General features: G+C 42.2%; 48 protein-coding genes (2 of these 48 cut by a window edge). 25 read left to right on the forward strand and 23 right to left on the reverse strand.

The annotated features are described in order from the left end of the window. Positions 1-46 carry the final stretch of a TIGR02647 family protein gene (locus MHN32_RS05175; protein WP_010373121.1) on the forward strand. 185 nt of this gene lie to the left of the window's left edge, so only the last 46 of its 231 coding nucleotides appear in the window; its start codon lies off the left edge, out of view; the stop codon is at positions 44-46. 74 nt (positions 47-120) lie between these two features. Here MHN32_RS05175 and maiA read toward each other — a convergent pair whose 3' ends face one another. After that, the gene (gene maiA, locus MHN32_RS05180) at positions 121-747 is read right to left on the reverse strand and encodes a maleylacetoacetate isomerase (RefSeq protein WP_239421133.1); all 627 of its coding nucleotides are present in this window, start codon (positions 745-747) and stop codon (positions 121-123) included. A gap of 8 nt (positions 748-755) precedes the next feature. After that, positions 756-2,051 carry a homogentisate 1,2-dioxygenase gene (gene hmgA / locus MHN32_RS05185; protein WP_235367379.1) on the reverse strand — a complete coding sequence of 432 codons (1,296 nt, stop codon included), beginning with the start codon at positions 2,049-2,051 and terminating at the stop codon, positions 756-758. Positions 2,052-2,163: 112 nt separating this feature from the next. Between hmgA and MHN32_RS05190 the strand changes: the two genes are divergently transcribed. Next, positions 2,164-2,634 (forward strand): MarR family transcriptional regulator, encoded by a 471-nt coding sequence (locus MHN32_RS05190; RefSeq protein ID WP_239421116.1) that lies wholly within the window; start codon positions 2,164-2,166, stop codon positions 2,632-2,634. A gap of 57 nt (positions 2,635-2,691) precedes the next feature. Here the strand turns inward: MHN32_RS05190 and MHN32_RS05195 are convergent, their stop codons facing one another. From MHN32_RS05195 to MHN32_RS05205, 3 genes are all read right to left on the reverse strand, one after another. Continuing rightward, positions 2,692-5,970, reverse strand: coding sequence for a TonB-dependent receptor (locus tag MHN32_RS05195; protein WP_239421117.1), 3,279 nt, complete (start codon positions 5,968-5,970; stop codon positions 2,692-2,694). A 197-nt stretch (positions 5,971-6,167) separates the two neighbouring features. After that, on the reverse strand, positions 6,168-9,260 hold the full coding sequence (locus MHN32_RS05200; protein WP_239421118.1) for a TonB-dependent receptor: 3,093 nt from the start codon (positions 9,258-9,260) through the stop codon (positions 6,168-6,170). A gap of 36 nt (positions 9,261-9,296) precedes the next feature. After that, positions 9,297-10,157, reverse strand: coding sequence for a S1/P1 nuclease (locus MHN32_RS05205; protein ID WP_010605341.1), 861 nt, complete (start codon positions 10,155-10,157; stop codon positions 9,297-9,299). A 378-nt stretch (positions 10,158-10,535) separates the two neighbouring features. Between MHN32_RS05205 and MHN32_RS05210 the strand changes: the two genes are divergently transcribed. Together MHN32_RS05210 and MHN32_RS05215 are read left to right on the forward strand one after the other, a co-directional pair. After that, positions 10,536-11,273: a PhnD/SsuA/transferrin family substrate-binding protein gene (locus MHN32_RS05210; RefSeq protein WP_239421119.1), complete on the forward strand. Its 738-nt coding sequence runs from the start codon at positions 10,536-10,538 to the stop codon at positions 11,271-11,273. Beyond that, complete coding sequence (locus tag MHN32_RS05215; RefSeq protein ID WP_102058000.1) at positions 11,263-12,189, forward strand: hypothetical protein; 927 nt, start codon at positions 11,263-11,265, stop codon at positions 12,187-12,189. The genes MHN32_RS05210 and MHN32_RS05215 overlap by 11 nt, the downstream gene beginning before the upstream one ends. Before the next feature lie 50 nt (positions 12,190-12,239). Here MHN32_RS05215 and ushA read toward each other — a convergent pair whose 3' ends face one another. The 3 genes from ushA to MHN32_RS05230 all read right to left on the reverse strand — a co-directional run bounded on the left by ushA (position 12,240) and on the right by MHN32_RS05230 (position 14,609). Continuing rightward, entirely contained in the window at positions 12,240-13,829 is a 1,590-nt protein-coding gene (gene ushA, locus MHN32_RS05220; RefSeq protein ID WP_211865681.1) for a bifunctional UDP-sugar hydrolase/5'-nucleotidase UshA, read from the reverse strand. A gap of 63 nt (positions 13,830-13,892) precedes the next feature. After that, positions 13,893-14,084, reverse strand: coding sequence for a hypothetical protein (locus MHN32_RS05225; RefSeq protein WP_010605345.1), 192 nt, complete (start codon positions 14,082-14,084; stop codon positions 13,893-13,895). 102 nt (positions 14,085-14,186) lie between these two features. Beyond that, the gene (locus tag MHN32_RS05230) at positions 14,187-14,609 is read right to left on the reverse strand and encodes an MAPEG family protein (RefSeq protein WP_211865679.1); all 423 of its coding nucleotides are present in this window, start codon (positions 14,607-14,609) and stop codon (positions 14,187-14,189) included. A gap of 117 nt (positions 14,610-14,726) precedes the next feature. Between MHN32_RS05230 and MHN32_RS05235 the strand changes: the two genes are divergently transcribed. Then, complete coding sequence (locus tag MHN32_RS05235) at positions 14,727-17,612, forward strand: insulinase family protein (protein ID WP_174169268.1); 2,886 nt, start codon at positions 14,727-14,729, stop codon at positions 17,610-17,612. A gap of 118 nt (positions 17,613-17,730) precedes the next feature. Next, entirely contained in the window at positions 17,731-18,240 is a 510-nt protein-coding gene (locus MHN32_RS05240) for a GNAT family N-acetyltransferase (protein WP_010605348.1), read from the forward strand. Here MHN32_RS05240 and MHN32_RS05245 read toward each other — a convergent pair. Genes MHN32_RS05245 through MHN32_RS05260 form a run of 4 tightly spaced genes read right to left on the reverse strand, consistent with a single transcriptional unit; the run spans position 18,235 to position 22,514 of the window. After that, positions 18,235-18,813, reverse strand: coding sequence for an ABC-type transport auxiliary lipoprotein family protein (locus MHN32_RS05245; RefSeq protein WP_174169266.1), 579 nt, complete (start codon positions 18,811-18,813; stop codon positions 18,235-18,237). The genes MHN32_RS05240 and MHN32_RS05245 overlap by 6 nt on opposite strands. Then, entirely contained in the window at positions 18,814-20,469 is a 1,656-nt protein-coding gene (pqiB, locus tag MHN32_RS05250; protein WP_239421120.1) for an intermembrane transport protein PqiB, read from the reverse strand. Beyond that, the gene (locus tag MHN32_RS05255; protein WP_206471946.1) at positions 20,466-21,659 is read right to left on the reverse strand and encodes a PqiA/YebS family transporter subunit; all 1,194 of its coding nucleotides are present in this window, start codon (positions 21,657-21,659) and stop codon (positions 20,466-20,468) included. Before MHN32_RS05255 ends, pqiB begins: the two co-directional genes overlap by 4 nt. 60 nt (positions 21,660-21,719) lie before the next feature. Beyond that, a complete protein-coding gene (locus MHN32_RS05260; protein WP_206471947.1) occupies positions 21,720-22,514 on the reverse strand; it encodes a thioesterase family protein in 795 nt (264 codons plus the stop codon). Positions 22,515-22,776: 262 nt separating this feature from the next. On the opposite strand from MHN32_RS05260, the gene dnaK reads away from it, so the two are divergent. The 6 genes from dnaK to MHN32_RS05290 all read left to right on the forward strand — a co-directional run bounded on the left by dnaK (position 22,777) and on the right by MHN32_RS05290 (position 31,340). Continuing rightward, positions 22,777-24,699 carry a molecular chaperone DnaK gene (gene dnaK, locus MHN32_RS05265; RefSeq protein ID WP_102058005.1) on the forward strand — a complete coding sequence of 641 codons (1,923 nt, stop codon included), beginning with the start codon at positions 22,777-22,779 and terminating at the stop codon, positions 24,697-24,699. Between the two features lie 153 nt (positions 24,700-24,852). Beyond that, positions 24,853-25,989 carry a molecular chaperone DnaJ gene (gene dnaJ / locus MHN32_RS05270; protein WP_102058006.1) on the forward strand — a complete coding sequence of 379 codons (1,137 nt, stop codon included), beginning with the start codon at positions 24,853-24,855 and terminating at the stop codon, positions 25,987-25,989. A gap of 138 nt (positions 25,990-26,127) precedes the next feature. Beyond that, positions 26,128-26,586: a Cys-tRNA(Pro) deacylase gene (gene ybaK, locus MHN32_RS05275; protein WP_239421121.1), complete on the forward strand. Its 459-nt coding sequence runs from the start codon at positions 26,128-26,130 to the stop codon at positions 26,584-26,586. A 277-nt stretch (positions 26,587-26,863) separates the two neighbouring features. Further along, on the forward strand, positions 26,864-29,119 hold the full coding sequence (locus MHN32_RS05280; protein WP_239421122.1) for an acyl-CoA dehydrogenase: 2,256 nt from the start codon (positions 26,864-26,866) through the stop codon (positions 29,117-29,119). A gap of 448 nt (positions 29,120-29,567) precedes the next feature. Continuing rightward, positions 29,568-30,506 carry a phosphotransferase gene (locus MHN32_RS05285; protein ID WP_174169263.1) on the forward strand — a complete coding sequence of 313 codons (939 nt, stop codon included), beginning with the start codon at positions 29,568-29,570 and terminating at the stop codon, positions 30,504-30,506. Between the two features lie 3 nt (positions 30,507-30,509). Further along, a complete protein-coding gene (locus tag MHN32_RS05290; protein WP_239421123.1) occupies positions 30,510-31,340 on the forward strand; it encodes an EamA family transporter in 831 nt (276 codons plus the stop codon). A gap of 26 nt (positions 31,341-31,366) precedes the next feature. Here MHN32_RS05290 and MHN32_RS05295 read toward each other — a convergent pair whose 3' ends face one another. Together MHN32_RS05295 and MHN32_RS05300 are read right to left on the reverse strand one after the other, a co-directional pair. Further along, a complete protein-coding gene (locus MHN32_RS05295) occupies positions 31,367-33,010 on the reverse strand; it encodes a S8 family serine peptidase (RefSeq protein WP_235367373.1) in 1,644 nt (547 codons plus the stop codon). Between the two features lie 142 nt (positions 33,011-33,152). Next, on the reverse strand, positions 33,153-34,214 hold the full coding sequence (locus MHN32_RS05300; protein WP_239421124.1) for an ABC transporter substrate-binding protein: 1,062 nt from the start codon (positions 34,212-34,214) through the stop codon (positions 33,153-33,155). Between the two features lie 201 nt (positions 34,215-34,415). Between MHN32_RS05300 and MHN32_RS05305 the strand changes: the two genes are divergently transcribed. From MHN32_RS05305 to MHN32_RS05320, 4 genes are all read left to right on the forward strand, one after another. Next, positions 34,416-34,808: a cytochrome b562 gene (locus MHN32_RS05305; protein ID WP_239421125.1), complete on the forward strand. Its 393-nt coding sequence runs from the start codon at positions 34,416-34,418 to the stop codon at positions 34,806-34,808. A gap of 285 nt (positions 34,809-35,093) precedes the next feature. Further along, positions 35,094-36,542: a basic secretory protein-like protein gene (locus MHN32_RS05310; protein WP_239421126.1), complete on the forward strand. Its 1,449-nt coding sequence runs from the start codon at positions 35,094-35,096 to the stop codon at positions 36,540-36,542. A gap of 194 nt (positions 36,543-36,736) precedes the next feature. Further along, positions 36,737-39,565, forward strand: a complete 2,829-nt coding sequence (locus MHN32_RS05315; protein ID WP_227387897.1) for a TonB-dependent receptor — start codon at positions 36,737-36,739, stop codon at positions 39,563-39,565. A gap of 17 nt (positions 39,566-39,582) precedes the next feature. Continuing rightward, positions 39,583-41,658: a basic secretory protein-like protein gene (locus MHN32_RS05320; RefSeq protein ID WP_239421127.1), complete on the forward strand. Its 2,076-nt coding sequence runs from the start codon at positions 39,583-39,585 to the stop codon at positions 41,656-41,658. 341 nt (positions 41,659-41,999) lie between these two features. Here MHN32_RS05320 and ykgO read toward each other — a convergent pair whose 3' ends face one another. Then, positions 42,000-42,140, reverse strand: a complete 141-nt coding sequence (gene ykgO, locus MHN32_RS05325; protein ID WP_010373066.1) for a type B 50S ribosomal protein L36 — start codon at positions 42,138-42,140, stop codon at positions 42,000-42,002. Positions 42,141-42,145: 5 nt separating this feature from the next. Beyond that, positions 42,146-42,403, reverse strand: coding sequence for a type B 50S ribosomal protein L31 (locus MHN32_RS05330; protein WP_010373063.1), 258 nt, complete (start codon positions 42,401-42,403; stop codon positions 42,146-42,148). A 457-nt stretch (positions 42,404-42,860) separates the two neighbouring features. On the opposite strand from MHN32_RS05330, the gene MHN32_RS05335 reads away from it, so the two are divergent. After that, positions 42,861-43,115: a hypothetical protein gene (locus tag MHN32_RS05335; protein ID WP_010373062.1), complete on the forward strand. Its 255-nt coding sequence runs from the start codon at positions 42,861-42,863 to the stop codon at positions 43,113-43,115. A 46-nt stretch (positions 43,116-43,161) separates the two neighbouring features. Here the strand turns inward: MHN32_RS05335 and MHN32_RS05340 are convergent, their stop codons facing one another. After that, entirely contained in the window at positions 43,162-43,815 is a 654-nt protein-coding gene (locus MHN32_RS05340) for a DUF6058 family natural product biosynthesis protein (protein WP_029215798.1), read from the reverse strand. 174 nt (positions 43,816-43,989) lie between these two features. Between MHN32_RS05340 and MHN32_RS05345 the strand changes: the two genes are divergently transcribed. The 5 genes from MHN32_RS05345 (at position 43,990) to MHN32_RS05365 (ending at position 50,739) form a co-directional block, all read left to right on the forward strand. Further along, entirely contained in the window at positions 43,990-44,904 is a 915-nt protein-coding gene (locus MHN32_RS05345) for a dihydrodipicolinate synthase family protein (protein ID WP_239421128.1), read from the forward strand. 55 nt (positions 44,905-44,959) lie between these two features. Continuing rightward, positions 44,960-46,243 carry a DEAD/DEAH box helicase gene (locus MHN32_RS05350; RefSeq protein ID WP_010605367.1) on the forward strand — a complete coding sequence of 428 codons (1,284 nt, stop codon included), beginning with the start codon at positions 44,960-44,962 and terminating at the stop codon, positions 46,241-46,243. Between the two features lie 245 nt (positions 46,244-46,488). After that, positions 46,489-47,385 carry a helix-turn-helix domain-containing protein gene (locus MHN32_RS05355; RefSeq protein ID WP_206471952.1) on the forward strand — a complete coding sequence of 299 codons (897 nt, stop codon included), beginning with the start codon at positions 46,489-46,491 and terminating at the stop codon, positions 47,383-47,385. 131 nt (positions 47,386-47,516) lie between these two features. Beyond that, entirely contained in the window at positions 47,517-49,304 is a 1,788-nt protein-coding gene (locus MHN32_RS05360; RefSeq protein WP_227387899.1) for a CDC27 family protein, read from the forward strand. 238 nt (positions 49,305-49,542) lie between these two features. Beyond that, the gene (locus MHN32_RS05365; protein ID WP_206471953.1) at positions 49,543-50,739 is read left to right on the forward strand and encodes an alpha/beta hydrolase-fold protein; all 1,197 of its coding nucleotides are present in this window, start codon (positions 49,543-49,545) and stop codon (positions 50,737-50,739) included. A 68-nt stretch (positions 50,740-50,807) separates the two neighbouring features. Here the strand turns inward: MHN32_RS05365 and MHN32_RS05370 are convergent, their stop codons facing one another. The 3 genes from MHN32_RS05370 to zapE form a co-directional block, all read right to left on the reverse strand. After that, on the reverse strand, positions 50,808-51,239 hold the full coding sequence (locus MHN32_RS05370; RefSeq protein WP_206471954.1) for a nuclear transport factor 2 family protein: 432 nt from the start codon (positions 51,237-51,239) through the stop codon (positions 50,808-50,810). A gap of 26 nt (positions 51,240-51,265) precedes the next feature. Next, positions 51,266-51,754 (reverse strand): hypothetical protein, encoded by a 489-nt coding sequence (locus MHN32_RS05375; RefSeq protein WP_174169251.1) that lies wholly within the window; start codon positions 51,752-51,754, stop codon positions 51,266-51,268. A 113-nt stretch (positions 51,755-51,867) separates the two neighbouring features. After that, on the reverse strand, positions 51,868-52,950 hold the full coding sequence (zapE, locus tag MHN32_RS05380; protein ID WP_239421129.1) for a cell division protein ZapE: 1,083 nt from the start codon (positions 52,948-52,950) through the stop codon (positions 51,868-51,870). Positions 52,951-53,003: 53 nt separating this feature from the next. Between zapE and MHN32_RS05385 the strand changes: the two genes are divergently transcribed. The 3 genes from MHN32_RS05385 to MHN32_RS05395 are packed head-to-tail and all read left to right on the forward strand — an operon-like array spanning position 53,004 to position 54,751. Then, positions 53,004-53,603, forward strand: coding sequence for a Crp/Fnr family transcriptional regulator (locus MHN32_RS05385; RefSeq protein WP_211865651.1), 600 nt, complete (start codon positions 53,004-53,006; stop codon positions 53,601-53,603). Positions 53,604-53,663: 60 nt separating this feature from the next. Continuing rightward, positions 53,664-54,299 (forward strand): nitroreductase family protein, encoded by a 636-nt coding sequence (locus MHN32_RS05390; RefSeq protein ID WP_211865649.1) that lies wholly within the window; start codon positions 53,664-53,666, stop codon positions 54,297-54,299. Between the two features lie 2 nt (positions 54,300-54,301). Continuing rightward, on the forward strand, positions 54,302-54,751 hold the full coding sequence (locus MHN32_RS05395; RefSeq protein ID WP_239421130.1) for a DMT family transporter: 450 nt from the start codon (positions 54,302-54,304) through the stop codon (positions 54,749-54,751). Here the strand turns inward: MHN32_RS05395 and MHN32_RS05400 are convergent. The 3 genes from MHN32_RS05400 to MHN32_RS05410 all read right to left on the reverse strand — a co-directional run. Next, positions 54,748-55,365 carry a glutathione S-transferase family protein gene (locus tag MHN32_RS05400; RefSeq protein ID WP_211865647.1) on the reverse strand — a complete coding sequence of 206 codons (618 nt, stop codon included), beginning with the start codon at positions 55,363-55,365 and terminating at the stop codon, positions 54,748-54,750. The two genes, MHN32_RS05395 and MHN32_RS05400, sit on opposite strands and share 4 nt — an antisense overlap. 222 nt (positions 55,366-55,587) lie before the next feature. Further along, complete coding sequence (locus MHN32_RS05405) at positions 55,588-57,192, reverse strand: AbgT family transporter (RefSeq protein ID WP_029215800.1); 1,605 nt, start codon at positions 57,190-57,192, stop codon at positions 55,588-55,590. Positions 57,193-57,316: 124 nt separating this feature from the next. Further along, positions 57,317-57,671, reverse strand: the 3' end of a protein-coding gene (locus tag MHN32_RS05410) for a deoxyribodipyrimidine photo-lyase (RefSeq protein WP_206471959.1). The gene runs 1,124 nt beyond the window's last position; only the last 355 of its 1,479 coding nucleotides appear in the window; the start codon falls outside the window, past its right edge — the gene reads right to left on this strand; its stop codon occupies positions 57,317-57,319.

Here is a 57,671-nt window from a genome sequence, read left to right on the forward strand (position 1 = left end):
CGACCTTATTGGCCATTTTGATCATGTCTATAGCGCGTTGAAATAACAAACGTTCATTTGATTGAAAGAGTGATATGCTTAGCATGTCACTCTTTTTAGTTGGCTTATCGTTTACTAGCCTTATTGTGCGTCTAATTGATTTTCAGGCGCTGCATCAGAAAACGCATCAAGCGTATTACAATATTCGTACACTCGACTGATCTTAGGAAATGCAGTCATATCTACTTTAAAGCGCAGGGCATTAAACACTTGTGGTACTAAACAAACATCCGCAAGTGTGGGCTCCGTGCCAAAGCAAAATTGACCGTCGCCTATCATAGGTTCTAGCTTTTTAAAGCCTTCGATAACCCAGTGGCGATACCACTCATTTTTTTGCTCATCAGATGCGCCCAGCTCACTTGAGAGATATTTAAGTACACGCAAGTTATCAATAGGGTGGATATCACAGGCGATGGCGTAGCAAAAGTTTCTTACCTGCGCTTTTTGCCAAGGATCTTGTGGTAGCAATGCTTGGCCTGTTTGGGTTTCTTCTAGCCACTCTAATATCGCTAAAGATTGTGCAAGAACGCCATGCTCAGTTTCGAGAGCCGGTAGCAATCCTTGACCATTTTTACTTAAATATGCCTCGCTGCTTTGCTCCGATTTAAGCAAGTTTACAGGGACTAATTCATGCTCTAACCCTTTAAGATTCAAAGCAATACGCACACGGTAGGCTGCAGATGAGCGAAAATAAGTATAGAGTTTCAACATAATCTTTATGCTCCTTTAAAGTACTTTTTAATGCCTTTCCAGCAATCAGCATAGTTAGGCTGACGTGCTTTGCCTTCTAAAGCATACTTAGTTGGAGAGATAATGTAACGTGACTCAAACATAAACGCGAGTGTGTTTTCATAGCGCTGTGGTGCAAGCTCTGCGTTGCTCGCCTTTTCAAATACATCAGCTTCTGGCCCATGAGGAGACATACAGTTGTGTAGGCTCATGCCACCTGGCACAAAACCATGTTCTTTGGCGTCGTATACCCCTTCAATTAAGCCCATAAACTCACTCATGATATTACGGTGATAATAAGGCGGACGGAATGTATTTTCTGCCACCATCCAGCGCGGTGGGAAGATCACAAAGTCAACGTTTGCAACACCTGGCGTGCCTGATGGAGAAGTCAGTACAGTAAAGATTGACGGATCTGGGTGATCAAAGCTTACGGTGTTCATTACGTTAAATCGTGCTAAATCATATTTGTATGGGGCGCTATTACCTGTCCATGCAACCACATCAAGTGGTGAGTGGCCAATCTCACAGCGGAACAAATTACCATTAAACTTTGCAACGAGTTCAAAATCACCTTCTTTGTCCTCAAAGGCGGCAACCGGGTATTGAAAGTCACGTTCGTTGGTATAGCCATTTGCACCAACAGGGCCTCGCTCTGGCAATATATAAGGGTGTCCGTAGTTTTCACAAATATAACCACGCACCGTATCGCTTAAAAGCTCTACACTGAATTTGATACCTCGAGGGATAACGGCAATCTCACCTGGTTTAATTGCGAGTTTTCCGCACTCTGTGTGTAAAATGAGTTCGCCTTGCTGTGGGACGAATAACAGCTCGCCATCCGCATTATAGAAGTAACGACCTTCCATTGATGCGTTAGCAACATATACATGAATACCAATCCCGCTTTGGCCATTGGCACTGCCGTTAGCAGCCATCGTTACTAAGCCATCGATAAAATCTGTTTTTTCGTGTGGTATATCGATAGGGTTCCAGCGCAACATGGAAGGGGGGGTAACGGCTTCAGTTATTGGTGCCGTGCGTAATAGGCCATTATCCATCGCTTCATATTCACCTTGTAAAACAGAAGGGCGAATACGGTAGAACCAATTTCTACGATTATCAGCACGAGGCGCTGTAAAAGCGGTGGTGTTATATTGCTCTGCATAAAGGTCGTATTTTACTTTTTGCGGTGAAAACTGACCAATAGGCAAAGCGCCCGGCAGTGCTTCACTTTCAAATTGATTACCAAATCCAGTTAAATATTGAAGTTCTTGGCTCATGTGTCTCGACTCCTTTGTGTTTTATAGTAAGATACTCTCATGTGAGAGTATTTTCAATGTTTGTCATCTAGTCGCTCTGTAAAGTAATAGTGACAGTTGGGAGTGTGAAATAATGTCTAAAACTGATAAAAAACTGCTGAATATAAACGATTTTTTGCCGTATCAGCTCGTTTCACTGTCAACAAAAGTGAGCAATGACTTTGCGCACGTCTACGAACAAAAGGGAGAATTAACGCAGCCACAATGGCGAGTATTATCTCACGCAATACAGACGGAGGGGCTTACTGCAAAGCACATATGTGAATTGGCAAGCATGGATAAATCAACCGTTTCAAGAGCAATTAAGCAGTTACAAGACAGAGAGTTGATCGAGATGTTAGTGAGTCCAAGTGATAAACGTGCAAAAACTATTGCGGTGACAGAGCAAGGAAGAGTGCTTTATCAAGCATTAACGCCGCTTGCATTGGCATGGGAAGCTGAGTTACTTAGTTGTTTTAGCGATGAGCAGAAAGAAAATTTTATTGGGCTGCTAATGACGCTTCAGAATAGACTAGCAAACGGTGATACCAGCAATGCTGATTAATGAAAAAAGGCCAACGGTCGTTGGCCTTTGGGAGATTATCTAATTACGTGTTAGATATTAGAATGTGTAACGAATACCAATTTTAGCTTGCCATGCTGACGCGCCTTTATCGATAGTCGAGTAATTGCGAACATCAGCACCGTTGTAGCGTGGCTCGATGATTAGCTTGCCATCGTCATCTAAACCGCCGAAGTCATAAACGGCTTGGTCAGAGTAACTTAGCTTCTTCTCTACACCCCAGTCACTATTAAGTAGGTTAGCGAAGTTTTCGATCATAAAGTAAAGTTCGCCTTTATGCTCTTTATAGAAACCTGGGATTTCTTGTTTAAAGCTAACATCCATAGTGGTAACCCAAGGCTGAGTTCCCGTATTGCGGTCTAATAGTTGTCCACGCTCAGTTATGCCTGCACGGTTAAGTAAGGCTTCTAGCTGATTCCAAGATAAATCTGACTGTTCCCAGTTTACATTCGCATCATTAGGACCAGATGGGATGTACGCTAGGTATGCAGATGTACCTGCAAAGTCACGGGTATCTCCCAAGTCATAATCATTGTATGAACCCATTGTGTAGCTAAACGGACGGCCAGATCGACGTTCAAAGAACACGTTAAACTTCGACGCATAACCGTCAAAGAATTCAGTGGTGTAGCGCAAGTTAATCTTGAAGCTATGTTCTACTTCGTAGTGACCACGACCTACTAGGTCAACATTACGGCTGTGCGTAGTTGCGTGTTTGTAGTTACCATCTGCTTGAGAAGCACTACCAGGTGATACATCTTCAACATCTTGATTCGTGTAACTTGCAGAAACGTAAAGACCGTTATCCCACTCTTTAGCAATTGCGGTGCTTAAAATAATAGAACGTGCGTCTTCATCAGCATTGGTCATCATGATGTCATAGTTATCTCTAAGCTCACCAGAGTACTTGTTATCATAGATGATTCGACCAGTTGCAGAGCGCACGATGTTACCGTTTTCATCAAGCTTTGGCGTAATAGAAGTGTTATGCCATACCGCTTCGTCTTGCTTGTTGTGGTAAGCAAGTTCAGCTGTCCACTTGAAGCCGTCACCTAGCAGTTCAGAATCAAATTCGTATTCAAACCCAACCTGTGCACGAATGCTTGATGGTAGCTTGAAGTTAGGATCCGTATAAGCTGTGCTGCCAGCACCTTGCTGTAAAGAATCTTGAATTTGCTGAGGCACGCGAGTGAAATCAACTTGATCTACGCCTGCAAAGTAATTATTGATAGCGTCTTGTGTCGCATCAACTTGCGTTAAGCCGTCTTTTTGGAATGGGTTGTTAAACCAAACATTTGGAATACCGCCGTGGAAGCGACCAACACCACCATTAATTGTTAATGACTCAGTAGCATAGTATTTAAAGCCAATACGAGGTAGAACGATATCAGCACCATCCAAGTTTTCCTGGTTCGTATAACCATAAGTTTCTTGGAAAGCAGTATTTAATGTAGGCTTGTCACTTGAAGATAAACGCTCATAACGAAGGCCCGCCGTCACTTCAAGGTCATCTGTTAGATAAAACTTATCTTCAACGTAAAGCGCAAGTTGCTCACGCGTTGCATCATAAGCTAAGTCATTGACATCATTAGTATAAGCATTGGCGTAAGAAAATTGGTAGTCATCGTATCTATTTAAAAATAATTTCTTATTTTCAAAGTCTTCAATGCTACCAAACGTCCAACTACCCATCGAACCTTCGCCAAATAGGTTGTAAAGACGTTTGCTCTCATATTGACCACCAAAGTTAATCTCATGGTCGCCCATTAGATAAGTTGCATCAAGTGTAAACGCAAATGTTTCGGTTTCTGATTCATTGGCATGACGATAGATGTTACGGCCAAATTGGAAACCAGCACCACGACCATCGTTTAAGTAAACTTCAATAGTACCTAAATCTGAGTTGGTTACACTGTCATTGGTTACATTTTTATACGCAAGGCCTATCTCTGTAGAGAATTCATCTGACCAGTCTGAGTATAACTTGGCGGCAAAGTTATCGAACTTAGTCGTATAAGTATAACGACTTGAAGCCATAGATATAGTTTCACCACCTGTAGCGAATTCTTTCTCATCCTCTTCATCCTGCCATTGGTAAGTAAAGTCAGCACGATGTAGATCGGAAATGTTCCAGCTAAGCTTAATTAGGACACTATCACTAGTATCTTCAGGGTCACCACCGAATTCATCTTCGATACCATATACATTATTTAGTACAGAAATAAAGCGGTTATAGTCAGATTCACTAACGTCAAACTCATTTGCGGTGCCAGAACCATCAAAACCGTAGTCCAAGTCCATCTCTTGTTTCCAAGAGTTATAGTTAACAAAGTAGAATAACTTGTCTTTGATAATCGCGCCACCGGTACTAAAGCCTAAACGCTTTTCGGTAATGATAGGATCTGTGCTTGCCACTTCGAAAGTCTTGTGACCATCTTCATCAAGAATATTTGAGCCAGCACGGTGGATTACATTACCATCAGCGTCTTTAACATCTTCTTTATATTTGGCGTCGGAAATATTATCTAACTTACCTGCAAGGCTTGGTGTACTTGTCTCATAGAAGCCTGTGAAAGTATATTCATTAGAGCCGGACTTAGTAACCGCATTGATTGTACCACCACCAAAGTTACCTTTTTTAGCAGAAAAAGGTGATGTATCAACTGAGATCTGCTCAATTGCATCAAGTGCCACAGGTGGTTGTGCTGTTGGGTAACCGCCAAAGTTGAGGCCAAAGTCATCATTTTGGCCGATACCGTCAACGGTTAAGCCATTCGTTCTCGGGTTATTACCCGCAATCGTGAGTTCACCATTTCCATTGATGCTGGCAAGCGGATTTAAGCGCGCAATGTCTTTGATGTCATTATTGAAACTAGGTGCATTTTCAATGGTATCAGCACCAAATACGCTGCTTGAACCACCAGCTTGTTGTACCAGCTTATAGCCCGTAACTTCAATTTTTTCGATTTGCTGTAATGGTTGAAGTTGATTATTGATACGGTGAGTGTCGCCTAACTCAAGATAGATATTGTCAAGTTGGGCATCTGAATATTTGTCAGAGTCAAGTACTACTCTGTAAGGTCCGCCAACGCGAAGACCTTTTGCGATAAAAGCACCAGATTCATTAGTAGTGAATGTGCTTATAGTACCAGTTGGTTCGTGAATAACTGTAACTTTAACATTTGCAGCTGCTTCACCGGTTGGGGTGGTGATCTTACCGCGCATTGCAGACGATGTATCTGCAGCGTATGCGCTGACTGATACCCCAAGAGCTAATGCAAGTGCGCCGGCCACTCTAGTTAAGCGAACGTTTTTCATTGTTTCATTTCCCGTGTAAGTAGATTATGAGAGTCAGATTTTTAGATGTGTTTAAACAGCATCTAGTACTCCTGTTCTCTAACTATGTTGATTAATTTATAAAGCACAATCACCTGCTGGTTTACGACGTAGCACGGCTAGCTTCTATAGAAGGTAGCCGTGTCGTAAAAGTGATAAATTCAACCAAGACTTATCATCTAGAAGTTATATTTAACGCCAAAACGGATTTCATATAACGATGGTTTAATTTCAAAGTCAGTGCCTGAAGGGTTGTTGAACTTCTCAAACACATATTGACCGTTGTCATTGATAGATGCTGTCACTGCGTTTTGCATTGAGGTACCACGCTCTAAAGTGCCCCAGTCATCGTTAAGTAGATTGCCAACATTCTTTATTACGAAGAATGCAGAACCTTTATGTCCATCAGCAAAACCGCCAAACTCTTGTTCAACTTTTAAATCGAAAGTAACAAACCACTCGCCGTCTTGCGAGTTACGGTCTTGAATTTGACCGCGTGAAAGGCCCTCACGATTAACCCAAGAGTCAAACGCAGATTTATCGAAATCTTCACCGAAGACCACTCGTTGATCACCTTCACTTGGGACGTACAACAAGTCGCGTTTTTCGTCAGCGTAACCAAACATACCCGTGTTATCAAACGTGTATGAATAAGGGTTTGTCATACTTGCCTGTCCGAATAGGCTAAAGCGAGTTTCTAAGCCATCAAATAGTTCAGTTTTATACGATAGAGACATTGTTGCGCGATGTGGTACTTCGTAATCTGAAGTCGCGACTTCTGGGTTTTGCGGATCCGCAGTTGCTATTCTGTGATAGTTCGAAAACGCGACAGAGCTACCCATTGGATGCACATCTTTTGCAACGGTGTATGCATAAGAAAGTGCTAAATCTATACCATTATCAAATGACTTGTTCATGCCAAAAGATAGAACATGGCTATAACCATCATCACCGGACACATTGGTTAGCATTAAGTCTGATTCGCGAGAATGAAGATTATCGTTGTAAATTGGACGGCCATCGGGTGCAGTTTCATCAGATGCCAATGTGATATTCTTGATAACTGCTGAATCTTGTTTATCTGTATATAAGTAGTCAACACTGAATACATAATCAGATTCAGTAACATAAGTTGCACCTAGTGAAAGCTTCCACTCTGAAGGAATTTCAAAATCAGGGTCAGTTACGTTAGTACTATCATCAGCTCCACCCGCAGAGATAGTATCGTATAATTCTTTAGGAATATCGAAACCAGCTTTACCGTCGCCAACAAACGCAATTGCATTTGGGCCTAGCAACTGAAGGTTTTTCTTGTCTGTTTGGATGTTACGAATACCATCGTTTGAATAGCTGTTTGAGATCCATACATTTGGGTTACCACCAGAGTAAAGGCCTATACCACCACGCAATTCTAGCTGGTCATTGTAAGTCCAGTTAACACCTAAACGCGGTTGTAATAGGTCAACGCCATCCAGATTTTGTTGGTTTGAAAAGCCAAAGCGCTGTTCAAAGTTTGGATTATATGCTGGTACGTCATCACTGGTATACCAGTCATAACGAACGCCTGCCGTGATGGTCATATCGTAATCGATAAAGTCGAACTTATCTTGGAAGTACAACGTATTTAGTGCGTACTTAAATTCACCAGCTGCATCTTCAGGGTTATGTGATGAAGCATTGCCATAGTAAACGCGCGCAATGCCATTACTGAGATCTTCAATACTGCTAAAGCGATATTCACCTTCGTTGTGTTGCACGAACATATTGAATACGTCGAGTTCTTCACGTTCATATCCAAAATATAGCTCATGCTCATCAAGGTAATAGGTACCTGCAAGTTTCAGAGAAAGGTTATCGTACTTTAATTTGTTTGCTTGACGAGAGTCGTCCGGACCTAAGTAAACAGTGACATCATCAACATTTACTTGAAACTCGCCAAAACCAGATGCTTGATCTAGTGATAATTGACTGTTATCAAGCTCTGAATAACCAATACGGACTTCAGTCGAAAACACATCGCTCCAATCCGAATAGATTGAAGTAACAAAAGAGTTGAGCTCTGCGCCACGTTCATAGAAGTGGTTCGATAAAGATAGCCTGTCAGAACCAGAATCAGATTGAGACAAAGAAAAGCCATCGTTATAGTTATATACGAAGCTTGCACGATGATCGTCGTTGATGTTCCAGTCTAGTTTTACTAATAGTTTTTCATCTTCTACAGGCATACTTGGGATCATACCGCCTGCATCATAACCATATTTTTCTTGCGTTATTGCAGTAATACGGTCAATGCTCGCCTGACTGATTTTTCCATTTGCAAATGGTGTGTATTCGAAGATCTCTGATCCTTCCAACTTTTCATAGCTGGTAAATAGGAACAGAGAGTCTTTAATCAGCGGTAGGCCAGCGTTAAAACCGTAGCGTTTCTCGTCATAATCGCCGATATTTTGCTTTTGACCATCAATTTTATCACCAGATAGCGAATCACTGGTATAGTCAAAAAATAGACCGCCCGTTAATGTGTTTGTACCTGATTTTGTTACGGCATTGATGTTACACGAAGTAAAGCCACCGTATTGAACATCGAATGGGGCAAGTTCTACAGCAACTTGATCAATAGAATCAAAAGAAAAAGGCATCCGCTCAGTTGGGTAACCATTGCTATTTAAGCCAAAGTTATCGTTCATTCGCATACCATCAACAGTTAAGCTGTTGAACCGAGGGTTACCTCCCGCACATAAAATAGCGCCTGAACTGCTTTCGTCTACGTAGATTCGAGGGTCAGTACGTACAATATCTTTCAAATCGCGGTTAATTGCAGGCTTATTTTGTAATTCAGCCAGAGAAAAGTGAGATGCGGGGCCTGTTCCACCAGACTGTGCAGTTAAAGGACGGCCAGTTACCACTATTTGCTCAATGTCTTGTAGTGATTGCAGTTGAACTGAAACTGGGTATGTTTTACCTAAAGATAAATAAACATCATCAACTCTAGTATCTTCAAATTTATCAGAGTCAATTATAATTTGGTATGGGCCACCAACGCGAAGGCCTTTTGCAGAGAATACACCGCTTTCATTCACTGTGGCTGTTTTTACGGAGCCTGAAGGGGTATGAATAATTGTTATTTTTGTACCAGCAGCAGGATTACCCATAGGACCTACTACTTGACCTTTTAAGCTAGAAGCTGTGTCGTTTGCGTGTGCAAAGCCGCTTGCAGCTAAACTTGCTGCAATAGCAAGAGACAGCGAAGTTTTGCGTAAAAGAGTATTCATTTTGTTGTTTCCCGTATATTTCAGAACTTACTAAAGTTATTTTATATTCGCAGTATTAGAAGTCTTTTTTAATGCTTCTTTTAATGGCTGCGAGTCCTTATCGAAAATTTGGTTTAATAGGCCGGCTAATCTAATGCCACCTTGTTGCAGCCTAAATTTAACTGTTGGCATATATTTATAAATGTAACCGTAACTTATTTCAGTTTCATTGCTGTTATAAACTTTTTCAGCAATATTATTTGACTCAAGTAACCAATCTGCTGGCGAGCTATCTAAGTATTCAGCAATTATTTCATTATTTGTGGTTTGAATAAAACGTGTGAATTCTGTAAATGAAAGATTTTCATTTTCGATTAATTTGGTGTCCCAAGTGCTGTGTAAGTTTGAATCACTGCCAAAAAACTTTACTTTAATCATGTTACCACCACGGTCTTTACCGCGACCTGCGTGAAATGGTTGGTGGCTGTCACCTACAAGGTGAACTAGGAAACGAAATGCAAAACGCTTTTCATCGATTGACTTAGATTCTGACTTCAGTGTATTGATGGAGTAGTAGATACCGTCTAGGATGTGTTTTACTTTTTCTTTGTCATTCAAATCGGCATGAACATGCTCGTGCATTGCCTTTGGGTTGTCGATATTGATGTAATGCCACTTTGAAGATTGTTTACGCCAAAATGTGCTTGGATCCGAACGCATCTCATCTGCCCAAGTTGAAATCTCAGCCAGAGAATCACCTTCTAATAACGGTTGAATCGCAACGCGAGTCTGATCAGTTAAATGCGCCTCCGCCAATTCGCCAATGATCCTATGACCATTTTGACCCCAGGCATGTGCACTTGACGTCGTTATAGTCATCCCTACAGCGAAAAGTAATGACAAGCTTTTACGTAACATTTGTATCTCTTGTAGAAAAGGGAACAATCTTCCCAACCGAAAAGTGAGGCCAATTGTCCGTATTTTTCAACAAAATAAAAGGACTCAATAAGATTCATAATTTCCTGTCAATAAAGTAATAAATTCATGGTGTTATGATTTATTAGTAAAATTACCTATTGCAATGAGTAAAGAAAATTGATCTAATAGCGGTCAAGAAAGGATAGGTTATTTCAATTAGTGATACATAGTAACATTTTGACTAGTAAATCAACAATTGTATCTTTGTTGTTTATAAGCGCATTATTGTGCTGGATTTTAGGGGCTCGGTTAATATCGGCAAAGCCTCTTATTCTTGATCCCGTTGTCCAGTACTCAAATACTTGCAAAACGCGTTCAGTGTCCAATATCAACACTTTAAAAATACATGTTCCGATTAAAAGTCTCGCGTTAGACGTTTTAGTTAGAGCGTGTGAAGATGAAGTGGTCACTAGACAATATGGTCAGGTGAAAGTGTATTGGGGAGGAAGCCTCGCTGAGCAAATAGAGTTTTTAGCTAAGGGAATTGCCGATCTTATTTTAACAAAAGACAATATCATGTCGGCTTTGATGGCTGAATCAACGCATAGTTATAAGCCTGTTATAGGGTACCCGGCTTATTCCGCCTTTTTTATCTCAAACACAGAAAAACCCAAATTATCTAAATCTTATTTCTTAGATAAAAAAATAGGCTTACTAGACTATCCAACAAGTCGCTCTGGTCACATATTACCAAAAAGTGCGTTTAAAGAGTTAGATATCGATATTAATGCGCTCGATATTACCTATTTAAGCTCGCATCAAGCGCTCCGCGATCGTCTAGCTGCTGGTGAAGTTGATATTATTGCCTCCTATTGGTCCGAAGAAGACGAGTTGCGGTTTTCGAAGAATTACATTACGCCAATTGCAAATAATGTTAGCGGCAGTAAATGGTATTTAAAGATGAACAACAATAACACTGATCTAGCTTGTGCAATGCAGGGAATTATTAACCAAGTCGCTCAATTAAGAACATCGAGTTACTTTGATAAGGTAGATCGATACTGGCAATGTGAAGCCTCACCTTATGGCTTTATCGGAGAAGCATATGGACGTTAGCCAGCGCAATATATCCGTTTTTATTGCTTTGGCGTTATTGTTTAGCGGCATTTTCTACATTTCTCAAAGTATTGAAACTAAGCGGGTTTTGAAGCAACAAAAAGAAGCGGTTGCGCTTCGCGTTGCTATTGATATGAATCGTTTACCTGTCGCAGATCCTTTTCTACATTATGCAGGTAATGAAACTGAGTTAAGAGAATATATAAACTCACTCAATGCTGCGTTAGGCGCTCAAGGTGCCCGTTTAACTGTTCTTGACATTAATACGTCTGGGGCAGGTGAAGGTGAAAAAAGTGAAGTGCTAACATTGTCTGCGCCACACAGAAATTTCTATGTAGCGGTGTCATTAGACGACTCCAAACCGAAATTTACCTATATTTTCCCTCTGATTATGGCGCTTATCGGCGTTGCGGTGTTCAACTGGGTGAGAAGAAAAGGTATTGATGCAAAAGTAAGTTCAAATCAAACACTAGAGAAGTTGCCGGAATTTAAGCTTGTTATTGATTTGTACTCAAAAACAGTAACAACGAATAGAAACAAATTAGTCAGTGTTCAATTAGCCAATAAACCATTATGCTTTTATTTGGCACTTGTTGAGTTTTGCGAGGTAAACCCTGACACTATTCTCAACCAAAACAAAGAGATGCCAAAAGAGTTATTGGATCTCGCGGATAAATACTTTTATCGTTTAGTTGAGCTTGGTCATACTATAAGAAAACGGCCAAACTTCACCAATAGTTTAGAAAAAACACTAAGTGAAATTAGAGCTGCACTAGACGAAGTATTAGACGCATTCCCAGAAAAAAAGGTGTTGTTTTATCCGCCAAAAGCACACGGAGAAGGGTCTCGTTCCAAATTACATAGTTATGGACTGAGCGGAGTGAAAAAGTCTGATGTTGATATTATTGGTAAATAGAGCAGGTGTCAGTAAAGCGGTGAGTCACACCGCTTTACTGGATTGTCTTTCTATAAATCGATAGCTTTTATTGGACTATTCTTTTGGAAGTAATCTTTTAGAACCTGTGCATCAGTTAGATCTGTAGCAGTATATTCAGGAAGATGATTAATCTTTGGATAGCCATCACCACCAGATGCATTATAGCTATTCACACTCATACGATAGGTCTTATCGTTGGTTAATGGCTCGCCCGCAATGCTAATATTGGTTACCTTATCATTCTTGATATCAAACTTAATATGGTGGAACTGTAAGTAAGCACCAGAGTCAGGCGGGAATTTAGCAACAATGTTTAAGTAATTAATAAGATCTCTGGCCTTCCAGTCTATGTAAGTAATACGATTTTTAAAAGGGTGAACTTTCAGTACATCTTTGTAGCTGACATCACCTTGTTCTATGCTATCTCGGATCCCGCCGCCGCTGATAATGCCAAAGTCAGCTTCGACAGCTGCCATTTGCGCATTAATGATAAGATCTGCGAGGTTGCTTTGCTTAAATCTCACTGTACTGCGACGACCATCTAAAAAACTATCAACGTATCCTACTGCACCAGCAATTTGAGCTTGTCCTTTTTCTTGAAAAGGCTTCAAAAAAGCAAGCATTTGCGGATCTTCTTGAATCGTTTCACCAATCACAGAGCCAGCTTTATCTTTTAAGTTTACAGGGATTAAGTTATAGCTAATCAAGGTTTTTGTATCACCATCAATTCTAAATACGGCTTTACCCACATACTTACCCCACTCATGTGCTTGCATAATCCAAACACCATTTTGATTATCTGGTTTACATGTTTTGCCAGGAGCGAATGACGTATCCTCGTTACCATTGTCGTCGACACAGACAGGTTCTTGAGAATGTCCACCGACTATCAAATCAAGCATACCTTTAGGAAGTCGGCGCGCAAGTGTTACATCACCGGGCGCATTGATACCATGATTAGCACCGTGATAGTGGCCCATATGTGTGACAGCAATCATCACATCTGGGTGATATTTGGCTTTGATCTTAGGAACCCAGTTTTCTGTGGCTGTTAAAGGCTCAATAAAAGTAAGGCCATGAACATGTTTTGGATTGGCAATTTTAACAGTATCAATTGTCGTAAGCCCAAGGACAGCAATGGTCAATCCTGCACGTTCAATAATTGTGTAAGGCTCGTATGCTGGCATTTGATTTGTATTATCAAGAATATTTGCTGACAGTACTGGGAAGCTTGCCCACTCAATTTGTTTGGCTAGTACATCTCGAGTGTTATCAAATTCATGGTTACCAATTGCCATGGCATCGTAACCGAGTTTACTCATTCCCTTAAAATCAGGTTCGGCAAACTGTAAATCAGATTCTGGTACACCGGTGTTTATATCGCCTCCAGAAAGCAATATAACGGCATGTCCTGCTTTTTCGGCATCGCTCTTTAATTGGTCAATTAAGGTTTTTCTGGCAGCCATACCATATTCACCTTTTTCATTTTGCCAAAAACGACCATGATTATCGTTGGTGTGTAATACGGTTAGATATTCTGCTTGTTGCGACTGCTTAGGAGAGGAAAAATGGCATGCTGATAATAGCAAAGCCGTTGAAAGAATAAGTAAGTTGCGCATAATTTAGAAGCTATTTGATAAATTATGCGCGTATTCTAGATCATTATAATTATTTTAATAGTGCTAACACTCAAAATTGCTATATTTTCTGGCGTTTTGTGCCACCGCAGATACTCTTCTGTCCAGTTCAAACTTTGCTAACTCACATTTTGCATGGTCTGTTTCTATCATCCAGTTTAAAAAGCTAGCCGGCAGCGTGGAGTACGGTTCTCCAGCATGAAGTCCAAAATCGCAGATATCATTATCCTGTTTCATCTATGTGCCCCTGTTGTTCTTTTTGCCATCGCCATGCTAACAAATTGACTCAGAGATTAAAGAACAATTAGTTAAAACGGATGGCATTTTTATCGTTTTTAGTTATATAAGTGTTAAAAGTAATATGATCCACTGCAACACAATGAACGCACATCCAGCAAGGTAGAGGCGAAAACGCGTTCTAATATGATTACTGCCGATATGAACATAGGCATGTGCAATACGGCTAATTACAAACAGTAAGGCGAAAATGCTGAACCACAAGGTGACAAGTTTCATTGCGAGTGCGGCGAGAGAAACAACAAAAAACAACATGGGAATTTCGAACTGATTGGTAAAGTTTCGGGAAGCCAGAATGACTTTTTCAGGCGCATTGTCGAGCGCCATGGTTTTGAACTGATCAAACTGGATCTGTTTTTCTCGTGCCGCTTTAAATCGACGTTTACCCATAATGACCATGATGACTAAGGTCAGCAGAGTTTGTAAAAATAGTGCGGCGAGCAGTAAATAAGTGGATGTTGGCATAGGCTCCTCAGTTTACGAAGTGTTACAAAACAAAAAATTTCTATATTGCAAAAGCTTAGTTGAATGACGATGATAGTCTGGTTCCAAAAAGTAATTATCACAATAATGGATTGTTTTATGAAAAAGCTATTCGCAATTAGCACACTTACCTTAGCAGTTTTGACTGGATGTGGTACAACTTCTTCACTTAATCATTCAGGCACGACTGAGAATCTTCTTTCAGAGCAACTGGTTGTAAGTCCTAATGATGATAGGCAATATCAAACGTTAACCTTAGAAAATGGCATTGAAGTTATTTTGGTATCAGATCCATCTGTATCGAAATCAGCGGCCGCGCTGAGTGTTGGCGTTGGTCTACTACACGATCCGATGTCACAGCAGGGCATGGCGCATTATCTTGAACATATGTTGTTCCTTGGCACAGAAAAGTATCCAGACAGCAAAGGTTATTCTGAGTTCATGACCAAAAACGGTGGGGCACACAATGCTTACACTTGGTTGGATATTACCAATTATATGTTCAAAGTGAACAATGATGCCTATGACGAGGCGTTAGACAGGTTCTCCGATTTCTTTAAATCTCCAAAGCTCTACCCTGAGTACACGGAAAAAGAAAAAAATGCAGTGAATGCTGAGTGGTCTATGCGTCGTGAAATGGACTTTTTTGGTCAATTTAAACTTGCACGAAACATGATGGGAGAACATCCTGCTAACCGTTTCCTTATAGGTAATCTAGAAACGTTAGGGGATAAAGAAGGAAGCAAGCTACATCAAGAGACTGTTGCTTTCTATGATAAGTACTACTCTGCGAATATCATGAAGTTAGCCATGATTTCTAATGAGCCGATTGAGCAGATGGTGGTAAAAGCGAAAAAGCACTTTACGACAATTAAGAATAAGAACATCGAGAAGCCACAGGTCAAGCAATCGCTTAACTTCGATAATGTTGGACAAAAGTTGGTCCATTATAAACCGAATGAAGACGTAAAGACTCTACAGCTTGATTTTACTATCAAGAACAACGCCAATGCGTTTGCGGTTAAGCCGAACTATTTCATTACTTATCTGCTAAGTAATGAAATGGCGGGTAGCCCCGCTCAAGTTCTAAAAGATAAAGGTTTAATCTCATCGTTAAGTGCATTCGCGACTCCAAATAGTTATGGCAACTACGGGACGTTGCAGATTGATATTCAGCTAACCGATGAAGGCCTAAAGCAACGTGAGTTAATCACAGGTACAGTACTGGATTATATCGATATGATCCGTGATAAAGGAGTCGATAGCCGTTACTTCAAGGAAATCCAAACGTCGCTAAATAATCAATTTAGGTTTTTAGAAAAAGGCGATGAGTTTGGTTACGTTAGTAACCTTGCAGATAGCATGCAGCATTACCCAATGAACCATGCTATCAATGCAAGCTACTACTACGCGCAGTTTGATGCTGATGCAGTTAAGGCTGTCTTGAAGCAACTTACACCTGAGCAAATGCGGGTATGGTATATCAGTAAAGGTGAGCCTACCGACGCAAAACTGCACTTCTATGATGGTGAATATCAGATCGTAGACTTAAAGCGTAGCGATTTTGATAAATGGAAAGAAGAGGCAAATTTCGATTTAGCACTTCCTAGTGTAAATACCTTGCTACCTGAAAACTTCGCACTGAAAACATCTGCGGATGATGCGAAAAAGGGCGTTCAGAAGGTTATTGATACTGATGGGGTAACGGTTTGGCATGCCGCGAGTGAGCGCTTCTACCAGCAGCCTAAAGGCAGTCTGAAAATCTACTTGAATAACCCAAGTGCATTAAAAGACATCAAAACTGAGGTTGCACTGTCGATTTGGGCCGATCTATACCGGCTGGATAAAGCAAAACTGATGACGGAAGCGAGTATCGCTGGTATGCACCTTGGCTTGACCCCAGCAAATGGGGTAATGCTAGATATTTCAGGTTTTACTGATAAACAAGCATTATTGCTAAAAGATGCGCTCTCAGGTGTTCGTGTAGAAACGAATAAACGCGCATTTGATCAGGCTGTTGATCGTTACGTGCGTGGCATTAAAAACCAAGAAAAAGAATTCCCATTCAGACAAGCTTTTGGTGTATATCAAAAACTTATCCGTTCAGGAAGCTATGATGATTCTGCATTGATATCAGCAGCTAAGTCTTTGACTTTGGCCGATCTAGATAAAGTGCAAAATCAAATTTTAACGAATAACCAAGTTCGCGTTTTTGCTTATGGCAACTACGATAAAACGGACTTGCAAACAGTAAAAGAGACGCTTGATAATGCGTTGCCTAAACGCCAAAAAGTGACCAAGTACGCGCGAGCTAAATATTGGCAGCCAGAGCAAAAGCAGACAATCGTATGGCAGCAAGACATTGACGTTGCTGATGTTGCCGTAATCGATTTTGCAGTGCACCCAGTCAAAGGTTATGCACAAAAGGCGGCGGCGATGGTGCTTCAAGGGCACTTAAGAACAGCGGCATTTGAACGTCTGAGAACCGAAGAGCAGTTAGCGTATGCGGTTGGTGCAACCAGCGTTGCTATTGACGAATATTCAGCGCTAGGCTTCTATATTCAAACACCGGTAAAAGATGCTAAGAGTATGCAAGCTCGCTTTGACGCGTATAAAGATGAATATGCTAAAGACTTAGCAGCGTTAGATCAGGCAACGTTCGAGCAGTTAAAAAATGCAGTGTTAGTCTCATTAACCGAAGAGCCAAAAAATCTTTCTGAAGAACTACAACCGTTATTGGGCGATTGGTTCAAAGAAAATATGGCGTTTGACTCCGAAGCTAAGCTAATTGCTGCAGTTGAAGCGGTCACATTAGAAGATATTAAAGCGTACTATCAGCAAACTGTAATGAACACCGATGCTGCTAGATTAAATATTCAATTACGTGGAGCCAAGTTCCAAGCTGAACCGTTTGCAGATCTACCGAAGCAAACTAAGCTGGATTCAGTTGAACAGATGTATAAAAACGTGAAATTCCAACAATAATCAGTCGGTATTTCAGTGATGATTAAAAGCTGGGAAAATTCGTTTCCCAGCTTTTTTATTAGCTTTTGCAAATGCTAAAGTATAAACGGAAATTAATTACAGTATTTTCGGAGACTAGATGGTGATTGTGACGGGAGAAAAGATCTTTTTAAGAAAGGCAAATTTAAATGATGCGGGGTTTTTACTCAGGCTTTTGAATCAAAAAAGTTTTATCGATAACATTCGGGATAGAGGCATAAAAACACAAAAGCAAGCTGAGGAGCATATCGAGCAAGCTTACCTAATTCCTTATCAAATCGGTACGCCAGCGCCTTACGTTGTTGTTGAACTTAGTAGCAATACGAGCATCGGAGTATGTGGCTTATATCAAAGACCTTTTTTTAATATTCCAGACTTAGGTTACGCGTTTTTAGATGATTTTACAGGGAAGGGTTATGCTTCCGAGGCTGCCAGATTGCTAATGGAATATGTTAAATCAGAAGGGATCCACCCTAAGCTGAGTGCTATCACGCTAGAAAGTAATGCAGCTAGCATAAGCCTGCTTAACAAAGTGGGATTTAGTCGTATTGGTAAAATAATAATTGATAACGATTTAACACCTGTGGTGGTGTTTGATTGTCAATTATAATTGTTGACTTATTTGTGTCGTTAGTTGAGTAAAGTTTCTCTGATGTGCCGCAACCAGAGCGCTAAAGCCATCCTGATCAAGAGCTGTTTCAAATTGGAATGGTTGCACTTGAGTTAGTTGATAGCTCCCTTTTGTGTATTGATAAAGATACCAAGTCCCGCTCATCACAGCACCTTTTTCAAAGTGCCCTGCAAACTCATTAATTTCTACAACGAGGCGTTGGTGCTCTTGCGCATTGCGATAAAATTTATCGCTTTTAATTGCAGTAGCTTTGTTGGTTCCATTTAGTGCGTTTACTAAGTTCCATGTCAACATATCGGCGGGGGGTTGGGCCCAAAAATGGAAATTAGCGATGTTTACTCTATTGTCTCGCTGAAATTGCACCAAGGCTTGTTGATCAAACAGTTCGATTAACTGCACTTTATCAATCAGTAGTACACGATTGAGCTCAACTTGCTTTTCGCCTGCGACATTATTTGCTTCTAACTGATAATAACTAACCGGTTGGGATGGATTAGTTATACATCCTGTTAAACAAAATAGAAGCAAAAATATCACAGAGCCAGTCTTCATTTATTTTTTCCTTGGGAGCGGATCCGCGCCACTTTCTTTATTAAAAATAAGCATATTCGGCTGCTCATTCAGCCCTTTAGAAATAGGCTTTAAGCGATTGGACAGGCTTTCAAGCTCCTCAAGGGTATTACTAAGTTGATCCATGACACCTGAGCCTTTTTGGTACTGCGTCATAGTTTGTTCAAATTGCTTTAAGCTTGATGTGAGCTGGCTTAATGTATCTTTTAAGTTCGTTAAATTGCCGCCAACCTTGTCTGTTATCTTGTTGTTATTGATAGACTCTACGAGTTGATTCATTTCCATTGCTAGTAACCTGTGTTGCTGAAGGGCGCCTTCTAGTTCCTTAACAGTTGTTTCAAGAGGTAACCCATTTAACTTGTTCAGTAAGCTTGTGACCTGTTCAGAAAGTGCTGTAATACCGCTCGGAACGCTGGGTAATACCGGGTAAATAGTCGTTTTGTTTGAACTAACGACTTCTGCACTTGGATAAAAGTCTAACTCTATATATACCGCACCTGTTAATAAATTGCCACTTTTTAGTGACGCCCTAAGGCCGTTACTAATCCATTTGTCTATGTTTTCTGACCAATATTTTTGAGCAAGTTGCGCATCTTCGTAAATGCGTCCGTACTCAATTTTAACCAATACAGGCACAGAGGTGTTATTTTGTTGAAAGTATAAAGGTCTATCATCGCTAACACCAGTCGCTGGTACCTGCTCTATTGTGCCAATCCGCATCCCGCGGTATTCGATTGGTGCACCAGCTCGAAGTCCTCGAATTGATTGCTCAAACTCAATAAGATAATAATCGAAGTGATCAAAGCGTTGCTCTAAGGCCATTGCGAAATTTTTGTGCAAGGCGAAGGTTTTATTTTCGAGTGCTTCTTTGCCACTTGGCATGGTTGGTGGATAGTCTACAGAAATTCCGCCTTTAACCATTTTGGCAAGAGATCCTGTCGACACTTCAACACCTTCCGTTGACAGCTTAAAATCAATGCCGGAACTAATCCAAAAAATAGCGTTGTCTGTGATAAGCGTATCGTATGGAGAATAGATAAAAATACCGTACTCCATTTTTAAGCTTTCGACGCTAAAATGTGCAGACTCAACTTGACCCACTTTATAGTTGCGGAAAAATATACTGGAGCCAACGTCTAACACTTCAGCATCTGAAGCCACGAGTTGATAGCGTTTTCCTTGCACTTCTGAGCCGATTAATGCAGGTTCATCCATTAAGGTGAATATGCTCGAACGTGCTTTCGCTTCACCGGGGGATAGCTCTATATACACTCCAGAGAGTAGCGTATTCATGCCTGATATTCCGGATTCGTCAATTCGAGGTTTAACTACCCAAAACGATGAATCTTCAGCTAATAAATCACGATAGGGCTGTAAAATCCTAACTTTCGCAACCACTGCATTTTGCGCTAATTCAAGCTTTAATGACTCGACTAACCCGACCTTAACGCTTTTTACTCTCACCTCAGTTTTGCCTGCAATTATGCCATCTGCGTCAGTCATTTTTATAAAAATAGTGTGGCCTTTATTTGCCTGATGTTGATATAACATCCAGCCTGTGATGAGCAACGCGATAATTGGAATAATCCAAATCACTGAAAATTTTGGTTTGTCTTCTATATCGGCTTGAGTAGTCATTGACTATTTTTATCCCACAATAATCTCGGATCAAAACTATTAACGGCTGCAATTTGGCAAAGCACCATCAAAGTAAAAAACACGATACCAATTTCCGGCTCGACATTTAGCACCGTACCAAGTTGTACCAAAGACACTAAGATTATCACCACAAACACATCTATCATCGACCAGCGACCAATAAATTCGAGCAAGCGGTACACTTTTGTTGCTGTGATTGGGTCTTTGGGCTTCTTAACTCGTATTAGTAAGTAACTCAATAGTAACGCTTTTGCGATAGGAATACATATACTTGCGAGAAAAATAAGTGTTGCTACGGGATAAGAGCCGGCTTCCCAAAGCACTTGAACGCCGGAAAAAATCGTTGCAGGAGTATGAAGCCCAAGACTGATGGTATCCATGATGGGCAGAAAATTAGCAGGTACAAGTAGCACGACGCTGGTGAGCATCCAAGCTAAGCTTTTTTGCGTTGATTGAGATTTGCGGTATTTTAGTTTGGCGTAGCAACGCTGGCACTTTTCGCCTTCACCTAAAAAGCCACAAACCTTGCAACGTTTTAGCGTGGTAGATAAATTCTTTGGTTCGGCCAAGTGACGATTACATTGAGTCTGATTACGCCACATATACTCGTGATCAAAAAGTGAGAGGGCTTCAATAAAACACAAAACGAACAAAATATAGGCCCAAAATCCAAGGCCCATTTCCAATTCAGCGAAAGACATTAATTTAAAAGCGCTTACGAGCACGGCTACTAAAAATATATCGGTGAGATTAAGCGGTTTTAGTGCTGAGAGTAATTTTGCTAAATGCCGAGCATTGTGCGCATTGATGATTTGCCAATACTCGGTGTGTGCAAGCAGTAGCAATGAGCATACGGCAACAGGCATGACTAAAATAGTGAAGGCAAATAATCCAGCGAGAAAATAGCTGTAATGCTCAGCTAACAATATGAGTGCTTGCCAGAGGCTTACAACTTGAGTGATACCGTGTTGTGTGTAGGAGATAAAGTCTGGAAATAAGCTTGCGAATAAAAATAGTAACGCAGAAAAGCTGAAGGCTTGTACTAATTGGTTTTGGTGTCCTTGTACATGACACAACACGCACCGACAGTTTGGGCACACCGCACGCTTTTGGGACTCGATAGAGTCTATTTCAACAAGCGTATCGCATTCAGGGCAAGCTGTAATCACATAAAAATCCGTTGATTTCCTTTTATGCTAGTTTGCTTGATGCGCCCAAATTTATCAATGTTAATCAAATACCGCGACGGTTTGGCGACTTAGGGCGAGCAGCTTGCCATTTTGTGACCAAATTTTTGCATCTTCAATACCATAACCATTTTGGCTATGGTGAGTCACGGCTTCAAAGCCAAGCCAAGACTCTGAGTCGAGTGAAATATCACACAAAAATTCTATGTACCAAGACATACTGCTGGCGGGGCTTGGTGCTTTACACATCTGGAGTAACGTTGGCGGCCATGAGTCAGCAAGTGCCAGTGTATGTAGTTCGCTTACCGATGTAGTTTGTGCTTTAAATCGCATCCAGCCACCCAGATTTGAAGATGGTGCGCCGGAAAATGGCAAAGCGCCTTGCTGAGCATTGAGCGCGACATGTTGGAAAAATGCAGGCATCACATCTTCTTGATATGGAAGAACAGCCTTTGGATTGACATCTGAAAGAGTAGGGCTATCCGCATTTGCAACTTGGATAGCAGATTCTCTATCCTTGCCAAAGCACCCGATAGCAATAAGACAAACTTCGCCTGACTGGATCAGTTGAGTTTGCATTTGGGTTGCATTTTTGCCGCTACGCAAAATGGTTGTTGCAACGGTAAATGGTGCGCCTTCTAGCAGTGGTCCGACAAAATTTACGCTCACAGAGAGCAGTCGACGAGGCTCTGTCAGTTGATGCTTCATGCTTTGCACCGCGATTGCCGCAGACAATCCGCCAAACGCAGTGCGGCCTTGGCACCAACTTGCAGGAAACGTCATTTGTGTTTGCGCTTGCTGTAAATGCTCCGACTGAATAATTTCATCAAATGTCATGTTGTCATTTCTCATTATTTATTATGTTGCATTTAGCATAACTGGTCTAACCAGGTAATCAAGCGTCAAATACAGCGTATTTTCTTCTTCACTTGTTTCAAAATAAGCAATTAAGGGTGAATTTTTGACCGAAACGTTCGAAAAGCAAAAAAATTTCAAATTTTTTCATTTTTTTTTAGTTGTGACGCTTGAATTACAAATCGGTGACCTTATTTATCAAATCAACTAACTGAACAACGAATTTTGAAGTCGGAGATGATTCATGGGTAAAATTATTGGAATCGATTTAGGTACTACTAACTCTTGCGTAGCGGTACTTGATGGTGACAAGCCGCGCGTTATTGAAAATGCTGAGGGCGACCGCACAACTCCTTCTGTTATTGCATTTACAGATGATGGTGAAACACTAGTAGGTCAGCCAGCAAAACGCCAGGCAGTGACTAACCCTAAAAACACACTTTATGCTATCAAGCGTCTAATTGGTCGTCGTTTTGAAGATGAAGAAGTACAGCGTGACCTTAGCATCATGCCTTTCAACATCGTAAAAGCGGACAACGGCGACGCTTGGGTTGAAGTACGTGGGGAGAAAAGAGCTGCACCTCAGATCTCAGCTGAAGTTCTTAAGAAAATGAAGAAAACAGCTGAAGACTTCCTTGGTGAACCAGTAACAGAAGCAGTTATCACAGTTCCTGCATATTTCAACGATTCACAGCGTCAAGCAACTAAAGATGCTGGTCGTATTGCAGGGCTTGAAGTTAAGCGTATTATCAATGAGCCAACAGCAGCTGCACTTGCTTACGGCATGGATAAGAAGCAAGGCGACAACGTTGTTGCAGTATACGACTTAGGTGGTGGTACATTCGATATCTCAATCATCGAGATTGATGAAGTTGAAGGCGAGCACACCTTTGAAGTACTAGCAACTAACGGTGACACTCACCTAGGTGGTGAAGACTTTGATAACCGCGTTATCAACTACCTAGTTGCAGAATTTAAGAAAGACCAAGGCATCGACCTAAAAACCGACCCGCTAGCGATGCAGCGTGTTAAGGAAGCGGCTGAGAAAGCGAAGATCGAGTTGTCTTCAGCACAGCAAACTGAGGTAAATCTACCTTACGTTACTGCTGATGCAACAGGTCCTAAGCACATGAACGTTAAGCTAACTCGTGCAAAACTTGAGTCACTAGTTGAAGACTTAGTTGCGCAATCAATCGAGCCACTAAAACGTGCACTTGCTGATGCAGACCTTTCTGTAAACGACGTAAATGACATCATCCTAGTCGGTGGTCAAACACGTATGCCACTGGTACAGAAAACAGTAGCTGAATTCTTTGGCAAAGAGCCACGTAAAGACGTTAACCCTGATGAAGCGGTAGCAGTTGGTGCGGCGGTTCAAGGTGGTGTACTTGCGGGTGACGTGAAAGACGTACTACTACTTGACGTTTGTCCTCTGTCTCTAGGTATTGAGACTATGGGTCAGGTAATGACTGCGTTAATTGAGAAAAACACGACTATTCCAACCAAGAAGTCGCAAACTTTCTCGACAGCAGAAGACAATCAGTCTGCAGTAACAATTCACGTACTACAGGGTGAGCGTAAGCGTTCAAGCGATAACAAGTCTCTAGGTCAATTCAACCTAGAAGGTATTCGCCCAGCGCAGCGCGGTGTGCCACAAATCGAAGTTACTTTTGATGTGGATGCTGATGGTATCTTACATGTGTCTGCGAAAGACAAGGACACAGGTAAAGAGCAGAAGATCACAATCCAAGCTTCTTCAGGTCTAAGCGACGATGAAGTTGAAAAAATGGTACGTGATGCAGAAGCAAACGCAGAAGAAGATAAAAAGTTTGAAGAACTAGTTGGCGCTCGTAACCAAGCTGATGCACTTGTTCATGCTACACGCAAGCAAGTTGAAGAAGCGGGTGACGACCTTCCAGCTGATGACAAGACAGCAATTGAAGCTGCACTTGGCGAGCTAGAAGCAGCAATCAAGAGTGATAGCAAAGACGAAATTGATGCTAAGACACAAGCACTAGCAGAGAAATCGCAAAAGCTTATGGAAATCGCTCAAGCAAAAGCGCAAGCTCAACAAGCTGGCGGTGACGCAGGTGCCCAACAAGGTTCAGCGAAAAAAGACGACGACGTAGTTGACGCTGAATTTGAAGAAGTTAAAGACGACAAGTAATTGTAGTTCTTGAAGGAGGGCGCGCTGGCTGTATGGCTTGTCGCGCCCTACGTGTTTATAAATTAGACTGTTGTCTGGCATTAATTTGCAAGCGACAGAGCTCGGCAGAGTTTGCAACGATGTAAGTTGCCAAGAAAGAGTAGTGTGATAAAAATGTCTAAACCTGACTATTATGAAGTATTAGGTGTTGCGAGAGACGCCAGTGAACGTGACATTAAAAAGGCGTATAAACGCCTTGCAATGAAATATCACCCTGATCGTACTGCTGGTAACGCTGAACTCGAAGCGAAATTCAAAGAAGTAAAAGAAGCTTACGAGGTATTGACTGATAGTCAAAAACGCCAGATGTATGATCAATACGGCCATGCAGCTTTCGAACAAGGTGGTGGTGCTGGTCATGGTGGATTTGGCGGCGCTGGCGACTTCGGCGATATTTTTGGGGACGTATTTGGTGATATTTTTGGTGGTGGCGGTGGTCGTCGTCAATCAAGACAACAGCGTGGTGCAGATTTAAGATATAACTTAGAGTTAAGTCTTGAAGAGGCAGTACGTGGGAAGGAAGTGGATATCCAAGTACCAACTTGGGTGAGTTGTAAACCATGTGACGGCAGTGGTGCAAAAGCAGGTTCTAAGCCTAAAACTTGTACAACCTGTCATGGTGCAGGTCAAGTACAAATGCGCCAAGGCTTCTTTGCAGTACAGCAAACTTGTCCAACTTGCCAGGGCACAGGTCAGATCATTTCAGACCCATGTAACAGCTGTCACGGACAAGGCCGTGTAGAGAAAACGAAGACACTTAACGTTAAGATCCCAGCAGGGGTTGATACGGGTGATAGAGTACGTTTGTCTGGCGAAGGTGAAGCGGGTGCGCATGGTGCTCCAGCTGGCGACCTGTACGTACAAGTGAGTGTAAAAGAGCATCCAATCTTCGTACGTGACGGCAACAATTTGTACTGTGAAGTGCCAATTAGCTTCACAACGGCAGCACTCGGTGGTGAGATTGAAGTGCCGACCCTAGATGGCCGCGCAAAACTGAAGATTCCATCGGAAAGTCAAACTGGCAAAATGTTCCGTATGCGTGGTAAAGGCGTGAAATCTGTGCGTAGCGGTGCAGTAGGCGACTTAATTTGTAAAGTTGTCCTTGAGACGCCAGTAAACTTAAACGAGCGCCAAAAAGAGCTTCTGCAAGAGTTTGAAGAGTCTATGGGTGAAAACAACGGTAAGAACCGTCCTAAGGCACAAGGCTTTTTTGACGGCGTTAAGAAGTTCTTTGATGACTTAACTAAGTAACTTAAGCTTATTGAAAATGCCCGCTGCGATAGCGGGCATTTTTGTTTTGACGGATGATGGGTCTCATCGTAAGGCGATAGCATAAGCGTTTGTTTCTTGGTATAACAGAAATCAACATCTGCTTAAAAGGAGTTTGTAATGACACCGGCAATTAACCTACTTAAAAAGGCGAAAGTGGCGTTCCAAGTGCTGCAATTTGAGCACGACCCTAACGAGCACGACTTTGCTAATGAAGCGGCGAAAAAGCTCAACCTAGACCGAGAAAAAGTATTTAAAACCCTGCTGATTGACGTTGATGGTAAATTGTATGTAGCTGTTTCTCCCGCCACGCAACAAGTGGATTTAAAAGCCTTTGCTAAAGCGTGTATGGGGAAAAAAGCACAGCTTGCAGATCAACAAAACGCGCAAAAGGTAACTGGTTATTTAATTGGCGGTATAAGCCCGTTTGCGCAGAAAAAGCAGCTGCCCACGTTACTTCACGAGAGTGCTTTAGCATTTGAGCAAATTTATGTTAGTGCGGGCAAGCGGGGAGTTGAAGTCGTTGTTTCACCTGCTACGGTAGAGCAGCTATGCAAAGCAAAAATCGCACTGTTTTAATGGCAGTGCTGGTTTTAAAAACCATCTTTATTATAGATAAAATGTCAGTCTAGAACTGCTAAGGGTGTCAAAGTCCCTCTTTTACTCCTATTTCCCCCCTAAGAACAGTAATTTACTTTTTTCGACTTACAGCTGTAAGCCATTAATTTAGCAGTCATTTATATTAATCACTCGATAACTCAGTAAAAAAGCCGTTAAAAAATTAAGTAGAGTAATTGATCTAAACGAATTTTTATGCCGTAATGTAGATATATCTATCTGGTCGGATGAGTTAATTATGAGCCTAAGAACGAATTTAAGAAAGATCCTCCCAAGCATTTCAATTACAGAACAAGAAGCATTAGATGCAGGTGATGTTTGGTTAGAAGGGTCAATTTATCAAGGTAAGCCTGACTTTTCGGCGCTTCGTGCTGTACCTGAAGCCAAGCTAAGCACAGAAGAGCAAGCCTTTTTAGAAGGTCCAGTTAAAGAATTAATGGGTATGATCGATGACTCGGAAATTCAAAATGGCAAACACTTGCCAGAGCATGTGCTTGAATTTTTGAAAAAAGAGAGATTTTTCTCTTTGATCATTCCAAAAGAATACGGCGGTCTAGAGTTTAGCCCTTACGCAAATTCAACGATTGTAGGTACGATTGCGACTAAATCCTCTGCGGTAGCGGTAACGGTGATGGTTCCTAATTCACTAGGTCCGGGTGAATTATTGCTTCATTACGGCACTAAAGAGCAGCAAGCGCACTACCTTCCTCGCTTAGCAAACGGTCGTGATATTCCATGTTTCGCGCTAACAAGCCCTGAAGCTGGTTCCGATGCCGGTGGCATTCCGGACCAAGGTATTGTTAAAAAAGGCATGTATAACGGTGAAGAAGTACTTGGTCTTGAAGTAACATGGGACAAACGCTATATCACACTTGCGCCGATTGCGACGGTACTCGGTTTAGCCTTTAAAGTATTGGATCCTGAGGGATTACTAGGCGGTAAAAAAGAACTAGGGATCACCTGTGCGTTAATTCCACATGACCATCCAGGTGTACAACTTGGTAACCGTCATGACCCTATGGGAATACGCTTCTATAACGGTACGACACGTGGTGAAAAAGTCTTTATCCCAATGGACTTTATCATCGGTGGCCAGAAGAATATCGGTCGCGGTTGGCAGATGTTGGTAAGTTGCTTAGGTGCAGGGCGTGGTATTTCTTTACCGGCGCTAGGTGTTTCAACTAGCCAAGTCGCATTGAAATCGGCATCTGAATATGCGGCGGTACGTGAGCAATTTGGTCTCTCGATCGGTCAATTTGAAGGTATTCAAGAAAAGCTTGCAGATATTGCAGGCAAAGCATACATGCAAGAAGCGATGCGGGTATTAACAACAGAAGGTTTAGGTATGGGTCTTAAGCCATCTGTAGTAACAGCAATTGCAAAATACCACATGACTGAAACTGGTCGTGACGTATTGGACTCAGCAATGGATATTCTTGCAGGTAAGGCTATTCAAAATGGTCCTCAGAATACCCTTGCAAGCGGTTATGTTGCCCAGCCAATAGCGATTACCGTAGAAGGTGCAAACATCCTAACGCGTAACTTGATGATCTTTGGTCAAGGTGTAATGCGCTGTCACCCATATCTACAGTCGATGGTTGAATCTATTCACAGCGAAGAGAAAGACGCCGACAGTAAATTCCGTGGTATTTTGACAAAAACAGTTAGCTATAGTGTTGCCAACAGCTTACGTGCTTTCAAATATGGTCTTATGCCATTTACTGCTGATGCAAAATCACCATTACCTGAAGTGCGTGCGTATGAAAAAGCCGCGCATAGATTAGCAGCTAAGCTTGCGGTATACGCAGACTTTTCATTGCTCGTACTAGGTGGAAAACTGAAACAAGCAGAAATGCTGTCAGCACGCCTTGGTGATGTAATGAGTCACTTGTATGCAGCGATGGCTTCAATCAAATACTATGAGCAAAAAGTAGCAGTAGCAGAGCGTGAGCAAGCAGCACCTTATTTCCATTATGCGACAAGGCATGCACTTATCAGTGCAGAAGAAGCGCTACATAAATTCTTAGATAACTTCCCGGCAAGTGGTACTCGTAAATTTATGCGTGTGATCACGATGCAGTTTAGTGGCAAACAAATGCCTAAAATTAATGATGATATGATCAGAGAATTAGCCGCCGCGGCGCAAATGGATACGCCAATCAAAGCGCAGCTTACTCATCTTGTGAAGCCTACCGCAGGTGATGGTCATGATATCAATGAGCAAGCATATAAAGCTAAGATGGGTTGCCTTGACCTGCTTGCCAAAGTTAAAAAGGCAGTTCGCAAGCGCGAGATCCAACCAGGTGTTCGTTTCGAACAAACATTAGATAATGCGCTCGTTGGTAACCTTATCAACGAAGAAGAGTATGCAAAACTGGTTGATTACAATCGCAAGCGTGAAAAAGCAATCCGAGTGGATGAGTTTGACTTCGATTTAAACTTGTTAGAGGAACAAAGTGCGAAAGAAACAGTCAAGCAAGCCGTGAATGAGTAAGTTAAACAAATAACTTTTTTGTAAAAGTAAAAGCCCTTAACCAATTGGTTAAGGGCTTTTTCATGTTGGGTAAAGATAATAACACCAGCTATAATTATCAAGCACTGTAAAACGGTTTGCTTATTATACCAATTTTTTGTTAATACTTGCTCAATTTGAAGGAGCATATCTGACGTTAACAGCGTTAAAATTTTTATTTAGAACAACTAAATAGCAAAATTTTTGCCTTGTCTATATGGATGTAGATACCTTGGCGGTAACAGGATGCGGTAGCGGAGTTATCGACAAGATTATCTCGTCTCAAAATAGATCACTTAATTAAGCAAATTGGTATTCGTAATAGTAAGTAAGGGGTTGTACTGTGTTTAAGTAACCTGAGTTATACAATAAAGAAGTTTGGCTATTTATTGAACGGCTCTCAGGTTAAATAACAAAAGGGTGTAACACAGTGAAAATAAGTATTCCGAACGATGTAATTTCTGCGCCTATGTCAACACAGCAAGAGCAACAATTATGGAGCGGTTGTGGTGATATGTTATTTATCAATCATGATGCTGGGAAGCTTGCAATTAAGCGCACTAAAGTGCCTAGTGACATTGCACATCGGCGAATTGAACAATCTTCAGTAGCGCTTGCGCGTAAAGCTAAGTCTTATCAAGTAGAACGTCACTTTTACAAGCATCATGCATGCGAGTTACTCTCACCCTGTAATACGCCGAGTTATTTAGGTGAAGGGGTAAGTGAAGGGATGGACTACATCGTCTTTAGAGACTTCTCAACTCAAGGTTTTTCGCAAACCGCTAATCCATCCGAGTCACAAATATTAGCAGTGATAGGGTGGTTAGCTAAATTCCATGCTCACTTTTTACAAAGTCCTGCAGAGCATGTGTGGGAGCAAGGAAATTATTGGCACCTAGATACACGACCGGATGAACTTGAGCGAATGCAACACAGTAGCATTAAACAAGCGGCACCTCGATTACGAGATCGTATCAAAAATAGCCATTGGCATACTTGGATCCATGGCGACGCTAAGCTTGCTAACTTTGCCTTTAATGGCGATCAAGCACTGGGATTCGATTTTCAGTATGTTGGAAAGGGTATTGGTGTATCAGACTTAATGCTGTTTATTACGTCGGTATTAGACGAAAAAGAACAGCTCCTGCATGCCGATGAGTATCTCAAATTGTATTTAGATATGTTGAGAATAGAATTATTAGGCAAAGCAGCCTCTATTGATATCGCTCAGATCCTTTCTGAGTGGGAGTCGTTGTGGCCTGTGGTGTGGGCTGACTTTTATCGCTTTCTGTTGGGTTGGAAACCGGACCATGTAAAAATCAATGATTACATGAAATTTCAAACGGAAATAGCATTACAACAGGGATAATAAATGGCCATAGCCTTATTCAGTGCGTTAAATTGGGCTGTATTTGATTTTTTACGAAAAAGGCTAGCAAGTCATTATTCAGCCGCACAAATGTCGGTGATATTTAGTCTGCTAGTCTTACCTGCATACGTAGGCTATTGGTTGGTTTTTGACAAACAGCTCCCAAGTTCTGCTTATCTAGCGCCTGCGATAGCTAGCGGAATGTTGGCTGCAATTGGTAGCGTAAACTTTATTCAGGCGCTTGCGCTTGGGCGAATGGCGGTTATCCTGCCTCTGTTATCTATCACTCCAGCACTTGCAGGTGTGTTTGCTTGGTTGCTACTTGGAGAACCTTTAACCACGCTGCAGTCAATGCTAATCGCTGCGATTGTTCTCGCTTCATTTTTATTGCAAGGAGGCAGATTCTCTTTTCAAGAGCCAGGTGCAAAACAAGTTGCAATCACCTCTTTTTGCTGGGGGCTTTGCATCGTGTTCGATAAACAGGCTTTGCAATACAGCTCGCTCTCTTTTCATGCTGGGTTTCTAACCTTTATGGTATTTTTTGTTAATCTAATCTTGTTACGACCACAGTTTAAAAATCAAAATTTCCGCGCACATTGGTTGCTCTGGACTATTTCTGCAGTGGTATTCGCTGTCGCTGTTATCTTCCAAATGCATGCGTTAACCGAAATTCAGCCGGGGCTTGTTGAAGGATTGAAAAGAGCCATTGGCATAATCAGCGCGAGTATGCTTGGGATGTGGTTTTTTAAAGAGACAATTTCAACAAAAGAATGGCTTATGATCTCTGTTATTCTGTGTTGTAGTGCAATGTTAGCATTAAACAGTGGCGCTTAAGCGCCACTTAAAATGACTAATTGGTATTACTTACATTGCGCGACTTTAGTCCAAACGTTTGAATAGATCTCTGGGCTTGCGCCTTGTGACCAGTACGTAGCACGGTATTCAAAGCCTTTGAATGAAACCCGGTCGCCCGTATTGTAGAACTTAGTTGCATTCCATTCTTGGATACCATTGCAGCCAGCTGGTGCATCACTAACGGTAACTGCTAGAGTCTTAGAAGCAGTTCTGTTATTTGAAGCTGTCACAGTGAGTGTCACTTGGTATGTACCAGCACTTGCGTAGGTGTGTGATGGGTTAGTTTGTGAGCTTGTTGCACCGTCACCAAATTCCCACTGATAACTACCTGCTGTTGATTGGTTGTTAAATGTCGCAGTGAGGCCGGACACGCTGAAGTTAAAGTTTGCATTGACTGCACCTGAAGTATCACAACCATTATTTGTTAGATAATCAACCGCCGCTTTTGCTTGCACAATACCATAGCCGTAAGAAGTATCACGACCTGCTTGGCCTTTGTCTTTTGCTGTTGTATTCAACACTTGGCGAATTTGCTGAGCTGTACATTGCGGGAAGTGGCTCCACACTAGTGCTGCGACACCAGAGACATGCGGTGTTGCCATTGAAGTCCCACTAATACTGCGATACGCGCCATTATTCCAGGTTGAGTTTACACCAACACCCGGGCCTGCAATTTCTACTTGGCTGTTGTATTGAGAGAAAGAGGCTTTTGACTCAGAACTGTCTACTGCTGCCACGGATACAACTGCATTATACGATGCTGGGTAGCTCAACGAGCTATTACCCGCGTTGCCTGCGGCTGCGATATGTAGCATGCCACGCTGATAACTCTGCTCAAATGCGCTTCGTTCTGCCGTAGAGCTGCCGCTGCCACCTAAACTCATGCTGGTTACATTGGCGCCAGCCTGCTCACACTGCTCAATTGCTTTAATGAGGTCGGAACCGTATGCCCAGCGGCCTTGGTCATTAAACACTTTAACAATATGAAGACCTAGTTGCCCTGATGGATTCACCCCGACCACACCTGTGCCATTACCACCTAAAGCGGCGATTGTGCCGGCAACGTGTGTTCCGTGGCCGTTACCATCGTTACTCCACACACCTGTATCGTAGTTACCGTAGCCATCATTACCTGTAATGCCTGTGCTAGGTAAATCTTGGTGACCTAGCGTATAACCTGTATCCATAATACAGACTTTACGGTTGCCGCTGTAGCCGTCAGATACTTGGTTAGCCTGCACCATATTAATGCCATAAGGTGTGGTTTCAGCGAGTAAATCAATTGCCGAAGTTTTTACACTTGGCAAATAGCGTTTAGGGTCAACTTCTACGTGTGCAATATTACCGCTTGCTTGTAGTTGTTGCATTTGCGTAGAAGAAACTTCGGCGACATATGCATTAATGCTTGGCAATGTGTTGACTGCAGCAGTACCCAAGGTGGAGTAGGCAGCTTCAGACAAAGCCTGCGCTTTAAACTGCGCCGTTTCCGCTTGATTTAAGCGCACTGGCAGAACATTTGGTGTTGCGCTGTCTTTTAACGTGACAATAACGCGCTGTGTATCTGCGTGAGCAACTGAAAGGCTTGCACAAACGCAAGCGCTAAGGGTCGAAAGCTTAAGAAGTTTTACTACTGTATTACTGTTTTTCATATTTCACCTGTTTTACATGTTGTTTACGTTTGTTACTAAAACAGGTGTTGACATCGCTGTCAATGCGTAAAGATTAGACAGGTGTAAATTGCATTATCTTTCTGGGTTTTGTTTATTGCATTAATTAATCGTTCTTAAATTCTCAATTCTTCACATTATTATTGTGGTTATTTTTATTAAGTGAGTGAGTTAGTTCTGTAATGGTAAATTGCGCTGGATCGTTAATGTAACGTAAAAAGTCCAGGTGTTCAGGAAAGTTTCCATGTATGGCATGATACAAAGGTAAGTGAGCGTCATCCAGCGATTCGAAAATAGACAAGGTCACGCTGTCTATTGGTGTAAAGTCTCTATGATATTGTGCTAGCCGAGCTAAAGTATAGGCCCCAAGCAACACATGCCCTCCGATCGAAACATCTAACTTTGGCGCAATACCTTCATCCCAATTAATCCCACCTATGACGATCTTACGGTTTAACTCTTTAGCAGCGAGTAACGCGCCATAAGCAATAGGATCATTAGCAGCCCAAACGGTTGTGATTGCGGAGTCTCGCTGTAACCACGCTTTAGTGAGACGATAAGCTTCATTCTGAGACCATTGACAATTTGCCTCTGCGATTAATTCTAGCTTTGTATGGTGCTCAAGATAAGCGCGCATGCCTTTTTGTCTATCTAATGCCGCAGTCGTCGCCACGTCTCCTAGCAAAGCTAATACATGTTGCGATGGATTGGAGGACCTAAGTGCTTTTCGCGCAAGTTGATGCATTAATTTAAAACCGGCTTGGAAATTGTCTGGCTCAATGGTGCCAATAATTTGGTGTCCTGACTTTAACAGAGCTACTTCCTCTGTTTTAGTCGGTCCGTTGAGCAAGAAAATAATCTTGATTTTGGTGGCTTTGGTGTTTAACAAATAGGGAACGACACTCGACTTTTCGTTAACCAGCACAAGGTAATCAGCATCACTTTTCAAGGCTTGCTCTACGAGCGATTTCATCAAAATATGGTTGCGCTGCGCATAACTGATTTTGAGGGAAATATTCATGTTAGTAGCGGCCGCAGTCATCACGTTGCTGACGTTATACCAAAAATCCCCTGTAGGATTTTTTGTTGCAAAGCCAGGGTTTACAAATTGAACGTTGAATCGTTGTGCAGATAGCACGGCCATCGGCGATAAGAGTAAAAAGATGAACAACAATTTTCGGATCATAAGTCTCTACATTTTTGATATTCAAAAAGTGTGCTGCTAAATACGCGACGTCGTTAGTTATGAGTATAGTTTACGCTAGAATCGTTGCGCTATCTGCCTGTTTTTTGAATGCTATTCAGGATCAGCATATTTTTCATAGCATTGAATTTAGCTCATACGTTAATTGCTTTATACTAGCGGGCAAAGAGTAAGGGGACTTTGATGAGAAAAATCGTATTTACATTCGTGTTGTTGTTTTCGATGTCTGGAGTTGCGCATGAGTCAAGCGAACTGAATAAAACCATGAAGGAAATGGGTCATATTTATAAGCAGGCTATGAAAGCGCAATCTGCTCAAGAAATGCAGGCGCACTTAACCGAGCTGACTACACTCGTTAATGAAAGTAAGCAATTTCAGTTTAAGCAAGAGGTGTCTGCCGAGTCAGTTGCGGGCTTGAATAAAGTACTCGAAACCATTACTAAAGCGAGTCATGAAATAGACTCGGGAAGAGTTGAGAAAGCTCGTGAAATGCTTTTAAAAATTGATGAGCTGAGAAAGCAATACCACAAACTACACGAACCACCGAGCTTTTGGGAATTACTGTTTGGTAGTTAAGCTGAGATTCGAATAGTTAACTTATCTAATCGCTGTGGTTATTTCTTGTTCTATCGCAGCGGCTTTGCTCATCTGTCTTGGCTTTAGTTGAGGATGACAAAATACTAGCGAGTGGTAGTTTGATTTTTCAGGGTCGCTCGTTAGTTCTCTATAAAATCCAAAAAGCGGTGAAATAGCGTTATCCTTTTCTGCACTTATTAAAAATTACGTGAAAATCTACTCAAAATAAGTTGCATTATTAATTGGAACGATCCAGTATATTTGTTTTTAATCTGGGAAATTTCAATGAAAACCTCCTCATTAGCCAGTCTAATTTTACTTTCATTTTGTGGCTCCTCATTAGCAAGTGCCAATGCGCTCTACGACATCACCGAACGCGATGCATTCTCTGTAACGAGTGACGTAAAGGAGCAAATCCAAGGTGAGGGGATAGAGCAATTAGTTGATAGGTCGCTAAAAAGCAAATTCTTATCTAAGCAATCTAGCGCTGAGATTGTATTTGATCTGAAAGACGTAAAAGCGCTCAGACAATATAGTCTCACCTCAGCCCAAGATGCCCCGGCGCGAGATCCAAAGCATTGGACTGTAGCCGTATCTACAGATGGCAAGGCTTGGCAAGAGGCTGATAAACGCAATAATATCGTATTTTCAAGGCGAGGTGAAACGCTCGCTTTTGACCTACCCAAAACAACGGATGCGAGGTACGTGCGCTTTACTGTAGCACAGGAAGGTAAAACGCAGTGGGGCGACCGCTTTTTGCAAATCGCTGATCTGGCGCTCTATGCACAAACAAGTTTACCACTGGCGAACTTTACTGCAGATAAAACCGTTGCCAAGCTTAATGAGCCAATTTCTCTGCAGTCGATATCTGCAAACTCACCAACAGCACTAAAGTGGAAGGCTGAGGGCAAAACGAAGCTGCCAACCACAAAAAGTGTTGAAGTAGTTTATGACAAGCCTGGTAACTACGATGTTACTCTAATGACTAAAAATGCGCATGGCTCCGACCTTAAAACCCGTGCGAACTATTTAAAAATATACGATCCAAATCAACCATGGAAAGGCTTTGAGCCGCCAAAGGTCAAAGTGGTTATCGAAGATACTGAGTCGGCAGGGTCGAAACGCCTGCAAGCGCTATTTCCTGATATAGCCACTACGGTGGATGACGTAACTCGCCAATTGGCCCCTAGGTTGTACAAACACTTTGCAGAGCTGCCAGAGTTTGAGCAAGTTACATTTAGGCTAAAGTGGATGGACACAATAGCCTATCGTTCTGGAGACGAAACAAATATGGAAATCGTGTTTAGTTCAAAGTACATCACCGAAAAACTCGCTGCGCAGCCAGATGAGCAAGTGGAATACGAACTCCTTGGTGTGCTCTGGCACGAACTTACACATGGATATCAGCTATTTCCAAAAGAGAGAAGTTATTCTGAGCCCGATGTACATGCATTTATTGAAGGAATGGCGGATCTCATTCGAATTCAAGCGGGATACCATAAAACCCGTTCACCTAAGCCGTCGGATTCTTGGATTGGTGGATACACAAATACAGGGTTTTTTCTTGCGTGGCTCGCTGAGTCTTATCCAGATTTTACCTATCGTTTTAATCAAACAGCGGTAGAAATAGAAGATTGGTCATTTGAAGATGCAATAAAATCAGTTACTGGAGAGCCTCTTGATAAGCTCTGGTCTCGCTATCAAAGTGAGCTAACTGCCAAGAAATTGCAGTGAACTAGCAAGAACTAGATGATTACAACTTGTCATCACTATGCTGTAAATGTACATAATTTGTTGACAGGTTTGTTTTATTGCTCATAATTGGAACGTTCCCTTTTTGATTTCTGCCTGAAGCTTTGTTGGTTTTGCTAAGGGAGAAATGAAATTTTAATAAAAATTGGAACGTTCCTTTAAATTGTGGGGGTCTTATGACAACAATAATATATAAACATAGCCTGATCGCTGCTGCTGTCCTAGCAGCGGTAGCAACTAACTCAGTAACAGCCGCAACAGAAGAACAAGCAGAAGAAATAGAACGCGTTGAGGTGACAGGATCTCGTATCAAGCGTATCGCCATTGAAGGTGTTACCAATGTCCAAAGTCTCTCTTCCGCTGATATGGTCAGAAGTGGCTTTAACACAGTGTATGATGCACTGAGTAGTATTTCAGCCGCCAGTGGTGCCGTTCTCGGTGAAGTAGAAACTGGCTCCTATACACCTGGTGCCAAAGAGTTAAACCTGTTAGGTGTTGGACCTGAATACACACTAATTCTCGTTAATGGTAAGCGCTTGGCTTATTACCCAATGCCGTACGGTGGCCAAACCAATTTTGTTAATCTCGATATGTTGCCAACGGCGATGGTTGAGCGCATCGATATTCAATCCGGCGGAGGCTCTGCAATCTACGGTTCAGATGCGATGGCTGGGGTAGTCAATATTATCACCAAAAAAGGTATGGACGAGCATGTCGTTGAAGCATTCTATGGCCAGGATACTTATGGTACGGGTGATAAAAAAGGCTTGTCGTTTGTTGGTGGTTTTGAGCAAGACGACTTTACGTTTGACTACTCACTAGAATACAAGACGGAAGAGGCGCTAACTGGTGCCGACAGACCTTTTCATGACAGCGTTTGGGATAATCCAGATCCAACAAACAAGCGAGAGCTCAATCGTTCAATTACCGTATGGGCTGAGAATACCGAGTTCAAAAATCAATATTCAGCGCAGTACTGTAATACAGATGATAATCCACACCCGACTGCGGTTCAGCACTTTATTAGCCGCAATGATTACGGCCTAAGCTGTGGGTGGGATGAAACCGGCAACAATTTGCTCCGTAACCAAGTTGAAACCATGAGTTTGTATATCAACTCGGTGTACAGCATCAACGACGAACACAGTTTTTTTGTTAACGGATTTTATATCGATCAAGAAAAGAAAGGGGCACGAAATCCATTCTTCTTTGCTCATGCAGAGTCAATTCACGGATCCATGTTTTGGGATCCAGATATCAAAAATAAAGCTGGTGGCTATGGCGCTCCAGTTAAGTATATGTGGCGGATAGTGAATGATTCAGAATATACAAATGATGGCTTAGGTCGAGTATACGATGATAAATCTTATTCATTTAGTTTTGGTCTTGAAGGGGAGGTAGCAGATTACTATTACTCCGTTGGCTTCAGCCGTTCACAATACGATTTCTCTGATAGGTACTTGCACCACACGGTTGAAGGAAATAACTGGCTAAAAGGACCAAAGTTGGGAGAGGTTGATGGCATGCCAATCTACCGTCCAAATTACCAAGCTTTTTTTGCGCCTCTGACCCAAGACAATATGTATAACATGGCTGATTGGGCAACCTACGATGGCTTATCGTTCAATGAAACCCTAACCGCAGATCTGTCCGGGGATTTATTTGAGTTGCCAGCAGGGTTTGTGTCTTTTGCCGCATATATTGAGCTGATGAAAGAAGGGACGAGGGCGACGCCCGATAGCAGAATACTAAATAAAGAGTTTGTTGGTCTAACTGGCGTTATCACCGATGGTGAACGTAACCGTTATGCTGCGGCGACAGAATTTATGATCCCAATTACTGAACAGATCTCTAGTGAAATAGCGCTGCGTTATGACCACTATGATGATATTTCTGATGTTGGTGGGGCATTTACTTATCAAGTTGGTTTTAAATATTCTCCTACTGACGCGCTGATGCTAAGAAGTGCGTATGGCACAACGTTCCGTGGTCCTAGCATGAGCTCAGTATATCAAGGGTTTGCTGGTAACTTTGGACGAGGCTCGGACAGAGTGATTGCAGATGCATGTCTACGTTTTCAAACCACAGGGGATCCCGCTCAATATAATGCTGATGCATTAACTATCAGCTGTGCAGACTTAGACACAACAAATAGCAATGAGCCAAAGCTAGATGCTGACTTTGAGACAATCTCGGCAGGCGATCCAACTTTAAAAGAAGAGTCTGGTCATTCATTAACGTTCGGTCTTGTGTATGAGTACTCCCCTGAGCTGTCATTCAATGTTGATGTTTATGACATTGTCTTAAAAGACAAAATTACTCGACTTGGGTCTGGCGAAATTCTTGATAATGTCTGGAAGTGTGAAAACGGCTTAATTGATTCATCTTCTGCTAAATGCGCCAATATGCAAGACAGAGTACAGCGTTTTGATCAAGATGGTCTGGCAACCGACTGGTTAGGGAACACGAAAAAAGGGTTACCGTACACCGCAGCAATTATCAGAGAAGGTTATATAAACGCCGCGGAAAGGCAGCATGGCGGCGTCAACTTTGGTGTGAAGGGCACGTTTGAGTCAGAGCTTGGTGAGTTTATTTATAAGCTTGATTACAGCCATGTTTTAAAGAAAAAAGAAAAGCTTCGTCCCGAAGATCCGCTTGAGGATGTGCTAGACAGTCAAGATAACTATAACTTCAAAGATATGGCATCGTTTAACCTGACTTGGCAGTTGGAAAAGACCGCAATTTCATGGCAGGTAAATTATAAAGGAAAAAATTGGAACGGTGCTGATTTTGGTCAAAGAGAAAAGTTACCTGCATGGATAAAGCATAACCTAACCATTGGCCATTACATCAATGACAATACGCGAGTGATGTTTACGGTTCAAAACTTATTAAATGCGATGCCGCCTCAAGACGACTCGTTTAGAAGTTACCCATTCTATAAAGCGGGTAATTACGACACGAACGGGCGCGAGTTCTTACTAAAAGTTAACTACCAATTTTAATAATAAAGGGTAACGAAATGAGAAAATTAATGCTATCAGCGGTGGCAATGGCCGTCGCTGCGACACTAATAGGCTGTAATGATGGTTCTGAATTTGTTGAACGTGATAAACCTGAACAGACTCAATCATCCGGGCAGCCAGACTCTGGCGCATTGCGTAATATCACCTCAGATACTGGGGTTGAGATTGAGGCTATTTTAGCGGATGGTGTACAAGCCTCGCCCGCAGGTGAAAGTGTCGACAAACTTATCGACGCTAACACGAGTACAAAATTCCTGGCTTTTGCGTCAAACGTCACTGTAGTGTTTAAAGCCGCGACAGAGATTGAACTTAGAGAATATAGCTTTACGTCAGCAAACGATGAAGCAAACCGAGATCCAAAACAGTGGGTCGTATATGGCTCAAATGATAAATCAGATTGGATTGAGCTGGACTCAAGAGCGGGAGAAGTATTCTCTGCTCGAGGACTGACTCGCAATTTTGAATTGGCCGAAAGCGGCGAAAAGTATCGCTACTTCAAATTTGATTTAGTACATGGTGGTACGGATAGCTATGGTGCTGATATTACGCAACTAGCGGAACTCGAAATCAAAACGGTATCGGATATTCCTATCGTCGCATTTAATGCGACAAACACGACTCCAGAAGTCTCTGAGTATATTGTTTTTAGAGATGAGTCGTTAGTTAACCCGACTAGCTGGCAGTGGACGTTTGAAGGTGGTATTCCTGCGACAAGTACAGAGCAAAGCCCATTGGTTAAGTTTGAAGCTTTAGGGCCAAAAACCATTACACTGGTTGCGAGTAACGACAAAGGGGAAGCGACATTAGTTCAGCAAGACTTTATCCGTGTGTGGGATCCAGTCTCGCCATGGGCAGGGTTTCCAGAGCCTGTGATTGAAGTGAAAAAGGAACTACCAGAGCACCCTGGACAGCTGGCGCTTGAACGTGCGGTACCAGATCTAAATGCCCTTATTCATGAGATTTCTTTGAAGATTGCCAAGCGCTTATTTAATAATGTAACCGAAATCAACGTTTTTGAGCACGTTACTTTTATTACCGGAGACTTTGATGCGCCGGCTTCAAAGGCCGGTGAAGGCAAATTTATGGAGCTTAGGTTTGATGTTAAGCACATCGCCAACCTAGAGGGTCTTGGAGATGAGGCTATCCGTAACGAAGTTATTGGCGTGCTGTGGCATGAGCTGACTCATGGCTACAATAATGTTCCGGCTGAAGGTGAATATCGTCCGGGCACGGATTATCATACCTACTTAGAAGCGCTGGCTAACTTTATTCGAATTGATGCTGGTTACTTAGAGCATAGACGCGGTGGAGTTCGCTGGATGGAACACTACAATGTTGATGCTTACGATCAAACAGCATTCTTCTTTGAGTGGGTAGAAAACAGTCACCGTAACACCGATTTTATCCGTAAGTTTAATGCGGCAGCAAAAACGCTTGATGCGTGGAGTTTAGACACCGCTTTTAAGTCTATATTTGGTGAACAACGGGGGATTGATGCAGTATTTGAAGAGTATCAAGTCTACCTTGCAAGCGTCGGTAAGTTACCACCAGTACCACTTGGCTATCAGAACTTTGCACCCACTAGCACTCAGGTAACAACAAACGGAACTGCACTTGTGCCTTTTAATGAGGGGGCAGACAAGCTTAATGATAGAAATATTACGTCTAAATTTAATGTGGTGTTGGAAGCCCCTGCTTGGCTTGCACAATATGCGCCTGACTTGTTGCCGATAAAACAGGTTGATAAGGCCCAGGTTAACTATGTGTTTGACAGCGCTAAAACAGCAAAATACTACTCATTAGCGACAGCGGGAGACAACCCTCATCGCTTTCCAAATGCGTGGCAGCTACAGGGCTCAAATGACGGTACGAATTGGATTACGCTAGATACTCAACAGTTCAACGAACTACCTAATACGATGGAATACTATAGCTTTGCTATCGAGAGTCCAAATGCGTACACCCAGTATCGTTTGGAACTTGAGCATACCCGTGAAGGCGGTGGAATTGGCGGTGCTGGCGGAAGGCTAATTCAACTAGGCGAATTCTCATTGTGGGAAGCAAAAGAATAGGGCCAGCTGACCTTTCTTGAAAGATAAACAGGCCCTAGCCTTAAATAGTCTAAAGGTGGGCAATGCCCACCTTTAAAACGTACTTAACCTGAGGTTTGGATAAGGAATGTTCCAACTCATTGTTGCTAAAGCACAGCTTAGTTTTCTCCTTGTCTAGCCAGAGAGTTTTAGGGAAAACACCGCTTCCGCGTCCTGCTCTCGCTAAGGTACCTACATCCTGTAGGCAAGGCAAATGTACGCACCAATAGCTGGCTATTGGAAGTGAATTCATGCAGTTAGCGCTAAAACTGGCTGCTAGAAAGGCATTAATTATCCGCAGCTCAGGTTACTTATTTTGACCTTTAACGTTTCTTCTTCTTTTTACCTTGAACTGCTTTAAATCGCGGATTAGATTTACAAATTACGTAAACCCGACCGCGTCTTTTTACGACTTGGCACCCCGGTCTATTTTTAGCGCTTTTGAGTGAGCTCAGTACTTTCATCTGGTTTATCCTTTTTTAGTCGCAAGGTTTTTAAAGCGACGGTTAAATTGTGCAACTCGACCATCACTTGCCACCAACTTCTGTTTACCAGTGTAGAAAGGGTGAGACGCACTAGAGACGTCAATTGGGAAGTAAGGGTAAGTCTTACCATCTAGTTCAACGGTTCTGTCTGATTTAATGGTTGAACCAACAATAAAGTACTTATCAACCGATGTATCATGGAAGGCAACAAGTTGATAATCAGGGTGGATATTGGGTTTCACGACAACGACTCCTAAATAATGTGTTGTTATATTGTATCAATATAAATCAAATAAAAACTATTCTCAACAACTAATTTGTCGTTGCCGCTATTTAGTGCGATACGCCTAATTTGTCGACGCATGCGGAACTAAACTGAATGCATCTTGAGCAGTTGATTAAAAGGGGCTTACTTTCCTTAAAATTGCCTGATATAACTAGTTCTAGATAGTTTCTCAAGTAGTCATATTGGTGTTGACACCTAACCGGAATAGTAGCGAATAGACTTTTTTGGAATATAGCTATCGATGTAAGCCTGTTGGTTTGATAGATATGAGATAAAAGAGTGAGATCCAATTGAGGCTGGCTTAACGGTTAATAACCTTCACTAAATGAAAGAGGTCTAGCAAATAATTAAAACCTAGTACGTTCGCGAAAGTACTTTGTTCGCTAACGCAATACAGATATAGAGCATTTATTATGGATAAACATGCTGAGTTAGATAACTCAATTTTGGCTAAGCTTCACAGCAGCGATGACAGCGCGTTACAGCAAGAATTAGACACACTCTCTTGCACACATAGTGACATAGTGACACTACTGGCACAGTATCAAACGCTCAGTGAGCAAGATGATGAACTGTTCGATGCTTGGTACGACAGCTTATGTAAAGATCAGTTAAAGGTCTTAAAAGCATTTGAGATAATTCGTGCGCACATAGAACAGCAAATATAAATACGCATAGATTGTCTGGCGAAGCGGTTGTGCGCCAGACTGCAGATTATTTGATTGATAAGTCGTACTTACTAATCAATTGGTCAATGTATCGAGTGCGTAGCGATTCTGTTTGCTCAGCTTGAGTATTGGCTGCCAATGCTTTGTTTAGTAGCTTCATGGCGCTGTGTACTTGAATACGTTGCTCTGGGGCAATGCTGCTGGCGGTTCTTGCTTCTGTAATGTCGTCGATAATCGCGCGGCCTAGGTCAATATAAAGTGCTTCCTCTACGAGACCATTTTGGCTGATCACCCCATACTTGCCACATAAAAACTGTTGCCAAACTTGCTGTACATGCTCTGTAAGGTCATCACTAAAGCTTGGATCTTCGGTGTAAAAGCCTTTTTCAATACATTTCGTAAGTGCTTCACAGTAACGCTGTTGAAATAACTCAAATGCACTACTTGATTGATCTACTTTATGTTTAAGTAAAAGTTGCCCCCAATTGAGTAGGCCTCGGGCATAAAAATCAGTATATTCTTCACATTCGTACAGGCCAAAGTACGAACTACACTTAATTTGATTTTGAATACTATAACTCGGATTTGGGAATAGGCTCATTTGTTGCCATTCTAAGAGCTGTTCTTCAGGTATCTTTAAGCTGCTGCTCAGCTCCAAAGTGGTATAAAAGTGCGTATTTAGAAAATGTGTCAGTCCCATAAAATTAAACTGGATAAATATACAGTATTTTTGATTTTGCTGGATCTTTACGCAAATAACAAGCACTAAAGTTAAATTTCGTTAGATTTAACCGATTTACTCAGGTTTATGGGTCGGATCTCAGTCAGATTTATGGTAAAAATGGCTGTCAACTGGAAGAGTAATAGAAAGACCATGCATCAGATCCAATCAATAAAAAAAGCAAGCTTAATTACCGCTATTAAAACCCCTTACACAATGGCGGGTGAAATTGACTTAGATACTTACGACAAGCTAGTCGAAGCGCAAATCGCCGGCGGTGTCGATGGTATTGTTGTCGGTGGCACCACAGGTGAAGGCCAACTGATGAATTGGGAAGAGCACTTAATGCTCATTGCCCATTCTGCGAATAAGTTTGGCGATAAACTGCTGATTGTTGGTAACACTGGCAGCAATAACACCAGAGAAGCAAAAAAAGCGACTGAATATGGGTTTGCATCAGGTATGCACTGTGCACTACAAATAAATCCGTATTATGGCAAAACCTCAATTACGGGTGTGAAGGCTCACCTGAAAGAAGTCTTGGAAATCGGTCCTGGCTTTATTTACAACGTGCCTGGCAGAACGGGACAAGACATTACGCCCGATATCATTGAGCCGCTGGCCAGCCACAAGCATTTTGTTGGTATGAAAGAATGTGCGGGTGATGAGCGTATCGCACACTATGAAGCGAAAGGCATTGCGTGTTGGTCTGGTAACGATGATCAAGCCCACGATAGCCGTCATAACAGCCAATCTCATGGCGTTATTTCTGTTGCTTCAAACATCATTCCGGGCTTATTCAGGCAATTGATGGACACGCCTAACCAAGCGCTTAACCAGTCTTTGCAACCGTTAATGAACTGGCTCTTTTGCGAACCAAATCCAATTGCTATCAATTCAGCTTTGATTATGACTGGCGCAGTCAAACCGGTATTTAGATTGCCTTATGTGCCACTGTCGCCAGCACAGCAAAAAGAGGGGATTGAACTCCTTTCTCAGTTAAAAGAAAGTGAATTTGTTGGCTCGACACCAAAATTAATTGACGAAACCTTGCTTAAGTTTTGTTAAAAGTCGGTTTGTCATTTATAATCTGCGACCGTTTTTGACTCGGTCGTAGGTTATTATGGCAACGTTTTCTTCATTTAGTTTCGCACAGCCTCTTTTAGATGCGCTGCAAGACATCAATTTTCATACATTAACGCCAATTCAACAGGCGGCTATCCCAGCTGTCCGTCAAGGTAGTGATGTGCTCGCAACAGCGCAAACTGGAACAGGGAAAACCGCAGCTTTTGCATTACCTATCATCCAAAAATTGCTTGAGGCTGAAGCACAGTCGACGCCAAGAGCGTTGATTTTGGCGCCAACGCGTGAGCTTGCCGAGCAAATCGCCAACAACTGTGCGACATTTGCTAAGTACACAGACTTAAAAGTGCAGGCACTGTTTGGCGGAGTTAACGCCAATGGCCAGGCTGAGCGCTTAAAGCAGGGCGTGGATATTTTAGTGGCAACCCCTGGACGCTTGTTAGATCATATCCGCCTAGGTAATGTCACGTTAAGTAACGTTAAACACTTAGTGTTAGATGAAGCTGACCGCATGTTAGATATGGGCTTTATCACCGACATGCAAAAAATCATTGAGCTGGTGGATAAGCAAAAGCAGCTATTGTTGTTTTCTGCAACTTTCCCGTCGGCAATGAAGCAGTTCGCGAAACAAGTGTTGGAACACCCTAAGTTAATCCAAGCGACGCCAGAAAATAGTACAGCCGACACGGTTCGCCACGTTGTTTATCCAGTTAAAGAAGAACGTAAGCGCGAGTTACTATCTGAGCTGATCGGGACCAAAAACTGGCAACAAGTGCTGGTGTTCGTCAATATGAAAGAAACCGCGGACAAGCTAGTTGAAGAGTTAAAGCTTGATGGTATAGATGCAAATGTATGTCATGGCGACAAAACTCAAGGCGCTCGTCGTCGCGCTTTAAGAGAGTTCACCGAAGGCAAAGTACGCGTTATGGTTGCAACCGAAGTCGCAGCTCGCGGATTGGATATCGTTGGCCTGCCACGCGTGGTTAACTACGATGTGCCTTATCTTGCCGAAGATTATGTTCACCGCATCGGAAGAACTGGTCGTGCAGGTCAGTTTGGTTATGCGATCACCTTTGTAAGCCGCGAAGAAGAATCTGACCTTATTCATATTGAACAGTTAATTGAGCAGCAAATTTCACGCTATTATCTGCCGGGCTACGAAGTGGCAAATCGTGAAAGACTGGTTGAAACTATCCAGAAGAAACCCGCGCATCAACGTCGTAAGGCGCGGGTGAATAAGCCTTCGAATCAAGCAAGTGCAGAAGCAAGATTAAAAAACCGCTCTCGTATTGCAAATGTACGTAAGCAGCAAAAGAAGAAGTAAAATTGTTTTTTTGCTTTATTTACAACGCCAGCTAGCACGCTGGCGTTGTTGTTTTTAGCCAATGTGGCGTACAATAGCGAAAAATAATTATAAAAATACGGCTTGTGCTTCAGTCATTTCACATTGTTCCAGTTAATGTAATCCAACTCGCCTCTCTTGGGGCTTATCTCCTCGCAATGTTAATTTTTGCCAATCAACCACGCGCAAGAATGCTCGTCATCTATTTGTTATGTCAATGTGTGCTGATGACAACCAATTTTGCTGAAGAAGCGTTAGGGGCTAGAAGCTATTTACTTATCACGCCTGTATTTACCCTAGCTACTGGGCCTTTAGTCTATTTTCTGTTTAAAAATCTACTGCATGCTAATCGGGATAAGCAAGAGCGAAGATTAGTACATTTCTTACCTGTTTTGCTGGCGCTTCCATTTACTGAATACACCCAGCTTGTGATTGCGTTTGGCACTGTCAGTCAGTTGATTTATTTTGCTTTTACGGTGCAACTTGTTGGCTTTTACCAGCAAGCATCCGCGGAGATCAGAGCGGACGTCAACACGTGCGATTTACAATGGATAAGAACAACGGTTGTCTTGTTTGTGATCTTTGCTCTGGTGGATTTGGTTAGACTCAATATGCAAACATACAACGACATCAGCACTAAAGCACTCTGGTATTTTATTGACTTAGTTTGGTTACTTGCAATTAATCTTTACCTAGTTGTCAAAGTACACAATCAACCACACCTCGAAGATTCTATAACGCAAGCCCAAGAAATAACGTTCAATGAGGTGGACAAACAGTCAGAAGATCCAACCGAGATATTCAATGCAATTCATAACACGATTATGCAGCACTATTTATATCGACAGCCACGCCTGACTATTCACGACGTTGCTGAGGTTATTGGACTTGGGGTAAAGGATATCTCTTGGGCCATCAATACTTGTGGTGGTTACAACTTTAATGAGTATATCAATAGCCTGCGGGTCGATGAGGTAAAACAGCAACTACAGTGCGAAAAGCAAACAACGCCCAACTTGTTAGCGCTCGCAATGAATGCTGGGTTTAACTCAAAATCCTCGTTTAACAGTGTTTTTAAAAAGCAAACGGGTTACACTCCAAGTCAATTTTCAAAATTAATATAAGTATATTAAACAATTGCTTATGCTTAATTCTGAGTGTTTTTTAAAAGTCCTAGAAGTACAAAATCCTGATATTGCACGCTATATAAAGTCGTTATAGGTAATCTGGAGTTAAATCGATAACAAGGATAAAGATGATGTATTCAAGTTTTCTCACTCATGTGGCCACTTACCTGACTTTTAGTAGTTTGTTTATCGCGCAGCCTGCAAAGGCTGAACCTATTCGGGTGCTGACATCAACGAGCGAACAAGTGCATGTTGCACAGCAACTAGATGTTAAATCCCCAGTGGATTACCTAAATACACGGATCAACGCACTAGCGTTGGTACGTAGCAAAAATTGGCAGCAGGCGTTACCACAACTGCAAAAGCTTACTAAGTCGTATCAAGATGACGGAGACACTTGGTATCTATTGGGATTAACGCAAATACAATTAGCGCATTATGAGCAAGCTATCATTGCGCTGAAAAAGGCGTTGTCACTGGGTGTAAACCTAACCAATATTCCTACCGGTTCGCGCCCCTCAAATGACATTATGATAAAGATTGCAGGCGCGTATGCTGCACTAGGTAAAGTGGATGAAGCTAATCAGTGGCTGAGTAAGTCTTTGTCAGCGCGGTACGACGAACGCAGTAGCTTAGCAAATAAAGGCGTTTTCGACTCCATCAAAGATAATATGCAATTTCAGCGTCTTACAGGTAACTATAAAGACACTTCGCTCACTCGGGATCAGCAGTGGAATGCAGATTTAGATTTCTTACTCTCAGAAATTAAGCGGTTGCATGTTAACGAACAGGCAAGTAACAACCTGGATTTAATTACGTTGGCAAATAATTTGCGCTCAGATATACCCAAGTTAACTGATCAGCAAATTGTCTTCGGTATGATGCAAATGATAGGCGCGCTTGGTAACGGGCATAACTTTATCGTGCCGACCTTCGGAGAAAAAGGGAATTTCACTCGTTTGCCAGTGCAGTTTTATGCCTTTACCGATGGCCTTTACATTGTTGATGCTGAAGCTGAGTTTAGTGATTTAATCGGCTATAAAGTCACAGCCTTTGCGAAAACACCAACCGCAGATGCAATGGCGAAAGTTGCCGAGATTAATCCGCGAGATAATGAAATGCAGCAGCTTTGGCTTGCGCCTTATTATCTCGCCATGCCCGAAGTACTCGCTGGACTAGAGTTGATCGATGCGTCAAATGAAGTGTCTATCACGGTAGAAAATGCGCAGAGCGCGCAAAAGACCATTCGCCTTAGTGGCCAATCATTCGAGTTTCGCGGCTTTCCGACTTTGCCAGAAAATCATCAAAAAAGCCCACAATATCTGCAAAACGTCAATAAACCTTATTGGTACGAAGTGGATAAAAGCAATGAGGTTTTGTACGTGCAATTTAATGCCGTTGCACAGATGAAAACGCAGTCGCTAGCGCAATTTAGTGCGGAGTTGATAGAGACAATAAAAGACGGTGAAGTAAATCACTTGGTGCTGGATTTACGACATAATAGTGGTGGCAATGGCTCCATCTTACCACCATTACTAAAGGCACTTATTTATTTTGAAGCGGCAAAGCCAGAAGGCAAGTTATTTGTAGTGATGGGACGTAATACCTTTTCTGCAGCGCAAAACCTCTTGACCAATATTGATAGCTTTACCAATGCCATATTGGTTGGAGAGCCAAGTGGTTCTCGGCCAAATCATATTGGTGAAGCTGGAAGGTTCCGTTTACCGTTCAGTGGGGTGTTTGGACTCGTTTCGTCGCAGTTTCACCAAACTTCTCGCGCAGAAGACCACCGTATTTGGATTGCTCCACATATGCCGGTATTGCCGGACTCTGCAAGCTACTTCAATGGTGTCGATCCCGCCATGAAAGCCATTTATAGTGTATTGGATAAAAACGTCGATGGTTTAGTTAAGTAACCATCGCGTAAGTGAACGCTTTTTAGGCCAAATCTTAAAAGGAAGTGGCAGAAATGGTAACTGCAGCAGCGTTATTGTTGTTTTCTTTGTGATTGCCGCCTTGCTGTATTTCTCCGTTTAAGTGTATGCGCTGACTATCTAAAAAGTAAGCTAGCAACAAGAGGGACATGGGGTGCTATCAATTCCTGAACCATTATGCTAGCTTTGTTAGTGAAATCAACTAAATGGAATAATAATAATGAGAATTGGTAAGGCAGTTCAGTGCTTGTTTGCTGTGACTTTAGCGGCTTTCTTTTCGGTAGCTGCGATGGCAGAGTCCGAAGAAAAGACAAAGCAAGAATATGAGCAACAAACAAAAACCTTGATGTCAAAAGTACTTGATGAAAAGAGAACTTTTACAATTCAACTACCCAAAAATTATCACACCAACCCCAATAAAAAATACCCTGTGATTTATCGCCTTGATGGTAAAGGCAACCTTCCGTTGATGACCGCTGTACTTGAGCGTTTGCAAGGAGCAAACGTTTCTGCCGCACCTGAAGTTATTATTGTTGCAATCGAAAATACAGACAGGTTAAGAGATCTTTATCCAACTAAGAATAAAGAGCCTGCAGGACCTATGGATATTGGCGGCGGGGCACCTAAGTTTTTAGAGTTTATCGAGACTGAACTTATTCCTTATGTGAACCAGACCTATCGCACTCATGATTTTAAAGTCATTGCAGGTGCATCTGCAGCGGGTACTTTTGCGCTTTATGCTTTGCAGGCAAAGCCTGAGCTATTTCAAGCGCATATTGCTTATAGCCCAGCGGTATGGTGGAACTTTGGCGCGACAGCAAAGAGTACCAAAGCATTTATTTCCAAAACGAAGCAGCTAAATAACTTTCTATATATCACAATTGGTGAGGAAGGTGGCGTGATGCGCGAAAGATACGATGATATGGCACGCTTTCTAGCAGCAAATCAACCACATGATTTGCGCTTTTTCAGTGAGGCTTACGACAATGTTCCTCATGGACTTGTGTCTGCAGCTGGTATGTTTAGCGCGTATCAAAAGCTGTTTTTGCCAACTCAAATGCCTGCTCGTGCGTATACCGGTGAATTGAGCTCTATTACTAAGTATTATCAACAACTGTCTGCTCAATATGGCGAGGTTTTTGAGCCACAGGAAGCAGTGATCAGAGAGCTTGGCTATTACCACGTAAGCATGGGTAACGTGAAAGAAGCAATTAAGTTGTTTAAGTTTGGCGTTTCACGCTATCCAAATAATGCAGATGCCTACAACGGCTTAGCATATGGCTATGAAACCGACAAACAATACCAAGCATCTTTACAGCAAGTAAACAAAGCGCTGGCATTGTCATCGAAGGGTGATGGTGGCTACGATGTCTTTGTTGCTCGTAAAGAGCGGCTAACTAAATTACTTGGTGAGTGATAATCAAAATGCGTAAATAGGCCACTTAGGTAATCGATGTGGTCTATTTTTTGAGTATTTATTGCCACTTAAAAATAGTGGCGAATACGCTTTATTTTTTCGCCGCTAAACTCAAACACTGTCATAAGCTTTTGCTTATTTTCTTTTTCATCCGTGTTACCTTGCTGATCAACGCAAGGATGTAGATACTCAACGGTCACCGCATTAAGGCCTTCAATGATGTTTGTGACTTCGATATCGCATTTTCCGTATTGGCCTAGATAGCTGAGTAAGCCTTTCTTATACTCTTCTTTTGACAATACGGCATTAAAGCGAGGGTGCTCGAATGAGGCATCTGGCGTTAAAAGCGTAAGTAGGTGAGTAACATCAGACTCTTTTGAATATTGGTGTTCAACGGCTTTTTGTGCCTCGAAGTAAGCGTTAACCTTGTTGCTCAGTGCTTCTGCGGAGCAAAGACTTGAAACCAGCATGAGTGGCAGCAGTGCATATCGAACTTTCATTATGATTTTCCTTAAATTATTGTTTTTTACTCTGTATTGAATGCAACGTTTCGACCGGGAAATGCAAGTTTAGAAAATGGCCATGCCGTTTTTAACCAATGAGTAATTGTTTGATAGACTAGGTTATCCAATGTGATATCTTCTGCTCCTATCCATAGATAGACATCACAATCAAAATCTGAAGATTGTGGCGGATCGATATAGACACAACCGATATACTTTTCACTGTGTCTGGTGTAAACCGCATAGGCAAATGCCGCTCGCGACATAAATTCTTCCTTGTGGGTGGCTAAACTCGCAATGTTTTCCTCATAAGTCATAGTAGCTTTCGGCCAGTCTGAATTCGGACCAAATATGCCTTGCAAGCGTACTTGATTAGCCATCACCAGCTCATAATCTACTATCGCAATTTTCTCATTGAGCACGGTAAAAGAAAAATGGGATGTGCTAACCCTCGTTGGTGGCATAAAAGAGTCAGGAATAAAGGGCTGAGCTTGTTTTTGTTGATTAGTCACTGTCGCCAGTACTCTCTGACAAGGGAAACTTTTTCATAGAAACATACTTTTTATTATTATTTGCAGCAGGTTAGCACTCGTTTGTAATTTATACAATTATAAAAATTGTAAGCTCAGTAGGCGCTAAGAGACCAACTTTGCATTTCTGTCACTCGACTAATGCAGCGAGCGAAAGCAAATGCCAGTTGCTCACCTTGGTAGATTTGCGATATGGGCGCAGCGGCCAAAAAAACAACCGGTACTTTGGCTTCGTAACATTCATCGATAAGCGCAATCAGGCGTCTGGCCTCATCGTCGCCAATCCTAGGTTGCGTTGAGTTATTTGGGCGGATATAGCCTTCCTCAGTTCCTTGCGCTACATCTTTATTCTCTGGAGTAACACCCAGTAGCGGTAACTCTGAGATGAAAATACAGCTAAATTGATCTGCAAGCTCAATATAGTCATTGATTGCGCGAGGGCTTGAGCAGATCTCCATAAAATCAAAACATGCTACACTTTCATTTGCGCCAAGCACGTTAATTAGACGATGATTAATTTCAAGGATGCCCGGTTTGAATATGCCACCTACATTAGTAAAGGCGTTCCAAAATGCTTGTTTATCGTTGACGAAGTAGTGGTTTGCCGTTGTACCTTTGCTAAATCGATGGTCCGTCTCACCACATACAGATATGACATCGCAGTGACTTATAAGCAGCGCAATTGTTGGCTCAAAACGGTCTCTATGTAGTCCATCTTTGTATAACTCGGTTGGGTGGCAATTGGAGGTTGCAACTAAGGTCACGCCATCTTCAAAAAGGGCTTCAAACAATCTCGCCATAATAATGGCATCGCCAATATCGGTGACAAAAAATTCATCAAAACACAATAACGATGTTTGCTCTGCCCAATTTTGGGCGATGCGCTTTAAAGGATCTCTCACACCTTGAATTTGATTGAGCTCTTTATGCACCTGTTGCATAAAGTGATGAAAGTGTAGGCGAGTTTTGTCTGTGACGTCAGTGAATTCATAAAACCAATCCATCAGCATTGTCTTGCCACGCCCGACAGGGCCATAGAAATAGATGCCTTTATTCGAGTGACCACTAGCGAGTGAACGAGAAAGGGCATCTAAAGCTGAAATTGCAGCTTGCTGCGCTGCATCAGGAGTAAGATTTCCACATTCAATTTGTGCTTGGTAATGGCTAGAGATTGACATAGACACTGCAAATAGGAATAGTTAATCCGAATAATATCATAAAGCTATAACTCATGGATGCACTAACAAGATTAAAACAAGCAGTAGACGCCTATTACCCGCTTTCTCAAGACACCTGGTCCGCTATTGCTGCGATCACCAGCATCAAACTACTTGCGAAAGATGAGTGGCTTTACAAAGAAGGAGCGTATCTGACTACTTTTGCATTTTTACATCAAGGGTTAGTTAGATTAGTAAACACCAATACTGCTGGGCAGGAATACAATAAGCGTTTTTTTGTGGCGGGGGAGTTTCCTGGTGTGATGCATGCTCTACATCGCCAAGAGCCCGCCAATCAAGGGATCCAAGCGCTTGAAACATCACAGGTAGTCCTAATCAATTTCAAGCAGTTTAGAGCACTATTAATGGATAATCCGGAATTAATGCGATTTCAAATACTGTATCTTGAAAAGAACTGGTTGTTAGAAAAGGATAAGCGAGAGCTTTATATGGTGCAGTTAGATGCCACGGAGCGCTATCTCGCATTTTTAAAAGAGCAGCCAGAACTTGCTGAGCGTGTACCACAATACCATTTAGCGTCCCATCTTGGGATCACTCCTACACAGTTAAGCCGAATAAGAAAATCGTTAAAAAATTCAGGTTCGTTTACATAGGTAAATGAGCCAAGCTCTTCACCTTGTTAAAGTTGCCTCACACATAATGGAGAACAACTTATGAATACATCACAACTAGAATCGTTATTGAATTGGCGCTACGCCGTCCGCAAATTTTCTGAGCAAACCATTGCTCAGGACAAAGTAGATAAGTTAATCGAACTGACGGGGTTGAGTGCTTCAGCATTTGGCTTACAGCCTTATAAGATTATTCAAATATCCAAGCTATCGATGAAAAAAGCATTGCTACCGCATTCGTATGGGCAACAAAAAGTGCTTGATAATAGCCATCTATTAGTTTTTGCTGCGGATATGTCACCTTTAGATAGCCAAGTAGAGCGCTACATTCAAGACTTTAAGGCGAATCGAAACCTTGATGAGCTTGTCTATGCGCAGATGGAATTGGGTATGAAAGACGCGCTACACACCATGGACTTTGAGTCTCAATATAGCTGGTGTTCTGAGCAGGCTCACTTGGCCCTCGGTACATTACTACTGGTAGCCGCCAGTATGGAAATTGATGTTTGCCCAATGACCGGTATCGATAAGGTTGCCTACGATGACATCTTGGGTCTGTCATCCTTAAATTTACGCACGGTATTAATTGCGCCAATTGGCATTCGTGACAGCACGGATGTGAACGCGAATACAAGCAAAGTAAGGAAATCGAGAGACTTGCTGCATATTGAGGTGTGACGATGATTTTTGCCATATTAGCCGTTTTTGCAGGTGGTGCAATCGCGGTGCAGGCAAGCATGAATGCACAGCTTAGCGGTTTATTAAAAAGTCCGATATTGGCAGCTGGAGTGGCGTTTACCGTCAGCGCATTCTACGCCTTTATTGCCTTTCGGGTATCTGATAACGTGCTGCCAGCAACCTCAGAGCTAAAAGCGGTGCCTTGGTACTTGTGGTGTTTAGGTGGGGTGCTAAGTGCAACAGGGGTGGGACTCTGTTATTTTTTAATTCCTAAAATGGGTATAGGTAACCTAATGGCTTATTACTTGTGTGGTCAAATGGTGGTAGCTATGGTGATCGGTCAGCTTGGTCTCTTTGGTGTACCTTATACGCCTATTAACCTGCAAAAAGTCGTGGGTGTGATTGCTGTGCTGACCGGTATTGTACTTATTAACGTTAATCGTTCAGGCTAAAACTCAGCCATTTCTAAAGCTTTGCTAATAGCAGGTGTTGCCGAAATTTGGCGATAATAGCGGCGTAAATTCTTAAGCGAAGGCGTTTTTTCTAAAAATGTCTTCGCACGCTCACAAAGCATAAACAAATAGCTGTCGCACAGCGTAAATTGATTTGCAAACAGGTAATGATTGTCTGCAAGTAAGGTATCAATAATACCAAACCCTTCTTCTAATCGACCTTGCTGCGAGCGAATAAGGTCGTCATACATTAAAGCACTTTGGGTGTGTCGTTCTGGGTAGGTATACATCAATAAGTCGCTGTGAATAGAAGCGCTCATAAAATGCATCCATTGCAGGCACTGTGATTTTAGTTTTAGCTCAGTTGGGATAAGCTGCTTGTCGATGTGCTTTTCAGCAAGGTACTGAGAAATTGCAGCGCTTTCAAATAAGGTAAAGTCGTCGTCAACGAGGGCTGGTACTTGTCCGGCAGGGCTTAGTTTTAAGTATTGTGCACTACGGTTGGCGTTTTTTTTGATATCCACCAGTTCAAGTTGATAAGGCTCACCAATGAGTTCTAATAAAATATGAGGCGCAAGGCTCGCACTTTGTGGATAGTAAAAGAGTGTATACATAATTCACCTAATGTTAGGTCACGTGTATCACTCAGGAACAGGGCATAAAATAACAGTGATCACGTGAAGTTAGTTTAATACCAATGTAATAATTGCAATGTTATTGGTATCCAAAATCGGCTCCTTCTTCGCTGTCTCCTATTCAACCTTAGGTGAGGGTTGAGGTTTTCACAAATAAAAATGCCAGCAAATGCTGGCATTTAGATAATTTTAAAGTATTAGCTACGGATTGTAGTAGATAGGAGAGTTAGGTCCAACTGGTAGACCAAAGCCAAATACCCACACGTAGAATAGTGCTACCCAGCCTATAAAGAAGAACATGCTGTACGGCAACATAGTTGCTACTAATGTACCTATACCCATGTCTTTTTTGTATTTCGTCGCAACCGCTAATATCAAACCAAAGTAGCTCATCATGGGAGTGATAAGGTTAGTAACTGAATCTCCAATACGGTACGCTGCTTGAATGGTTTCCGGCGCATAGCCGATAAGCATAAGCATTGGAACGAATATCGGTGCCGTGACAGCCCATTGAGCTGATGATGAACCAAGGCTTAGGTTAACTAGTGCACACATGAATATAAACAGTACGAATACTTCAGGGCCAGTTAGGTTTAGCGCCTGCAATAGTGCTGCGCCATTTATTGCAAGGATTGTACCTAGGTTTGTCCACTTAAAGAATGCAACAAACTGAGCGGCAAAGAATACCAACACGATATACATGCCCATAGAGCTCATGCTTTTACTCATTGCATCAATAATGTCGCGGTCATTTTTCATGGTGCCAACCACACGGCCGTACACAAAACCCGGAATAGCAAAAGTAACAAAGATAAATACCACGATCCCTTTTAAAAATGGTGAGCCCGCTACCTCGCCTGTTACCGGATGACGTAAAATGCCATCTTCTGGCACTATGGTTAAGGCAAGTAAAATGCTTACTACGAGTAGTGATACGCCCGCCCATTTGAGGCCTGATTTTTCTTTTGCAGAAAGCTTCTCGATATTGTTTTCACTTAAATCAACGCTGGCTTCTTTAGGGTCGTATTTCCCTAAACGTGGCTCTACGATTTTCTCAGTGACTAAGGTTCCCACGATGGCAATTAGGAATACTGAAATCATCATGAAGTACCAGTTCGCTTCAGGTCCTACTTGGTAAGTTGGGTCAATCATCTGCGCAGCAGGCGTCGTAATACCAGCTAATAGCGGATCGATTGTGCCAAGCAATAGGTTTGCGCTGTAGCCACCAGATACGCCAGCAAATGCAGCGGCTAAACCGGCAAGCGGATGTCTACCGAGGCTATGGAAAATCATTGCGGCAAGCGGAATAAGTACAACGTAGCCAAGTTCTGATGCGGTGTTAGACAAGATAGCAGCAAATACAACCATGAACGTAACAAGGCGTTTTGAAGCGCCCATTACCATGCCGCGCATTGCAGCTGATAGCATGCCTGAGTGTTCTGCAACACTAACCCCTAGTAATGCAACAAGTACGGTGCCAAGTGGTGCAAAGCCAGTAAAGTTAGTCACAAGACCAGTCACAATGCGTTGCAAACCCTCTGCACTCATTAAGCTTACGACTTCAATGACACCGTCGGGGTCGCGACCTGCGGAGCCTTCTGGGCGAGGATCGATGGCAGATAGCCCCATCCAATCGGCAATACCACTAAATACCACGATGGCGATACAAAACATTGCAAACAAAGTAATAGGGTGGGGAAGCATATTCCCTAAGAACTCAACAGTTGCCAAGAAGCGATTGAATAATCCCCCTTTTTGCCCCTGTTGGTCCTGACTATCAGCTTGCGTCTCTACAGCATTTGACATAGCTAAATTCTCAGTTCCAAAAAATGGCGCAACCTTAGCATTTTTTTTACATGAGATCATGCTTAAGCGGCTATTTGTCCTCTTTTTAGGGTGAAAGGCGGAACATTGTGCAAAAACGGATCAGTTAGAATAGCTTAAGCTGATTTTTATCAGAACTTGCTTGTTTTTTGCGTCCACGACTTGAGCGACGCCTTGAAGCGTGAGTATGAAGCACTCTGCCTGTTTCATCTTTATCTAGATGTTGCTTATAAAATGCGGAGATTTTTTCACGGGCAATTTTTGCTGCGTCATCGGGTAATATAGCAGGGCGCTGATATTGGTCTTCTTTTAAGCTGGTATAAAACCAAGGTGTATGCAAGTAATGCGTTGGAACGTGATTAAGCTCAGGAATGTAGCGGCGAATAAATTGGCCTTCTGGATCATATTTTAGCCCCTGCGTTATGGGGTTATAGATGCGAAACGGATTTATCCCAGTAGTG

The sequence above is a fragment of the Pseudoalteromonas sp. Of11M-6 genome, assembly GCF_022347905.1.
GTDB lineage: Bacteria > Pseudomonadota > Gammaproteobacteria > Enterobacterales > Alteromonadaceae > Pseudoalteromonas.

Excerpts from the sequence above, each read along its gene's own strand:
- hmgA (WP_235367379.1), bottom strand. The coding sequence starts at position 2,051 with ATGAGCCAAGAACTTCAATATTTAACTGGATTTGGTAATCAATTTGAA.
- MHN32_RS05190 (WP_239421116.1), top strand. The coding sequence starts at position 2,164 with ATGTCTAAAACTGATAAAAAACTGCTGAATATAAACGATTTTTTGCCG.
- MHN32_RS05195 (WP_239421117.1), bottom strand. The coding sequence starts at position 5,970 with ATGAAAAACGTTCGCTTAACTAGAGTGGCCGGCGCACTTGCATTAGCT.
- MHN32_RS05200 (WP_239421118.1), bottom strand. The coding sequence starts at position 9,260 with ATGAATACTCTTTTACGCAAAACTTCGCTGTCTCTTGCTATTGCAGCA.
- MHN32_RS05205 (WP_010605341.1), bottom strand. The coding sequence starts at position 10,157 with ATGTTACGTAAAAGCTTGTCATTACTTTTCGCTGTAGGGATGACTATA.
- MHN32_RS05215 (WP_102058000.1), top strand. The coding sequence starts at position 11,263 with ATGGACGTTAGCCAGCGCAATATATCCGTTTTTATTGCTTTGGCGTTA.
- ushA (WP_211865681.1), bottom strand. The coding sequence starts at position 13,829 with ATGCGCAACTTACTTATTCTTTCAACGGCTTTGCTATTATCAGCATGC.
- MHN32_RS05225 (WP_010605345.1), bottom strand. The coding sequence starts at position 14,084 with ATGAAACAGGATAATGATATCTGCGATTTTGGACTTCATGCTGGAGAA.
- MHN32_RS05230 (WP_211865679.1), bottom strand. The coding sequence starts at position 14,609 with ATGCCAACATCCACTTATTTACTGCTCGCCGCACTATTTTTACAAACT.
- MHN32_RS05235 (WP_174169268.1), top strand. The coding sequence starts at position 14,727 with ATGAAAAAGCTATTCGCAATTAGCACACTTACCTTAGCAGTTTTGACT.
- MHN32_RS05240 (WP_010605348.1), top strand. The coding sequence starts at position 17,731 with ATGGTGATTGTGACGGGAGAAAAGATCTTTTTAAGAAAGGCAAATTTA.
- MHN32_RS05245 (WP_174169266.1), bottom strand. The coding sequence starts at position 18,813 with ATGAAGACTGGCTCTGTGATATTTTTGCTTCTATTTTGTTTAACAGGA.
- pqiB (WP_239421120.1), bottom strand. The coding sequence starts at position 20,469 with ATGACTACTCAAGCCGATATAGAAGACAAACCAAAATTTTCAGTGATT.
- MHN32_RS05260 (WP_206471947.1), bottom strand. The coding sequence starts at position 22,514 with ATGACATTTGATGAAATTATTCAGTCGGAGCATTTACAGCAAGCGCAA.
- dnaK (WP_102058005.1), top strand. The coding sequence starts at position 22,777 with ATGGGTAAAATTATTGGAATCGATTTAGGTACTACTAACTCTTGCGTA.
- dnaJ (WP_102058006.1), top strand. The coding sequence starts at position 24,853 with ATGTCTAAACCTGACTATTATGAAGTATTAGGTGTTGCGAGAGACGCC.
- ybaK (WP_239421121.1), top strand. The coding sequence starts at position 26,128 with ATGACACCGGCAATTAACCTACTTAAAAAGGCGAAAGTGGCGTTCCAA.
- MHN32_RS05280 (WP_239421122.1), top strand. The coding sequence starts at position 26,864 with ATGAGCCTAAGAACGAATTTAAGAAAGATCCTCCCAAGCATTTCAATT.
- MHN32_RS05290 (WP_239421123.1), top strand. The coding sequence starts at position 30,510 with ATGGCCATAGCCTTATTCAGTGCGTTAAATTGGGCTGTATTTGATTTT.
- MHN32_RS05295 (WP_235367373.1), bottom strand. The coding sequence starts at position 33,010 with ATGAAAAACAGTAATACAGTAGTAAAACTTCTTAAGCTTTCGACCCTT.
- MHN32_RS05300 (WP_239421124.1), bottom strand. The coding sequence starts at position 34,214 with ATGATCCGAAAATTGTTGTTCATCTTTTTACTCTTATCGCCGATGGCC.
- MHN32_RS05305 (WP_239421125.1), top strand. The coding sequence starts at position 34,416 with ATGAGAAAAATCGTATTTACATTCGTGTTGTTGTTTTCGATGTCTGGA.
- MHN32_RS05310 (WP_239421126.1), top strand. The coding sequence starts at position 35,094 with ATGAAAACCTCCTCATTAGCCAGTCTAATTTTACTTTCATTTTGTGGC.
- MHN32_RS05315 (WP_227387897.1), top strand. The coding sequence starts at position 36,737 with ATGACAACAATAATATATAAACATAGCCTGATCGCTGCTGCTGTCCTA.
- MHN32_RS05320 (WP_239421127.1), top strand. The coding sequence starts at position 39,583 with ATGAGAAAATTAATGCTATCAGCGGTGGCAATGGCCGTCGCTGCGACA.
- ykgO (WP_010373066.1), bottom strand. The coding sequence starts at position 42,140 with ATGAAAGTACTGAGCTCACTCAAAAGCGCTAAAAATAGACCGGGGTGC.
- MHN32_RS05335 (WP_010373062.1), top strand. The coding sequence starts at position 42,861 with ATGGATAAACATGCTGAGTTAGATAACTCAATTTTGGCTAAGCTTCAC.
- MHN32_RS05340 (WP_029215798.1), bottom strand. The coding sequence starts at position 43,815 with ATGGGACTGACACATTTTCTAAATACGCACTTTTATACCACTTTGGAG.
- MHN32_RS05345 (WP_239421128.1), top strand. The coding sequence starts at position 43,990 with ATGCATCAGATCCAATCAATAAAAAAAGCAAGCTTAATTACCGCTATT.
- MHN32_RS05350 (WP_010605367.1), top strand. The coding sequence starts at position 44,960 with ATGGCAACGTTTTCTTCATTTAGTTTCGCACAGCCTCTTTTAGATGCG.
- MHN32_RS05355 (WP_206471952.1), top strand. The coding sequence starts at position 46,489 with ATGACAACCAATTTTGCTGAAGAAGCGTTAGGGGCTAGAAGCTATTTA.
- MHN32_RS05360 (WP_227387899.1), top strand. The coding sequence starts at position 47,517 with ATGATGTATTCAAGTTTTCTCACTCATGTGGCCACTTACCTGACTTTT.
- MHN32_RS05365 (WP_206471953.1), top strand. The coding sequence starts at position 49,543 with ATGAGAATTGGTAAGGCAGTTCAGTGCTTGTTTGCTGTGACTTTAGCG.
- MHN32_RS05370 (WP_206471954.1), bottom strand. The coding sequence starts at position 51,239 with ATGAAAGTTCGATATGCACTGCTGCCACTCATGCTGGTTTCAAGTCTT.
- zapE (WP_239421129.1), bottom strand. The coding sequence starts at position 52,950 with ATGTCAATCTCTAGCCATTACCAAGCACAAATTGAATGTGGAAATCTT.
- MHN32_RS05385 (WP_211865651.1), top strand. The coding sequence starts at position 53,004 with ATGGATGCACTAACAAGATTAAAACAAGCAGTAGACGCCTATTACCCG.
- MHN32_RS05390 (WP_211865649.1), top strand. The coding sequence starts at position 53,664 with ATGAATACATCACAACTAGAATCGTTATTGAATTGGCGCTACGCCGTC.
- MHN32_RS05395 (WP_239421130.1), top strand. The coding sequence starts at position 54,302 with ATGATTTTTGCCATATTAGCCGTTTTTGCAGGTGGTGCAATCGCGGTG.
- MHN32_RS05400 (WP_211865647.1), bottom strand. The coding sequence starts at position 55,365 with ATGTATACACTCTTTTACTATCCACAAAGTGCGAGCCTTGCGCCTCAT.
- MHN32_RS05405 (WP_029215800.1), bottom strand. The coding sequence starts at position 57,192 with ATGTCAAATGCTGTAGAGACGCAAGCTGATAGTCAGGACCAACAGGGG.